Raw genomic sequence first — 55846 nt, 5'->3', positions numbered from 1 at the left:
CCGTGTCGGCGTCCTCATCCTAGGAGGTGCATCATGCCACTCCAACTCCGTCCCTACCAAACCGAGGCCGTTCACGCGATTCAGTCGGCCGTCCGGCAAGGCTTTCGGCGGGTCTTGGCGGTGTTGCCGACGGGCGCGGGGAAAACGGTCATTGCCGCCGATTTGGCCCGGCAGTCGCGAGGCCGCTTGCTTTTTTTAGTTAACCGGGACGAGTTGGTGCAACAATCCGTCGCCAAGCTGCATTTAACCGTGCCGGCTGCGGATATCGGGATTGTGCAGGGGCCCCGCCGGGAATGGCACCGGCGGTACGTGGTGGCCTCGGTGCAAACGGTTTCCCGGTCTTTGGCGCAAGAGGGCTTGCTGACGCAAGATGCCACCGATCCCTTTCGTTTGGTTATTGTCGATGAAGCCCATCATATTGGGGCTGCGACCTACCAACAACTGTGGCACCGCCTTGTGACCCAAACCGATCGCCGGGTGCTACTCGGCATTACGGCCACGCCTTTGCGGACCGACGGCAAGAAACTGACGGATTTCTTCGATACCACGGCCTATCGGCTGGATTTGCCCACGCTCATTCAGCAAGGCTACCTCGTTCCCGTCCGGGGCTACCGCATCGTGACTCCCACGGTGCTGCGGCACGTGCGGACCCATCATGGCGATTTCTCGGAAAAAGATTTAGCCTTGGCCGTCGATACCCCTGAACGCAATAAAATTATTGTCGACAGTTGGCGCCAGTATGCCGAAGACCGCCAGACCGTCGTTTTTGCGGTCAATGTCGCCCATGCCCGCCATTTAGCGGAAACTTTTGCGGCACAGGGTATTGCGACGGACTGGATTGACGGGTCGCTCTCCCTGACGGAACGACGGCGGCGGCTGGCTGCCTTTTCAAACGGCACCTTGCGCGTGCTCACCAATTGCGCGGTGCTCACGGAAGGCTGGGATGAACCCCAAGTCTCCTGTCTGGTCATGGCTCGGCCCACCGCATCCCGCGGTCTGTACATCCAAATGGCCGGACGGGGGTTGCGGCCTTCGCCCGGCAAAACGGATTGTCTCATTTTAGATGTTACGGATAAAAGCCATACCTTGACCTATGATGTGACCGCCTTGACGGTGCCCGACGAGGACGAGCGCAAACCCCGCAAGGCGCGGACACCGCGAGAACCCAGTGCGGTCCACGATGACCCGGCTGACTGGACGCCGGGCGTGCAACCGATTCCCTTGCCCTGGGACGCCTTGGGGCATTCGCCGTTTGTCTGGCATGCCGATGCCGCCGGCCCCTGGCTCGAAGCCGGACCGCGTGATCGCATTTGTCTGACCCCCACCGAGGACGGCTGGCGGGTGACGTGGGTCTCTCCCGAGGGCTCCCAATCGCTGCATGAGGCGCCGGTGCCCTTGCCCTATGCCCAAGGGATTGCGGAAGATTGGGTGCGGGCGCAAAATCGTACCGCCTTTGCGGCCAAAGATGCGCCCTGGCGCCGCCGCCTCGTGTCCGCCAAACAGCAAGATCTTTTGCGGCGGTTGCATATTCCCTTTGATCCCGGTGTCTTGACGCAAGAAGAGGCATCCCGGCTCATTCATGAGGCGATGGATCGCCAGCCCTTGACGCCGAAGCAGCACCGCTGGCTGGTGGCCCATCACATTCCCATCCCGCCCCAGTGCATCATGCGCCAAGCCGCGCAACTGATTGCGGCGGCGCAACCCGCCGCCACGACTTCCGCAGCTTCTATGGCCTCAGATTCCTCAGAAAGGACGTGATTCTCCTGCGTATCCCCTTAGAACATGCCGTCATCCAAACGGCTCTGCCCGAAGCCGGTCTGGTGCTGATTACCGATCAACCCACGCACCAAGCGACGGCCCATTACGAAGTCTGGCGCCTGAAACCCGGTCGGCCACCGGATGACGCCGCGTGGCATCTCGGCTTTTTAGACGGCGACGCCCCGATTTGGCAACAGGATGAACCCTTAGCCACCGATCCCTATGCCGCGGGCTGGCGCCATTGGCAACTCACTCAGGTGTTGAGCGCTGTCCCGGCGCGCCATCCCCATTGGACTCCGGAGCACGTGCAAGCGCTCTGTCAATCCGCGTTAGATCAGGCACCCACCGCACCCATGGCCGATTTCTTAGACAGGATGCCCGATACCGTCTGGCGTGAGGCGATGGCCGGCGATTGGACGGCCCGTGTGCGCGGCATGACCACCTTATTCACGGATGACGACGATCCGACCGTCGACACCTTACGCCTGGTCAGTACCTATCGTCCCGAAGACGACCAAGCCACCATCCGATTGCTGGACACGGCCACCCGTCCGCCCCAGGTGTTGTGGAGCCAAACGGCGCATCCGGATCTCGTCGGCATTAACCATTTTGTGGTCAGTGCCCAATTGGATCGCGCTATCACCCACGGTCAGCCCCGGTCGCAATGGCCCGCCCTGTGTGAAGCCTCGACCTTGGGCGTGCTCACCGATGCGCCCGATGGCGTCACCCGTCACAAACACGGCCTGCAATCGGCGTTAGATGTCTGGCATGAGGGGGCCCGGCTCGTCACCCATGAACCGGACACCACCGCGCGCACCGATGGGGAAATGCAGGTTAAAGTCGGACGGAAAATTGTCTGGCGCCATGCGCTCGATCCCGAGGATGACGATCCCGCCTGGACCCATGGGGAAGTCCATCAATATCTCCTGAAAATGGCCGAGACCCGGCAATTGCCGGACGCTCCGGCAGACCGGTTGATCGGACTGCAAGCGGCCCTCAACGCCTATTGGGATGGCTTACCCATTCCCGATGCGGTGTTGCCGCCGAAAACGCCCCCGTCTCAATGGGTACGGGATGTGCCGGCGTTTAAAGCCCGGCTGTTTGCCATTCCGCCGGAACCGGGCACTCCCGATGGGCATTGGGATCTCGTGTTGACTAAAGCCCGGCGGCAAACGGTCAAACCCGCCGCACCGGGCCAACCCGTGCAGCACACGTGGAAAACCGAAGACAAAGCCCATCCGTTAGCCTCCATCCCCGTTCCGGCTGAGGCCATTGGCGAAACCTTTGAGCGCGTACATGCCGAATTAGAAGCCCTAGGCCGGCAACCTGGCTGGTTCTGGTCGGATGCCCAACGGTGGGACGAAGCGCCGCGTCTGATGGAACTCGCCGTCGCCGATCGTGTGCCCAAGCTCAATGGACCCGACCAAGGCTGGCGGTGGGGCTCGTATGATGAAGGCGTCACGTTTGTGGCCTGGCGAGAAAATGCCCAAGGCCAGATTCTCTCGTATGCCACCGAGAGCGCGTGGAAAGATCATGACGGGCCCTTAGCGAAGCTCGCCAAGAAATGGACCAGTCCCGTGGATTTGCTCCAGGATATGGCCACCCGCCAGATCAATCCCCGTTATGCCCCGGTGCCGAACGCTTTAGTCGCGCAAGAACGCCGGGTGATGCAAGCCATTCATCAGGCAACCGTCCAAGCGTTTTATGCCGAGGAGACGCCCCAAGCGCCGAAGTTGTCCTAACCATTTCAATTAAAGGAGACGAAGTCGTGATGATTTCTGAATCGGGTACGCCGTTTGACCGCTCGACTGCCTTATCGTTGTTGCCGCCGCCTTTAGCCGAGGCCCTTCATGATTTTATGGCCTCGGTTCACGGCCAACGCCTCATTGTGTTAATGGCCTTTCCGTATCAACCCGCCACGCAAACGTTTGGCCTCACAGCGGGAGTGTTGCCCACCGGTCATCTGCACGATGTGGTGCCAGCCCTCAAAGCGCTACGCACCTACATTGACCAGTTGGATGACCAGGATTTCGACAGCAACCCTGATTTTTCACTCTACGATATGCCCCCATCTCTCATCAGGGCTTTGAGCCGGTTATATGATCAGGGCTGGCAATTTGGCGCGATAGTGCTCGGGGTTTTGACGCCCCATTTAATTATTCCGGTGGTCTTGCCCATGGGACGCTTAACCGATCCGGACGTCACACGCTTAATCGATCAAGCCATTGAGATGGGCTCACACTGGGCGGTGCAGGATCCCAGTGCCACCGATCCCGCTGTGATGGCAGACCGGTGGGGCGTCGCGGTGATGCTCCACGATCGCCTGCCGGATGCGGCGGATGAGGACGACTAAGGAGGGGTGGCGATGGCGCCGTGGCGTTCTGCCAGTTTTTGGCTGACGTGGTTTCTCGGAGCTGTCCTGATTGGGGCCGCGACACCGGCGGTGTTACTCAGCCTGTATGCGCTGCACGATCCGGCTCTGACCCCGTTTTTATGGCAGCATCAAGGGTTTTGGCCGTGGCGTAGCTGGCCACGCCTCACGCATATTGCCGCGTTGCACGCTGCCTCTCGGACGATTCCCGGCCTCGCTATCGCCGGATGGGGATATCTCCGCTGGAAAGCCGAAGCGGACCGCACCGACAATCCGCTCGCGTCCATGTGGGGGACACAAAACATTAAACACACCAGCTATGGCTCGGCGCGCTGGCGCCGAGCCAAAGAATGGACGGGTTTCGTGCAGTTGCGCCCGGTGAAAACATTGAGTCTTCCCCGTGCGGGTCAATTAGCGTTACCCGATCCCCAAATGTCTGAGGCTGTCCGGCGTCAGGGACATCCTCAAACGCCTCCGCCCGGTCCCGGACCGGGCGGGATTTTTTTAGGCCAATGGGGCCACCAAGCCGCCTTACTCACCGGGGATGTGCATACGTTACTCATTGGGATTCCCGGCGTGGGCAAAACCCGCCGCATTATTTTGCCCACCTTAGCGTGGCTGGCCCAAAGCCAAGAATGTCTGGTCTTGGGCGATCCCAAAGGCGAGCTCTTTAGTTGGGCGGCCAAGCCGCTGCAAGACGCCGGCTATGCGGTCTTACGCTTTGATTTGCGCCATCCCCAAACCCGGTGGAATCCCCTCGCCCCGATTATTGCGGCCTTAAACGAAAACCGGTTGGCCGATGCCAGCCGGGCTGCGTGGACCTTAGCCCACGCCATTGTCGGGCAGCAGCCCTTGGGCGGGGATAACGTGCTCTGGAGCAATACCGCGGAAACGCTGATTGCCGCCTTAGCCCTAGCGGTGTCGGATAGCACCGCAACCGGACTGGCGCCGGCAGAACAACATCTTTTTAGTGCCTATCAAATTCTGATGGCGCATGCCCAAGGCCAAGCCTTGGATTGGTATTTTGATACCACCTTTCCCGAACGGCATCCGGCGCGGGAAGCCTATGCCATGATTCGCACCGCCGCGCCGGAAACCCGGCAAAGTATTTATGTGACCGCCACCTCCACGTTGCGGCTCTTTGCCGATCCCGATATGGCGTGGCTGACGAGCGCGCATGATGCCGCGTGGCCGATGGGTCAACGGCCTACTGAGATTGTGGCCACGATGCAAGCGAAACCCTGGGCGATTTTTTGTGTGATCCCGGATGAGGATTCCACCCGGTATCCGATTGCAACGCTGTTTCTGACCCAACTCATTCAATTTTTGGTGCAAGCGGCCAACGTGAAAGGCCGTTTGCCGCGCCGAGTGAATTTCATTTTGGATGAGTTTGGCAATCTGCCGCCGATTCCCGATTTCGACAAAGCCTTAACCGTGGGGCGGGGCCGGGGATTACGCTTTCTCCTGGCGGTGCAGGCGCTGGCGCAACTGACGGAACAATATGACAAAAAAGCCGATATTTTGTCTGGGTCGTGTGGCATGTGGATCTTTCTCGGCACCGCCGATCCGCAAACCGCCGACACCTTATCCAAAAAATGCGGCACCCAAACGATTCGCACGACCCAAACCAGTACGCAACAAGGCCCGCAAATCACCTCGTCCTCATCGGAACAATGGTTAGGCCGTCCGCTCGTGCAACCGGATGAAATTTTGCGGTGGCCGCTCGGCAAAACCTTGATTCTGCAAACGGGCTTTGCGCCCGGTGTGCTCACCGCGCCCGATTTGAGCGCGTGGAAAGTCTTAAAAGACTGGAGCGCAGCGCCTGATGAGGAGCCCCAAGATTTATCGAAAGACTTTCAAGCCCTGCCGCGCTATCATGCGGCACCGCCCTCGCAGCACGACCATCCCTTAAATCACGTGCCAGCGGACGTGCCTCCCACACCTGCGGGGGCCGATTTTGTGGAAACCCGGTTTCCCGGCACCATTTAACTCACTATTGTCTGTCATGATTTGGAAAGAGGTGACTGTCTATGCCGACGCCTGCGACGCCTGGGCGCCATGATCAAGCGTATTGGCCCGATTATTTGCCGCGCATTGAACGGGAACATAACCCGGCCATGCCCTATGCCTACCAATACCTCATCACCATTCGTCATCCGGGGTATGAACCCCATGATCCCCGTCATTGGACGTTTTATCTTGCGCCCGAGGCCGATCAGGCCGAACGGATCGCGAAGAAACTGTGGATGCAATATCATCCGACCGCCCGGCATGCCGACGCGATTTTACCGCAGCCCGTCGAGAAATTTACGGTCCGGCCCCACGTGCCGACCGATCGCCCGGCGGCGGACGCCTGGTTAGCCGACCATCCCCAGGGCATGATTGTCGAGCGGCCTTTAGTGTCCCTTCGCCATCCCCCGCGTCCGCCGCGGTCGGGGTCCATCGATCCCGCTGATTGGGAGGGCTTGTGGGACGCGATTGTTGACGCGAATCCGGTCGATGCCGCCAATGATCGGTTGGAACGCTTTCGCCTCGTGCCGGAAACCGATGCCGGACATCACGCGGCCTATCCCCTCGATCCGCTGCTGATGCTGGCCAAAGATGCGGTGGAATGGGCCTTTCAGGCCGGTTATCGCAAAAACCAGCCGCCCGTCTTTTTACCCACGGTTCCCGATCTCGACGACTTGGACGAGGCCATTGCGCACGCCGTGACCCATGAGGACCGGACACAATTGCTGACGCAAAAAACTTTGGCCCAATATTTTGACGAACCTGGCGGCCTCTATGAACAGTGGCGCCAGCATCCCACCCGGTTTACGCCGCAACAACAAGAAGCCTTAGCCACCTTTGCGGCGACCGTCCAACCCTATGCGTCATGGCGCAGTCAAACCGAACACAATCTCAAACACCTCGTGCAACAGGATTTGCTGGCCGTGGCGGTACCCATCGGCGACCGACCCCAATGGGCATGGTGGCGGGCGGATACCCAGTCCTTTCTCACCCAACCGCATCATCCCGATCAACCCCGGCTGTATCGCACATTAGCTGCCGCCGCCTTTGATTTGGCCGCCGAACTGCACGAGACGTATTTTGCCGGGCACAAACCGGCCAATGAATCTATTCCCGCGTTAGCCAAGCAGTTATCGCGGCGATCCGTCGCCTTCTGGCACCAGCTCGATCCCGTCATCCATCAACGGTGGGCCCAGCAAATTGCACCGCATACGGCCTTAGCAGATCGGATTCCTGATCTTCCGCGGACCACCCCAGAAACGCCTCGGGTGTCCTCGCCCGGCGTCTAAGGAGGAGACAGTGCTATGACCGCGCCACTTGTCACCACGCCGGCGTATTGGACGCCGCATGCCAAATACGGCGCACACACGGGCTGGCTCTGGCAAGAGCGGGCCGATCAGACCCTATGGGTTGGCGGAGGCTTTGCGTCCATTGAACTCGCTCGTCTCTGGTGGACGCAATATGCCGGCACCACCCCGCTGGTCGTGGTGTCACGCGCCGATATTTTGCCCATTGCCGAACGGGTGAAGCCCCCGGTCTGGATCGGCGCGCTCTCCCCGATCACCTGGATTGCGTGGGCCGATCCGGTGGGGTTGGAACCCGCCACCATTTTTCGCGATGCCCACGGACAGTGGCGCTGGGATTCCCCCCCAAGCGTTAGTGTATGCGCTCTGGCAAGCGGGCCATCCCTGGCGCTGGTGGACCCCGACCGGCATTGGCCCCGATTCTCCGTGGAAAGCCCCGGATCGGTCCTGGGGCACCGCGCCGCCGTGGTGGTTTTTGGGCGAGAATAACGCCGGGCAGCTCATCCTTTGGCAATATGCCACGGATGGGGAACACGTCCGCTTGCGATGGGTCGAACGCGGCGATCAGCCGGGCGTGCCCTATGGCTGGTCCCGCCTAACAGATGTCATCAACTGGTTACAGCAAGCCGATCCCGCCAGTCGCCTGATGGGCTATACGCCCGAGGCCATCCGGCGCCGGTTAGCCGCGACCATGACCCATCCGGTGGTCCCCACCGGGACCCCACAGCCCGATTTTGGGTCTCAACCCTTTTCCGCGCCCTGGATGCGCTAATTTCTTAAAGGAGGTTGTCTCATGCCCACCACTCCGTGGCAAGACGCGTTACATCAGTTAACCCAAGAATTTCAAAACGCCTTAGAATCGACGCTAGCCGAAAGTTGGCAGAATACGCAAAGTCATCTCACCGAATTGCATCAAATTGCTCAACAACTGACCGATCTCGAATCTCGGCGCGCTACGCTCTGGCAAGCCTTCCAATCGCATTTGATGGCCGTGATGACAACGTTATCCTCCGCCACGCAATCGTATGCCACACCAGTCGATTCATCCCGGATCGTCTCTTCGTCCCAGGTGCCGTCCCCGGACCATGTGCCGTCGCCAGCAGCTCCGGCCCCGGACGCCTTCCCATCACCCGCCGCCTCAGTGGGTCCAGCGTTTGTGGCGCCCGCCGCCCACGAGGATGCGCCGTTAGCCCATGTGGCTCCCCCGATTGCGCCGTCCGAATCCTCGGAATCGGGTCCGGTCTTGCCGGGATCCCCGTTGCCCCATATGGTCGAACGGTTTTAGCGTATGCGATGGGTTATTGTTAGCGTAAGCTTGAGCCTTTTCGCCGCGTGGCGCGTCGGGGTCCTTCCAGCAGGTCTCGTGTTGCTGAGTGGCATCATCGCCGTTCTCATCCAGCTAATGTCCCAGCGGGTTAAACGTATCTTGGGTTTTAGTGTCCTATTGGTTTTTGCCGGTATTCCGATCGGGTTTTGGGGCCGACAGGCTCTCACTCCGCCCTCCTCTCCGTCTACAGCGCCCATTCAACCGGGCATGTCGCTGGCTACAAGAACGACGCAATGGGATGGTTGGATTAATCCGTAAGACTAGTGCCACATGGGAATTGCAGCGCACCACCTGAAAGAAAGACGAGGAGGACACGCCCATGAAAAACACGCCGCTCATCGGCGAAATCACCGAGGCCGACACGTTGGCATGGAACGATAACGCGAATCAAGGCATTATGATTCCCCCCTGCTTCTTCGTTTGTCCTATTACCATGAGACATTAGAAGGTGAACGAGAATGGAAGACCATAACGCCGGACGGACGCAACGCGCTCATCTGGATGGCTACGCACGGCATTGGGGTCGATGGGGCCCATCTATGAGGTCACGAATCTGCATCTCGCGTCGCTTCGAGACGGGAAATGTTTCTAAAACATCTGTTGAGTCAGGTCGTGGGGTATCGTATGGTATGGCCTAAATCCGTAGGGGTATAATAATGAGAGCATGAAAGGTGAAGGAGGTTTGCATATGAACTCTGTGCCCGATACCGTCGTTCATAATATCGTGACGCACTTCCCTGAAGTGAATCGTATCATCTTGTTCGGATCTCGCGCCAGAGGAGATGCCCGGCCAGATAGTGACTGGGATTTTCTGGTGATCATGCCATCCGACAAACCTCCAACACAAAGAGGGATTGCAGTTCGCCGCGTTGCTCGGATTCGTGGCATCTCGATGGACATTTTGGTGAAAACTCCCGAAGAGGTGGCTGAAGGGTTTCCCATGATGGCCGATGACATTATTCGCGAAGGGCAAGTGATTTATGAACGCAGCCGTTGAAGCATGGATTGCGCAAGCACGCGAAGACTTCGCGGTTGCACAACATGCAGTCTCGGCTGGATGGTATAAAGCCGCATGTTTTCATGCCCAACAATGCGGAGAAAAATGGTTAAAAGCCCTCCTGATATTGTATGGACAGTCGCCATCACGCAGCCACGATCTAGATTTTTTAGCCGATTTGCTTGAACCCTACGTTCAAGGCATTGAGTCGATCCGGGAAGCTGCCATTGTGTTAACCGAATATGCCATAGATGCTCGCTATCCCAGTCGATTACGTATCGAACACGATGAGGCGATTCAAGCCGTACATTATGCTGAACAAATACAGCAGTGGGCCGCATCACAAAAAGAATTCCTTGATTAAATCATAATAACTGGATGTTTTATCGGATCTGAGTGACGGGCTGTTCTCTACGTAAACGCTTAGAGGGCAAAGTCCGTCACTCTTTTCATGCCTACACCTTGAGCATTATTGGCCAGGTCAACCGCGATACCTGTAACCCGCTTGAAAAGAATCCTTACGTCGTTTTTGCCCCGTGTTCGGTCTTGTCCCAACACGAGAGATAGGAAAGGTGAATTATGACGTTTTGGTCTCTGTGGCGCACGACAATGGCCCGCTTGCTTCGGACACCCGGATTCTATGCGGTGCCCCTATGGGGAATTGGCCCCAGTATCCTCGTTGGAACGGGTTGGTCTGTCATCCAACACGTTCAATTACCTCATTGGGTGATTTTCTATGGGATCGCGGCGGGATTGCTCTTGCTCTCCGCCACCCTTCACACGATGGCGGCGCATGTTCAGGAACTGGTCTGGCCCCCTCCGATTCCGCGCAACCGCCGTCGCGTTTTTTATCGCCGGCTATTGCTGTGTGATTCGCCTTCCAGCCAATTCGTGTCGCGGGGCTTCATGAACAGTTCGGCAGTAATTTTTCTGTTTTCTTCATCCTTTGCCACCATCGTCGGTATCATGATTGTATCCGACTCTGATATCTACCAGGCATTTAAGGCTGCGTTTTTGCCTGGGATCGATCGCATTCTTCCGTTTGAGATATCGGGATTGACGCTCTTACTGTTTTTCTTATATCTCGTCGGTTTTTTCTTGGTATTTCCCTTCGTGCTCATGGAAGGCATTGCCCCGGCCTTCGTCTTTCTCAGCGGCACCACCCCGCCCTCGCGCCGGTCGTGGCTCTCTCGGGCCGCTTGGATTGCGCGATGGGGCTATCCTTTAGAGATCCTCGATGGACTGGGAGGGATCGCTGTGGGGGTTGTCCTCTATCACATGCTGATTCTGGGGATTCTGCTGATTTATGTCTGGATTTTGACGCAAGGACTGCTGTTTAGTGGCGCATTGCTTGGCGTCTCCCGGCTTCATGTGCCCCCTGATGATTCGTCTCCTGTTTTAGCCCATCATGTTGCCCAAACCCACGTTCAGAAAAAATAAACCCCACACCATAAAGGAGATACCAACAGGATGACCGAATTATGGCTGGTCGGGTTCCTCTTGAGCCTCTTCGGTTTATGCGGCGTAATCGGGTGGAGTATTACCCAACAGACCCAAGACTTTGCTCGCGCCCAACACCGTGCGTATCAACAAGCTGTACACCAGGCACAATTATTCGGACGCGATATCCCCCCATTTTCCGAATGGACCGATTTCCAAGTTCAGCACCTTCTTGATGAGTTGCACGATGACCTTTATTGAAAGAGGTGACGTGATGAATGCCTCGACGCATATCTTAGGCGGCGTTGTCGCTACCGAGTGTGTATGGTGTCTTGTTCCTCACCTCTCCCATCCTTTCGCGTGGTTGGCCCTTAGCGGCTTTGGCGGTTTGTTGCCCGACTGGGACCATCCTGATAGCACCATCGGTCGATGGATTCCCTGGCCCGCCGTGATCCAGTCGCGGGGCCCGCATCGCCCGCCTTTAGTCGGGCGACGGGGATTGCACGGTCCCATCTGGCATCGACACCAAGCCCATTCTCCGGTCGGTGTTGGGCTGGTGAGTGCCTTGGTGACACTCAGCGGTGGGGTTTTCTGGTCGATGCTCACGTCCTGGCATGAGGTTACTACAGCCTATCCCTGGCGGCTGGTCGCAAGCGGATGTTTCATCGGAAGTCTGAGCCATCTTGTTCTTGACGGGTTTAATGACACACCGCAATGGTGGGCGTGGCCTATTTCCCGTCACGGTTTTCGCTGGCCGCTTCATGCGTCCATCAAGCGGATCGAGCCCTTGATTTCTTTCGTGCTGACCGGCATCGGCATTGTGTTAGCATGGCATTTAACGCAGACGGTTTTCCCACAGATTTTCTAACGTTCAGGAGGCCCTATGGCACACTCCACCCGGTCTTTGGCGCAACGCCTCAAAGTGCAACAACTCTGCCGAGCCGCTCGGGAAAGCGGCGATTTGATTGCGGAAGTTCAGCAAACTGTTCGTCTCAAACGGATCGGGCAAGCCTATAATGGCTTGTGCCCGTTTCATGCCGACCGGATTCCCAGTCTGTGGGTCTACCCGGATGGCCATTGGCATTGTTACGGTTGTCCGCCCGGCCAGAATCATGGCAGCATTCTCGATTGGCGCCGCCAACTCTATGGCGAAAGCTGGTCGGAAGCCGCCCGCGCCATCTTGCAGCATTATGGCCCGCCCCCGGAATATCGGCCGCGGCCTGCCCCCGACAATACCACCGAATGGCCCGACGCATCCACCTGGCGCCATTGGGCCCAGATTTATCGCCGCGCTTGGGCCAGTGCGTCCTTATTGCCAGCCGACCAGCAAGCGTTACGGGATCGGGGATGGGATGAGGCCGCCGCGTGGGCGGCGCATGGCCTGATTTCCATGCCGGCTTTTGCGGACCGCTCCCGATGGTCTGAGCGCTTAGGCGAATCGGTGGCTCATGTGCCCGGTTTTAGCACGCGGGATGACGGCACGTGGCATGGCCCCTCGGGTCTGCTCATTCCTGTGCGGTGGGTCGATGGCACGCCCGTCGGGGCGCAAATTCGCGTGCATCGCGTGCAGACGGGCAAATATGTGTGGTGGTCGACGCCGCCGAATGTCGTGGATGATCAGGGCCAGCTTCGGTATCCTGATGGGCACAAAGCCTGGGTCATTCCGCATTGGGCGTGGCCCAGTGCTCAACCGGAATCGACATGGCCGGAAGTGATTGTCACCGAAGGGCCGCTCAAAGCGATTCTCATTGCGGAATCGTTGGGGTTGCCGGTCTTGGGCTTGCCGGGGGTGAGTACCTGGCCGACGCTCCTCCAACTGTTTCAGGCCCTGGGCCGCCCGCCCGAACGGTTGCTCCTCGCGTTGGATCAAGATCGCCCGCCGAATCCGACGGTGCAACGCGCCACGCAACACCTGGCGGCGGCCTTGCGCGATCAATGGTCGACGATAACATTAGGCCAGATTGTTTGGGAGGATGACCAGGCCAAAGGCTTTGATGATGCGTTGATGCGACACGCCGCATGGCGGATTGAGGCGGTGCCGTCGTTGGGCAACGTCTCTTCATCCGAAAATTGAGACGGTATTTCGCCAGATTGGGGTGCGTATTGAGGTCTGACGGATCCCACGGGTGTTCTCCCAGCGATTTCATCCTCCCAACTGGGGATTCTCTCACACCCGTTCTTCTCGTAATGGTATATCGTGTCGATTGGTCACATCGTCGTTGGCGTTAAGGAAGGATGAAGAAACCGTGGGCTTTGTCAATGATTGGATTTCGGGATGCTCCAATGTTTCGGGGGGCTTTCTAGGAGCCATTTCCATTTTATTTGCCAAAATTTTTAACGGCATCTTCCTGTTGATCTATGATCTCATCTTTGCCATTTTGAAACAGACCATTTTATCCTCAAATGGTGATCAAACTGTAGCCAGCGATGTGTTTACTGCCATGCACAGCTTAGATGCCGTGGCGATGGCCTTGTTGATAGCCTTGCTCATTTGGAGCGTTCTCACAGCGGGAGAACAGCTCATGACAACATCCAAATGGGATGGGTGGCAAGGACTGGTAGGGCGGGCTGGATCGGCGTTCTTATGGATTGCCGGCAGTTATTTTGCGGTATCCGTTTTGTTACACGTGAATGCTCTCTTGACGAGTGGGTTTACGAATACTCTCTCCAACGAAGCGAAAACATTTGCCGTGTCCTGTCACCAACCCACCACAATTTTAGGCATCGGGATTGCAGGAGCGGCGACCGCGTTTGTCTTTCTTTATCCGCTTGTTAGTCAGACCGTGTTACTGGCCATTATTTTTGGTATGGCTTTTGCGTTAGCACAATGGCTATTCCGTCTTGTCGAAATTTTGCTATGGGGCTCTCTTTTACCCCTGGCCGCTGCAACGATTGTGGCCGAACCCTCGCGCAAAACCTTTCAATATGTCTGGAGCCAATTGCAGGGCGCCATTTTTACCCAAAGCGCTATGGCGTTGGGCATTTGGCTCATTTTTGGCACAGCACTGCACGGTGAAAATACAACGTCGTTGCTCAATATGCTCATTGGGGCTGCCGGATTTTTTATGGTCGGTAAGATTCCGCGCTACCTTCAAGAAGCGCGGGGTCATACTTCCAGTGGGGGCTTCGATGTAGCCAAAGGCGCAATGGCGATTATGATGGCTCGTGGCGGCGAAGAACTTATGGCCGCTACACCCTTGGGTCAAGCGGTGTCTCGGGGATTTGAAAATCATCTGGGTAAATCCCAAACCCGGTTGTCTACCGCCGGAGGAGTGACCGGACGCTTATGGCATGGTATGGGTCAATCCATTGCGACGCATAACGCCCGCGCTAATTTTGATCAAGCCCGCTATGATGCCAATAGCCCTGGGGCTATGGCGATGAATGCAGCGGCGACCAACATTCGCAACACGGCGCAAGATCGCTTTGGCAGTCATTCCGCCAACTTTTGGGGTGAACCGTTCGGCGGCTTTCCTAACGGATCGGGGTCTGGTCCCCGGTCTCCCAATCCTTATGGAGGCGGCGGCTTGGGCGGCATTCGCGGGCCCTCGCCGACCGGACCGGGTCCCGCCTTTGACGAGGGACCTATCATTGACGTGGGCTATACGGCTCAACCCGCTGATGCAGCTTTTGCAACTACGGATGCGGGGTTTGGCTCGATGACGGACTCGGCATCGGCGCTCGGACCGGTTTCTCCGGTTTTGGCCGAGGCGGGTGATCTCATGAATGTACCAGCGGGCTCTCTGACCGCATCACCCCTGTCGACCGGATCATCCGTCATGGACGCCGCCTATCAGACCGTCCCCGAGGCCCTCAGCTATCAAGAGCTGCATCAACGCTTGAATCCGAACAACCAGGGCAAATATCCCCCGGTCTCAGCGGATCAGTTTGCCCGCAGTGTGGCCCCGATGGCGCAGAACTATTTGAAAAATGTGGTGTACCCCAATATGGCGCTCCGGTATGCCCATCAGCCGCAAAAGTTGCAAGAGGAATTAAAGCGAGTGCAAGACATGCACAATACGTTTGCAACGGGGCCGGTTAGTGATATCAAAGAAGAGTTAAGTCGATTATCTGGATATTCTAAAGACCAATTTGGCAATGTGCAAACGCAGCGGCTGTTGTTCCAAGAATTGGCCGCCGCCGAAGTGGGCGGCACCGTCGCCAATCGCTTTGAGGATGATGGTATCAATCCTCACTTCCATCAGCCCGAAAATAACCGAGGGATTATGGGTGAAATGAAACAGCTCACCGCGTTTGAACAAGCCTTGCTGGGACCGCCCGGCAAAGCGCAGCAACGTTTGCATGAACTCAAAAACAGTTCTCGCGATTTTGTGGATTGGGCCGGACAAGCCGCGACCACCTCGCCATATGTCCGCCGTTAACGGGATGCTCTCGTGAATGAGGCGGTCTATATGCTATACTGCTGGCAAAGACCTGGGAGGTGACCCCCCATGAACCAAATGGTTTATAACCCCGATCGGGAATGGCTTCGGCAATGGCAATGGACCCCACCATCGCATAAGTATTCGGAAGACGAAATACGAGCAATAATGGCAACATGTCAGTCTTATGACGATTTAGCTACACGCTATACCGAAGAAGAATTGCATGATGCTGATCGATCCGTTATTGAATTGTGCGATAAAAACCCGCAATTTCGGCGTGATTACGATCGATGGAGTTATATTGTCGAAAATGGCTATAACGCTTACGTGTGGAAACGCATTCAGCGTAAGGGTCGCATTCCGTGGACGCCCATTTCTCCCTGGGTTCAAGCTGCCTTGCGGCGCGATCGGGTCGTTACCACACCGGACGGCCAGCGTGTCGTGCAAAAAACCGAGACCGAACGGAGTGCCGAGTCGTGGGCGGCATATCACCGCATGATGGATTGGGTGTGGGCGTTTATTGCAATGGCCCTTGTGGATATCGTCTTCGCGTGGGGCATTTTCGTGTTTAACCATAGCTTTGCCCCCTTCCAGCATCTCTGGCTTTGGCCGTCGGCTATCAGTTTTGGCTTGGTGTTTCTCTTGCGCCGGACCCATAAAACGCATGCCTTGCTCTATAATGTCGGAGTACTGGCGTTTATTATACCTCTCGCGTTTCTCATCGCGTTTCTCTTGATGTAACCGTTTGATGAATTTGGTTATGGCATCCCGTCTCTCTGAGTTTTTCGGAGAGACGGATTTTTGTATTACGTCAAGGAGGTCCTTTATGCAAACCCCCATTCCCCCGGATACCAACCGGGAATTTGACTGGATTGCCGGGTTATCCGGCGGCGGCTTAGTGGTGGCGTTGGTGGGCACCACGGTCGCGTTAGGCATTTGGGGCGAAAAACCCTGGCCTTTAGCGGTGCGGGCACCCTTAGCCGTCATCACGCTCCTGTTAACCGCCGCGTTCGCCTGGCTGAAGTGGCCTATGGACGATAGCGGATTTCCGCTGACCGTTTGGGCTCAGCGCATCTGGATTCATTACAGCCAATACCGGACGCCGTGGAAGGCTATTACGGGCCTTCCGCGTAGTCGGTTTGGCGTCGAAGGAGGGACATCTCACCGTGTGGGGTTCACGTCCCAAAACCGCCCCCCCAAAGGGCGCCAAAAAGATCGCCACAACTAAGGCTCAAGCCAAGCCTCCCAAAGTCTCCCGGCATTTTCGCCGATTGGTCAATGTGCATCATGTCGAAGACGGGCTGGTGACTCGGATGGATAATACGGTCGTGGGTATTGTCGAAGCCCACGGCTTTGCTTTTGATATGCTCCAAGAGCAAGAACAAGATTACATTTATGGCCAATTTCGCTCGCTCTTGCATATGCTCACGTTTCCCATTGCCATTCATATCCTGAATGAACGGCTGGATTTGTCTCAGGAAATTGGCCGCTATCAAGAGCGCGCTGATCCCGCGATCTATCAGGCCGTGGATGCCGCCCATGCGTCAATGTGGGCGCAAATTAATCAAGCCTATGCCAATTTGTTGCAAAACTATACCGGGTATTTAGACCAAGTGGTTTATTGGATTGCCATTCCGGCTTCTCTCCCCTCGCAAGCCCGTGAGCGTCAGCAAACGGTGATCAATGCCGTGGCGCAAATCCATACCGATATGAAACCCTTTATTCCCTCACGATCCCGGATTTTGAGTGTGCTGGCTAATAGTTATGGGCATCCCTTGCCCGGTGATCCCATCCAATACTTTGATGCCTTTCACGCCGCGTTGACGCCGGAACCGTCAACCTAAGCCGCTTGGCCATTGCCTTGAAAGGAGACTCAGCATCTATGGCGTTATTTCGTCGTAAAGCGTCTGAACCCTTGTTACCCGATACCGGAGCCCCTTTACGGTTAGTCGAGACCTCGGCATCCCCTGACGCTTCGCCCTCTTCGAACCCCCCGCTGACCATGACCCCAGCGTGGGATGCCGGAGCTAGTACCCTGGCGCCGGGTATGACCGACCGCGACTTGTTGTGGCCGGCGGGCTTTAAAGAAACGGCCCGGTTTGTGGAACATGGCGAAGGACTGTATTCCGCCAGTTTGCGGGTCATGGCCTATCCCGCTCTGGCGTCGAACGGGTTTGTGCATCCCTTGTTGCGAGCCCCCATGCCGCGTCGGTTTGCCTTGTATATCACGCCGATTAGTAATGGTGCGATTGTCAAGCAACTGACGGATGACGTCACGAAACTGGAAGCCAAGTTGCGCGGGCAAGCCAAAGAGGGGAAACCGCTCAACCCCTATGATCACAATGCGTATCAACAAGCCGAACAACTCCGGCAATCCTTGGCCAAAAATTTGATTAAGATGTTCAACATTTCGTTTGTGATGACGATTTTTGGCACCAGTCCCGAGGATCTCGCCGAGAACGTCCGGCAATTCAAGGATGCGGCAGCGGGCGGGCTGTGGTATGTCCTCGAAACGTATTATGAACATGGCAACGCCTGGCTGACCACCTTGCCCATTGCCGACCAACGGTTGGAACAAACGCGGCGGCTGGACTCCAATTCCTTATCCTGTATGTTTCCCTTTACCTGGACGGAACATATCGAGCCCGGCGGCCTCTATGTCGGCACCAACGTGCAAACCGGCGGGCCGGTGTTGCTGGATATTCACAACCGGCATAAATATCCCGCCGGGCATATTATCTTTATTGGTCCCACCCGGTCCGGGAAATCGTATACGGCCAAAAGCGTGCTGACCCAATCCTTATGCGATCCCGACATGGACGCGTTCGTCATCGACCCGTCGCCGCCGATTGACTATCAATCCTTGGCGGATGCCTTGGGCCGCTTTATCAGCTTTAAAGTCGGCACCAAAGACCGCTGGAATTTGTGTGCCATTGAATATCCCCGGCATATCGACAAACTCGATGAGTCCGAACGGCGGCTGCTCACCAGCAAAATTGACTTTTTGCTGACGTTGCTCGATTTGATGCTGCGCGACGCCAGTGGCCGTCCCGCGTGGTCTTTGGAAGAACGGGCCCGCGCCGAAGGCGTGATCCGGCATGTCTATGAATCCCTCGGCATTACCGATGATCCGATGAGTCTCATCGATCCGCAATCCTTGTCGTTACGCCCGAAAATGAAGCCGATGCCCACCTTTGCCACGATTGTCGATGCCTTTCGGCGGGATAGCGTGTTAAGTCGTGTCGCACAAATCTTGGCCCCGTATGTCCGCGGCGGCACGCTGGATATCTTTGACGGGGATGTCCCGCCCAGTGCCCTGAACAGCCGCCTGACCGTGTTTAATATTGAGGGGCTTTTGCGGGCCCAATCCCAATTACAACCTATTGCCTATCTCGTCATTGGCGAACTGATTCAGCAGCGCCTGCTCAACAGTGGCCGCCGTACCATTATTCTCATCGACGAAGCGCACATCCTCTTTGCCAATGAAGGCACGGCCCGCTGGCTCTCCCGGTTGTTTCGCATGAGTGCCAAGCTCAATTCAGCCGTCTGGTTGCTCACCCAGTCGATTACCGATATGATTGGGGATCCGTTTACCCAGCTGGTCGTCCCCGGTCAAGCGGATGCTCGCGTTTGTCTCAACAGCACGTATATCACCTGGCTCGGCACGGTCGATAAAGACTCCGATGCCCAATTAATTAGCAAGGAATTTGCCTTGTCCCCGACCGAAATTCAGTTTTTGCGCAACGCCCGTAAAGGCTTAGCCATTTGGCGGACGGAAGGCTATCACGTGGCGGTTCAGGGGCAAGCGCCTCCGTTATTGCACCAACTGTTCTCATCCACCGCGGACGAAAAAGGCGATTGGGCGGCCACGCGCTATGCGGATCCTTTACACGGCCAAGCGCCGATTCCGGCGGATCACCCGGTGTTGCCCACCTAACCCGCTCATCGTCCGCACGTAAAGGAGGTGATGTCTCTCCGCTCTCTCATCAATCACGGAGCATCACACACAGCGTTTTTATCAAAAAACCGATGTTGACAAACTATCAAGGAGGATGACACATGGCTGCTGGAAATTTAAATGCAACAGCACTCACGAGCGCGTTTACCACCCTGCAACAAACCTTATTGGAATTTGTGGTCCCGTCTGCCGGTTTGGCAGCCGTCTATGGGGGCTTAATTCACGCCCATATTTTTCACACGCCGCAAGCCAAGGAAACGGGCAAAGAAATTCTCAAATATGCGATTATCGCCATTATTATTGCCGGTGTTGGTCCGGAATTGCTGAAATCCCTAGCCGGGATCCTTGGGGTCCCCACCAATTAAGCATGTCGCAAGCGGTCCGGTGCCGAGGCCTGAAACCCTGTGCCGGACCGCTTGTTTGAGGAAAGGAGGTGGCTGGTATGGCCCCATCGGTCAAATCGGATTCGCCCGTTTCTGAGGAATCGGCTGTCGCCGTGCTGGCTTGGGCGCTGGGCGCGGTATCACAACCCTTTCGGATCCAAGTCGCCGAAAGTCTCCCCCTCGCCTTGCGCACAGAACGCCCGTGGTCCATCGCCGATCTCGGCGACACCACGGATAGTTTGTGGCATGCGGCGGAACAGATTCCTCCGGGGGACTGTCCCTGGACGACCTTGCTCGTCACATCCGAATTAACCGGGACCATCCCCTTAGCCGATGTGCTCGTGCGGATCAAAACCCGGTTTCCTGCCCTGCGGATCGCCTTATTGGTCGCGCATTTGACCGACCCGATGCGCCAAGTGATTACCACGCTGGCGGCCTATCACATTTATAACGTCTTAGTCGGCACTGAATTTACGTTGGAGTTGATTGCGGGTCTCGTGACGCGGGATGCTTCGTGGGAGGCGATTCAACCTTATTTAGGCACGGCGGTTGAGCCCGTGGCCAACCTGGCCATGTCTGCGGCCCCGTCCCCCGATCAGGCGCCGCGTTCGGAAACGGTGCCGTCGTATACCGTGGCGGTGGTCAGCGGCAAAGGGGGAGTCGGGAAAACGGGGATTATTGCCAATCTGTTAGCGGTCAAAGGATCGTGGAACACCATTGCGTTAGATTTGGACTATATCAAGCCCAGTTTACCGCTGTATTTCCACGAAGCCAACGATACCCCGGCCTTGGACTTGCGGCGGCTGCTCACGCAGATTCAAACCCATCACCGACCGTCTTCCCCGAGCAGTGGGGCGAAAGGGTTGGCCCTGATTGAAGCGCTAACGGATGACGATCTCCGCGATATTCAGCAATACGTCACACAAGCCGAAGTGGTCACAGCGAACGCCCGCATTGTGCCGGGAGCGTCTCGTTTCGAGACGGTCATGCCGGTGCCCCCGCCGGTTGTGATGTCGGCCATTCTCACGGCCTGTCAAAAGCAAGCCCGGTTTGTCTTCGTCGACACGCCAGGCGTACCAACGGATCCCGTCTGGATTCACAGTGTCCGGCAAGCCGACTTCGTGGTTATTGTCACCACGCCGGAATATGCGGTGTTATTGGAAACGATTGACCTCATGCGCAAATTGGATCTCCTCGGCATTCCCCGCGAGAAGCGCGGGCTCATCATCAACAAACGCAGCAAATGGGGCTATTCGACCGCGAGTATTCGCACGACGCATTTGCCCGGCCTGCCGTTATTAGGTGAAATTCCCTATGATCCCGCGCGTTGGGAGCGGGCGTTACAAAACCATCATCCCTTAGCGTTGGATCACCCCAAACCGTGGCAGGCATTATTCACGGCGATCACGCACGTCGAATCGCCGCGTGCGCGACGCGATGGATGGTTTCGTTGGAGTCGTCGTTAATCTGGGACGGTATTTCGAAAGGAGTTGTGCATTCATTTATGGTATTTTCTGACATTTCACCGTCGGCCCGGCGGTGGCTTCTCGGCGGCGTGGGCGCCGCGATTGTGGGCTGGATGGGCATTGGGTTTACCGTGGGCGCGTGGCTCGCCCCGACGTCTCGCGTCACCGCAGCGTCCAGCACCTCGACCTTTCATCCGACCACGCCGTCTGCGACGCCCCCCAGTTCTGCGGGGCCGTGGACCATCGGCCAAACGGCTCCCTGGTCTGCGCCGTTAACCACCTTATCCGGCCATGCGACGCATCTGGCGCGGGGATCTCACGGAACGATTGTGATGGCGATGGCCTCGTGGTGCCTTTTTTGTGGCTATGAAGATCGCTGGGTGTGGCCCCAAATGGCGCGAGAACATCCCCATTGGGCCATTGATATTGTGGATGTCTCGCCGCAAGGTGGCATTGCCGATCCGGGTCCGCAAAATCCGCCCTTCCATGGTCATGATGGCGTTGGGGGCCCGTTGACGGTCGCCCAAATGCAAGCGACCATGCGACAATATGTGTCCACCTATCCCTTACAGGCGGCCAATATCCACGTCTATGTCGCCCCGAGCCCCACACAATCCGCTTGGCACATCGGGAGTTTTCCCACCATTTATGCGATCAATCGCCAGGGGATCGTCCAACAAACCACGCCGGGCGCCGTGACCCTGACCCAGGCGGCTGCCCTCTTCGGCGCGTCGCATGCCTAACCTGCCGGATCAAGAAAGGTGATCGTCCATGTCGTTTTATAATCCCTTAGTTCAAACCTTCAGCGCGCCGGATCCGACGCCCAATCCGTTGCAAGATCTCGGTTACGATTCTGGCGGTCCGGCGGTCCAGGCTCCCTTTCGCACCATGGACCCCACCCCGGATTCGCCTTCCGGCTCCGAATCGCTGTTCCGCCACGCGTTGCTCTTGTTAAACGACCGGTATAGCGCATTAATTGCCCATTTATATCAAGCGGATCGCCAAGCCATTCGTCAAGCGATCGCGGATGTGGTGTTGAGTTTGCATCCGTCGCAGGATGTGGCCATGCAATTGACCGATGCCCTAGAAGCGCAATTGTTAGGGGCTGGGGTGCTGGAACCGGTTATGCGGGATCCGACCGTTTCGGAAATTATGGTGACGGGCCCGTATGTCTTTGTGGACCGCAACGGGCGCATTGAACCGGCCTTCACGTTGGCCTCCATAGAAGACAGCATTCGTCTGGCCCAACATCTGGCCCGCCATTGTCAACGGGAATATCGGGATACGGAACCGTTGATGGATCTCACCTGGCCGGAAAACGGCGCACGGATTAATATCACCCATCATCGGGTGGCCGTGACGGGACCTGCCATTACCATTCGCAAACATAATATGGGCACCTTGTTACAGCTGAGCGAACTCATTCGGCGGCGCATGATTACGGATGACGCCGCCGCCTTTCTGGTGTGGGCCATTCGTGCTCGCGCCAATTGCCTGATTGCGGGACCGACGAAATCGGGCAAAACGGCTTTGCTCCGGGCTTTGGCGATCGAAGCCATTCCGCCGCATGAACGCTTGATTATCCTCGAAGATACCGAAGAGCTGCACTTACCCTTTCATCACCAGATTAATCTCATTGGGTTGGCGCGGTCCGTCACGGCGGAAGAACGCCAGCACGGCTGGGTGTCGTTATTGGATTTGTTTCGGAACGCCCTCCGCCAAAGTCCAGGCCGCTTGATTATGGGCGAGTTACGGGGGCCCGAGTCCTTTGATTTTATTGAACTGGGCTTGACCGAAAAAGGCGGGAGTTTGTCCACGATTCACTTGCGTCATCCCAGTTATTTAATTAGTCGGCTCTATTACATTGCACAAAAATCGGGGTTGCCCTTTTCCCACGATTTGATTCAACAGACGGTCGCCCAAGCGATTGATCTGATTGTCTATGTCCACCACGATCCGGAATCCGGATCCCGGTGGGTCAGCCAGATTGCGGAAACGACGCCCGATGGCACAATCCACGTACTGTTTGATTGGCAGCACGGTCATCTGGTTCGGGTCGGCGACCCCTCAGCGGATCTGCGGACCAAACTCGGGGCCTCTGAACCGGTCAACGCGCCGGAGGTGAGAGCATGATCGCGGATGCTGCTTGGGGGTTGGCCAGCCTCGGCTTTGCCATCCTGGTGTGGAGTGTCTGGCAATGGCGGTCGATGCCGAAACCGCTTACTTGGCAACCCAAGCCCATGACGTGGCGCGTGCCGCCGACGTTAAATGCGTCCTGGATTGCGCTCACGGGTCTGTCTTGGTCTCCTCGGCAGCTGCAACGTCTCAATGCCCTCCTGGGCATCAGCGTGGGGATTCTCGTCACCGGCATCACCCGCAATCCGCTTATGGGGCTCGCCTTCGTCGCCATTGCCTGGGGATGGCCCGAAGGGGCTGTGCGCTGGTGGGCTCGCCGGCAATGGAACCGCTTGGATCAACAAGCCTTGAGCGCCTGTACCAGTATCCAATTTGCGCTCGATGATCACCGTCCGGTGCTTCCCGTCTGGGAAAAGCTCTACACGCAAAATGATGATGTGCTCCACCGGTTTTTAGAACCGTGCCTCAGTGGAGAAGCCACGGGCCGACGCCAGCCCATGGCCGGCCGCCCTCGGGATGCGCAAGCCGATCAGACCTTGTTACCCTTTGAAGCCGAATTAAAAGCGCAAGCGCGGGCGATTCGCCATATTGAACTGCAACTCGTCGCCGATGTGCTCGTCGCCGAACGACAACGCGGACACACCGCGGATTTGCTCGCCACCGTGTTGCATCTCTGGAGTCAGCGCATGGAGGCCGATGCCCGGCGCCGCGGCCAAATTTATGCCGGCACGCGATTATCCAAACTGTTAGTGGTGGGGAGTTTGGTCCTCCTAGCCGGATTATGGGTGAGCAGTCCCGGCGTCGTCCAATCCGCCCAGCACGGCCTCGGCTTTGTCGTGTTTGGCGTCGCCACCGGATTGATTGCGCTGGGCACCTGGGTGCAACGGCAAGCCGAACGCACCGCGGAACAAGTTTAGAGAAGGAGGGACGCTGGCCATGATGACATCGGCACCGTGGATTGCCGCCGCAGGGGGGGTGCTCCTCTGGCTCTGGAGCTGGCGGCAACTGTGGACACGTCCTCGCCCCTTAACGTTTCATCCCCACGAAACGAGCTGGCAACGGGCCCAAAAGGCGTTTGTGCGGTGGGCCCAAAACCGATGGAGTCACCGCATTCGTGAAGAATTGGCCGTTCTGGGCTGGTCGAGCGGACAGACGGTCTTTTGGGTCCTGTTTTTTGGGGCGTTGATCGGTGTGCCGTTAGCCCTTGTGACCCAAAACCATGTCGTGGCGCTCATCGGTGCCGTCTTCGGCGCCTGGTGGGGCCCGCAATTGTGGATTCACCGGCATTTTGTGAGCTGGCAACACGAATTACTGCGCGATTTTGTCCCGCTCGTGCTGATGTTAAGCGTCTACTTCGATTTAGGCTATGCCCCGGAACGCGCTGTCGAGGAGGCCCTCATCGCCGTCGGTCCGCAGACGGCCCAAGAGCTGCAACGGTTACTCGCCGCGTGGCATCAACAAACCGATACGCCCGCCGTGATTGTGCAACAGTGGGCGGCTCGCTTGAAATTGCTTCCCTACCAACAATTAGCCGATACGCTGAGCCATCATTTAGAACGGGGGATTTCGGGGGATGCCTTAAAGCCTTTGCATACGCTGATTGCCGCCCAGCAGCAGCAAGGCACCCGCGCCTTAGCGGACCGGGTGGATCAACAAATTACCATTGTCCCCGCTCTGGTCATTCTCGCGATGATGCTCATCGTGATGGTCACCTTTTTTGCTCATGGCTTAGCGCCCTCGGGCGGGATTACCGTGCTGTAGTTTTCGACAAGGAGGCCTCTCGATGTGGGGTTATGCCACGTCGTTATTCTGGCACATCCGCTGGCAATTCTGGGAACGGACCGTGTTCTTGACAGGGGCCGGCCTGGCGGATTTGACCGGGCATTTGATAATCGGCGCGGGACTGATTCTCGTGACGATGACGCACAGCCTCTTTTTCCTCGTACAACCGCTACGCTGTGCCAGACGCTATCAAACCCGTGCGATTTGGTGGACCGCTTCGCCTTCCGCTTGGATCCGGCGCCAACTGCCCGAACCGGTGTCATTAGGATCGACCGTATGGGAAGTGCATGCCCAGGACGCCCGCCGTTGGGCGGGACCGACGCCGAAAGACGCGGCCCGGCGGTATCGCCAGACTTATGCCGAAGAACTCGTGCAGCTTATTCAAACTCGACCGGATACCGTCGGGCTGGTTTCGTCAGGCTTTAATCGCCTGACGGATGCGGAACGTCAAGCCATTATTCACGCCGGCGGTACGATCTGGGATGGCCCGTTGTGGCCGCAACTTTTGCGTCGCTATCCTCCGTGGATCATGCGCGCGACCCAGCGACGCATGTTCGGCGCTGTGGTCTCGCCAAAAGACCCGAGGACGCCTGCGACGTGGGTGACATGGGCCATACCGGCCCGGTCTGAATAGCCAACAGAAAGAAAGAGGGGTTCCGTATGCGCAGGGCTTGGCGGAGTCGTGATGCTCCCTTTGGCGTCCCGTTTGGGACGCTCTCGTCACGATGTATGCAGTTTATGATCTCTCAAAGGAGGATATCCATGACTCAACTCAATTCGCTTATTGCGTGGCTCCGGGTGTTTTTCATGACCCGACGTCGGCGGCGCGTGATGGCCGCGGCCGGTCACACCCAAGAAATCATTTGGCTGGTGATTATCGTTGTGTTGGGCGTTGTCGCCTACTTCTTTTTTGGCAACAACGGTCCCGGCGGCCAATGGTTTCATAACATGCTGGACAGCGTCACACAATTTAACGATTAGTGCTCTCGTCCCCCGGCTGCCGTTCTCACAGCTCCGGGGGCTTTTCTTTCGACACCACCTTTTTTATGAACAGGAGGGACGATGCGTATGGTCTGTCGTCAACCGCTGCCTCGCGTTCCGGCGGCAGCGGGCACCATCGGTTCCGCGCTTGGATTGGTCTTAATTTTGATGGGCGTCACCGGCGGCATTGCGGTCAGTCGGCTATGGCACGTGCAGCAAACGCTGGATCGGGCGGCGCACGCAGCGGCGGTGTCCGAAGCGCAAAATGGCTGTTGGACAGCCCAAACCTCACAAATTGTGCGACAGATTCTGCAAGGCGGCGGTCTACCGGTTACCGGATCGCATGCCGTGCAAGTCATCCGGTACACCGATACCCAGGACATGACGCAACCGTATGGTCAATTAGTGACCGCCAAAATTTCATGGGCCGTGCCCATTAGCATTGTGCACCTGCAATTGCCCACCACCGTGCCGTTAAGTAGTACGGTCGATCAACCGTCGCAATATGTCGCCGCCAACAGTAATACCACTCAGACCAATAGCCAATGCACGGCGCCGGATTTGAGTACGGCTAATGCCTCCGCCACCCCAACCTGTACGCCGACGACCATTTATGTCACCCAAGATATCCCCGCCAAAACGTCCTGCCAACCCCAGACGTCATCCGTGTGTTCACCTTCAACGCATAACGTGTGGGTCTCGTCTACGTCAGAACAATGTGGGTATACAACGCACAATGAATGGACATGTCATCCCCAAACCAGTTGTCATACGGTCACCACCGAATCTTGCACGACACAACGTTCCTTTAATCCTTATCTGAATTGTCATGCCGTATGGAATCCGTGGATAGATGGCTGGGGGCGTCAATGTGAAGGAGGTTGGTCATACTCGACATCGTGTACACCCACAACGCGTGACGTCTGTTCAACCACGAGTACCTGTGGGTGGTCACCGGTTTCCAGTTACAGTTGTCATCCCGTCACCTCCGGGCATTGGGTCACGGAAACCACGGAATCGTGCCACGATGTCACGACCACGCATTGCACGACGATTCCAGCGCACACCGAAAAAATTCCGGAAACGGTGCAACAATGCTCATAAGGAGAAGGCCGCCATGTTTGCGCATCGTTTGAAACGCGTTCCGGCCATTGCGACGTGGTTGTTCTCCATGGAAATGCTCATGATCCTATTGCTCCTCATTACCGCGTCGGTGTTTGTCAGCCAAATCACCGCGGAACAATCCACGATTAATACGGCCATTACCGCCGGCTTGGAACAAGCCGCGGTGACGCCCACGACCCAAAATGGGGCCTATTACAATGTCGGCTGGAATGGTCAGGGTGTCACGTTAGAATCGAGCGCCTTACCCGCCATTCTCAGTGCCACCTTCGACCACACGATTCCCGGTAGCACAACGACGACGACGGCACAGAGCGTCACGTGGACGTTACCTGCCGCGGCCAATGTGGTTTGGCATCTGGGCGGGCCGATTCAGATTTCTCAACTGCAAACCACATCGGCTCCGAATCAGCCTGTCACACTCGGCACACAAACCGTCACCTATCCCTATCCCGTTATTGCCGGGCGCGTGGCGGTCCCCTTAAATCTTGTGACGTTCTTTCATTGGCGGTGGACCGTGACGATGTCGGAATCGTTTGTGTTGCCCTTAGCCGGTCGGGCCAATCCCCATACGATTGTGTCATTTCATTCCTAATGCCCAGGAGGGATTTCACCAATGGCCACCTTAGCCTCATCCCCGTTACAGAAATCATCGCGCCGCACGGCGACCGCCCGCCTGTTCAAGGTCGCCGCCGGCTTTCTCGGCGGATTCGCCTTACTAGGCATTGCTCATCAATTGACGATTCCGCCGCATCTTCATACGGTATGGATTCTCAAGACCTCTCTAACCCCCGGCCAACCGTTGACCGCTCAGGATGTGACCGGGATTAAAACACTGAATCCCTGGCCCAATGCCTTATCGTCCATTCCGACAGGATGGGTGGCCAAGCGATCATTAGCGCCCGGCACCCCGCTTTTACGAACCGATTTCACGACGATGGTAGCCTTTCGCGGCTTAAAACCCGGTCAAGCCATGTGGACCATTCCGGTCAGTGGGGTGAGCAGTGGTCTCGTCCAAGTCGGCGACCGTGTTCAAGTCTGGTCCGATCCCCAGAGCACGCCACAAGGCAGTCAAAGTGCCTCGACAGGATTTGCCCATCTCTGGGCGACCGGCGTTCGCGTCATGGGGATTTATTCTAGTTCGGGCACCCCCTTATCGAATAACCAAACGGCGATTGGCATGGTCAGCTTGGCCGTACCGGATCGCGATTTGTCCCTGCTCATGACCATTGCCAATCCGACGTTAGTGCAAGATCCCTATCAAACCCATTTTCGTCTCGTGGTGGCGCCACCGACGACGACGCAAACGCCCGCTCCCTCGTCTAACGGTTCGAAAACACCCGGAGCGAAAACCGGATGATGCCGACACTCGTGTGGACCGGGGTTCTCACCGGCGTCGCGTGGGCGGATTGGCGCACACGGAGTGTGGCGTGGTCGACATTGCTCGGGGCGACCCTGCTCACCCTAGTGTGGTATCCTCCGTGGATCGAGCCGTCAGGATGGTTAGCTGCTTGTCTGACCGTGAGCTTCATGGCGGTGTATGTATGGAGTCGAACGCGCCGCCATCCCCATACCGTCGTTTGGGGGCTAGCCGATTACTGGATCGCCAGCTTAACCATTCTTTGGGTTCACGGTTCGTGGCTCACAGAGGCTTGGCTCATTGTAGCAACCTTTGGTCTCCAACTTTTATGGAGTGGATGGACGTGGTGGCGGCATCATCGCCTCTCGACAACATGGCCCTGGTTAGTGGGATACTGGTTCGTTTGGGGTGGATACACATTCCTGCATATCATCAGCAGATAAGCTTAGCCAGTAACTTGTGCACTCTCTATAGCACGCCGTTACCGGCGTGCTAAAAATTCGTCTGTGAACAAGGATTTGGGACAACATATCCCGAATGTTTGTTACGCCAATTTTTTCTAGGAGGTTTCACAATGACAAAGCGGTTATTACCACTTTTTTCTGTAGTGGCTCTATCAAGTTTGGGATTAGCTTTCAATCCTTCTGCACAAGCAGCAACACATCCTTCCTTGACGTTATCGACTCAAGGTTCTAACACCGTTGGAGGTACCGTGACGTTAACCGCTCACCAATCTACCTCACTGTGGGATGATTGGTGGGTACAAGAACCCAATGGTCAATGGAAACAAATGACCAGTGGTATCAACGATACCACCTTCGTTATGCCAAATCTCAGTGCAGGCAGTTATCTAGTTGTCTTGCAAACGTTAACACCGTCCCAATATGCGGCACGCGATTGGTCTGCTGCACGAGCTGTCCAACAAACCGTTAATGTCGATACCTCCGTGACGGTTACTCAAATGACTGATAACAATCCTCCTAGCGGGCAGGGTACGGCTTATCCAGCGGCTGGGCACTCCGAAACTATTGTGGCTCAAGCAACCAATATTACCAATCCCGTTTATCAATTCTGGATTGAAGAGAATGGCCATTGGACAGGAACAAACTATACAGCAAACAATACGTATACTTTTACGCCTACAACGTCTCACTTCAAGGTCGCCGTCTATGCTAAAACCGTTGCCGAACCAACTAACGCCGGATCTGGCATGGGCACCACCCCGAGCACGGCAACAACGCCACAACTTTTTAATACGGCGGAGGCCGTGCAAGACGCAAAAACCACACTCATCGGAGTAATCCGTAAACCTAGTCTTGATAATGCGACATTTAACCCGCTTCCGATTAACAACAACGGGATGATGCCTTTGTCATTTTTTACAGGAATGCCTAGTGCATCGGTGATCGATCCGCTCATTCCATCCAATCTTCCGCCCAATGGATCAATTACGGGAACTCAGACCTTTCTGAAGGCCAATCCTTCCTTATTGAGTCAAGCGCAAGCGATTGTCGCACCCCAAGGCTATACCATAACCAATCAAACTTTAATCGCCGGGATGAAAATGGCCGCCCAAGCCGTATTAGATTTGAACAGCAACGATCCTATGACTTTACTGAATATTGCGGAGCCATCCGGCTTACCCGTTGGAGAAACGTTTGAGCAGCCGCTTCCACCCATTATGCAGACGGTCTTAAACGCGTATACCAATTCCAATTATAGTATTGGTTCTGACCATCTGTATACCTATGACGAATCTGCCACAATTCAAGCCAATACCGAAGGGTCATCGGTAAAAGTTACAGCTCCCACAACTTCGAACTCAGCGTATTATCCCACACGTCTCCTCGACATGATCGTGCCGGTTATTGTGAATCAAGTCGTCTATTATCAATCTCATAGTTCTTCAGGTATCGTGGTGGATCAGCCTATTAACTGCGACGTTTTAGTAGGCTTATATCACGATCCATTCGTTCCCGGTGGATTACAGTGGGGCTATCAAGACGCTATATGGAAGAGTGGCAACTATCAAACCTTGTGGCCTACAACCTAATCACGACAAGATCATCTGATGATCACAATGCTCCCTAGTGGCTAAGCCTAGGGAGCATTGTCATGAAAGGAGCACCGCATATTGTGAAGGGGAAACTAATCGCCGCGATGATCGGTGTACTCATTTTAGGCATAACAGGATGGTTCGAGGTCAGTGGGCATCACACAGCACCCAATCGGTCATTATTGGCAGCTACGCGTTCACAGTCCGGTATACACCAATCGCTATCTCAGGAATCTTCGCTCCAGACATTAGAAGCTGTCAACGATGCCGAGACAAATGCCATTTTGAATACGATTAGCATCCACAATCCGGCTTTGCGTGCATCGCATGGCGTCATTACACCTTCATTGGTGGGCGTTAACTTAACCGGGTTTACCGTCAAACCGAATCAAATTACAGGTGTCAACCGAACATGGCATATTTTACAGGCGTCACTCTCGCATCCTCCTGCTACTATTTTACCGCATCCCTTACCGTCATCCGTCTGGAGGACTGGGTGGGAAGAAGCTGCCCGCGCGGTGATGACCGTTTTAGGTAATGATCCTTTAGCTGTTGTTAAACAGGCCGGGCCCGGCGATGCTTCGGCTTTTTTGAAATTAGAACAAATTGCATATGGGGGAATAGGCGATGAAGTTAATGGACACCATTACGCACTTTCTATGATTAGTGCTATCTCACCAAATATTACGATCTATCCCCCTCCTCAACACACTTCAGCGGGAGAGCCGCCGATCATTCTCCAAATGCGTGTCCCAATTGTGGTCACGCAGTATACAGCTCTCGTCAATCCCAGCAATAAGCATCAAACCATTCCTCGTACCGTCGTCCAAAAGGGCACAGCGCTTATGGTATTAACGCATTTACACCACCATTATTACTGGTGGGTAGCTGCGTTATCGACTCAACGCCCGCAAGCGGTCCATTTAATTCCGTAATTGAAAGGAGAGCGCTTTCTCATGGTTTTCACTAAATGGATAAAACACTACTGGCCATGGGAACTCGGAAGTAGTCTGATTTTAAGCATCGTAGGATTTGCCAGTGCTACCGCTTTTGCCTGCAATCCGGCCGACGGAACTCCGGCTCCGTGGACTTCGTGTGGCTTTTCGTGTTGTGCCAATAGCAATGGCACCACAACGAGCCAACCGTCACAATATCAAGCTCCCGTCACAACGACTTCCACGACGCCAAATTTAGGCACTAGCAGTTCTTCTCAATCGTTAACCGCTACCGATGCATGGAAGCCGGCTTCTGGTTATCAACAAAATATTACGAGTCAAATTAGTACGAGCACTAGCGGTTTTACTCAAGACGCAACAAATGAAGCAGGAGGATACACATATAACGGTTGTGCCAGTCAAGGAGCCGTTACTGCTTATAATGCCGCGTCGGGGGAATCCTATTGCCGACCTGCCAGGGAAGGATGCCCAGCGGGTGAAGTGCAAATCAATAACGATGGCGTCTGTCAAGGAACCGGAAGCGACAATGCCGGCACTTTTGCCCAATGGACCTTTTCAGCCTGCGTGAATGGACACCAAACGGAATATACCCACAATGTCAATACGGGGGCTGTTGTTGATCAGAATACCATTAGCTGCGTAGCAGGTTCTAATACCTCACCAACCCAATCATCAGGATCAAGTTCGTCGTCAACAAGCACTACAACCGCTTGTTATGCGCCGAGTGCATCGTCAAGTTCTCAACCCGCCGGCTCGTCTTTTGCGCCAACCGGTTGTGCCGGGTCGTGTTCCGCAAGCGGCTGTTCATCGACGGGTGTAGAAACAGGCATCACCACCGCTTATACACGACATTGTACGACCTCGTATTCGTGTCCCGGCCCCACAGCGCACACGTCCTGTTCGACATCAAGTACGTCTTATGCGTCCACGCAACGTTCCTCAACCCAGTGTCAACAAACTCAAGTCTTATTAGATCATTGCATGCCCAATGAACCGGGATACCGAGAAGCCGAATATTGCTTAACCTTCAACGGCAGTCCCACAAATTGTTCCGCGCCGTTTGGCGTCTATGATCCGACGAATTGTCCCGTTCCCGTCGGTGTCGGCAGCGGCTCCTAACGCCATCGTGTTGCAAGGAGGAAACTCTCATGCGCATACCGCAACAGGCTCGCCTTCATGGTGGGCTTTTTTTTCTCGTCTGGATCATCGGCCTCAGTACGTGGACCGGGTTTTTCGTCGCCGCGCATCATCTCTGGCCACTGGGCCGCCTGATACGTCTCATCGTGATCGGGATGATTAATGCCGGCGCCCTGATGATTTTGCGCACGCCATTGCCCCATCAAACGTCGACTCGGTTCGCGCCATCGCTGACGTTGAGTACCACGACAACGACCGGATTGGTTTTAGCGGGGAGTTGTGTCGGCGGTGTTTGTACATTACCCCTTGCGGGGTTTTGGGCCCTTCCTTGGATGAATACACTTATCATCGCGGATACTGCGTGGGCATCTTGGATTCTCCGGCTCTTAACCGGGATCGTGGTCCTTCTGGCTTTTCGCCATGTTCAGCACTGGCGTACCCTCACAGCACATCCTGTCCGGGAGGAATAAGAACACCGATTTTGTTATAAAATGTCTCCTCAAAATCCGGCAATCCGTGACCAGAAACCGTTTCCGGTCATGGGTTGTTCCTACAAATTGAAATGTGCTTCGGTTGGTGCAAATATTTGACAAAAGTTTGGAACGTCCGTTGTGAGAAAGGAGATGCCGATTATGCAAAAATCTACGGAGTCAAGACAGGATCCGATTCTGCCACAGAGCTTACGGCATGTGGCGTCATCCCAGGGCATGACAACCCTCGTGCGATTTCTGAGCCATCCCTGGTATTATGGGTCCCGCCCCACAGTCCTCTGCATTGAAACCGTTGAAGAATTCACCGGGCAAAATGGCGGGCAGTGAAGACGATAGCAACTTGCCCCTCATCTTCTTGCTGGCTTTCCTTTGTATTACTACGTGTCGTGTGTTATCAGGCGTAGGAGGAGTGTCGTTTATCGTGAATATGTTTTTCACCATCGGTTACGAAGGCTTGAGCATCGACAGGTTCTTTTCCCTGATCGGGTGTCATCCCATTGATATGATTGTCGATGTGCGAGAGCGGCCTCTGAGTCGTAAACCCGGATTTTCTAAGCGTGCGCTTGAAGAATCCTTGAATGTCCGGGGCCTTGACTATATACACATTCCGGAACTGGGAAGCCCCACCTCGATCCGACACCAATTGAAGAAATCCGGCGCGTGGGACGTGTTTCGGGAAGCATATACCGACTGGTTGGTAGTTCAGCGCGACAGCATGAATGTCATCCATGAATTAGCGCAGCAGCGTACAATTGGACTATTATGTTTTGAGGCCAATGTGCATGTGTGCCATCGTTCAATAATTGGTACTAGACTGTTGGAGTTCTTGAAAGGATATACATGGACGGACCTATCTTATCACGGCGCAAAAACGCTCGGGTTCTTGTCCTCGTCAAGTCGTATCCGCGCCCAAGCAGCACATACGGCGAAACAGACTGCATTGCAGGATTGTTTGATGGAAAACAATGAATCAGACTTTACCCCGTGATGTTTCGTGACTTGTCGAGCAATCAGGTGTTTGACAAGTGGCAATGGATTACGACGAATCTGACCAAGAAGTTATAAGGATTCGCGACCAAAAACTTGGAACCCCGATCATGACCACATTCACCTGGAATGTCGGATAAGCGTGTGGATCGGCTATTGGCATACGCAAATTCATATTTGGCCATAGACTCACGTGCTCCGTCTCGTGATTCTTTTGAGCCTAAATACCGCCACTTTTATCGTCTTACGCACACCCAGTTACCAGCCATCCGTGACCAGAAACCGTTTCCGGTCATGGATTGCTCCTACAACGAGATGTAAAGACTTGGCAACCTGTCACGCATCAGGAGGTGTCCGATGTTCCATCCCGTTCCTGACCACACATCCGTATCGTCTAAGCCGTCGCCTCAACCCTGGCTCGTCGGGATTGACGGGCTATTATGGGCCGCTGTTGGGCTTATTGTCGGTCTTTTATGGATGCATGTGCTCATCACCCGCCTTCTCGCACGAGCTGCCCAATCCGATGTCTGGTGGAGTTGGGTCTTAGGCCGCTGGGAAATCACCCATCATCAGGTGTATGCCTACAACCTGCCGGCATTCAACGGCGTGCAGGCATCAGGGCCCTGGATCAATCTGGAATGGGGCTGGCAAGCGCTCTTAGGCTGGACGTTTCCTCACGGACTCCACGGATGGCCTCTCACCGCGTTGCTTTGGGGCAGCGGCTTGTTGTTGATTGTCAGTATGGCCGCACTTTTACGATTGGTTTACCAACCCACTATGCTTCTGCCCGCCTTAGCCGTTTTGCCGTGGATTCTCTTAGCCGGGGATTGGCCGCTTCGCCCGCAAATTCTTTCCGCCAGCTTTTGGCTCATCCTACTCGGATTGCTCGCCTCCAGTCTGTATCACCCGCGTCGCTTATGGGCCATTATTCCGCTCTGGCTCATGTGGAGTACCCTCCATGGCGATTGGATTCTGGTGCCGTTGCTGCTGATGTGGCAGATTGGCTGGCTTCTGTGGACGTTTTGGCGTCAGGGAACCGACACCGTGAACACCTTCTGGGCCGCCCTCGCTAAAACATTCGGCGTCTTGGTCATCGGTGCCACCCTGCTCACGTGGCTCAACCCGTTCCACACCCGTCTTTGGACCACGGCCATCCATTTAACCGGCAATCCGCTCATTACCCGCGTCATCCAAGAATGGCAGTCTCCGGTGTGGACCGAACCGTATTGGACCGGTCTCGCCCTCAGTTGGGCGCTCATCATCCTCTTATGGGCTGCGCACAAAGTCCCGCAAGGTCCCTGGATGGGCTGGTGGGCGGGCACGGTGTTGGCCACCTTATGGCATCAACGCATGGCCTTATATAATCTCCCCTTAACCGTCCTCTTGTTAGCGTCAGCACTCTTACCCGTTTGGCCGCAATGGGGCGGAGCTCCTGAACGGTTAATGTCCTCAGCCTGGCAACAGTGGCTACGTCCCGCCATCTGGAGTTTTTCCGGCGGCCTGATGCTGGCCGGTCTTTTGGGCTTGAGCCCGCTGGCGGGCCCGGCGTTTGATACCGCGTATGCCCGCGCTATGCACCCTCCGACGTGGCCTGTGGCGACCTGGTGCGCTCAGCATCCCACGACCGGTCTGACGTTAACGCCCTACCGCTTAGGCGGTGTGTGGGAAGCCGCCGGCAATCGCGAGGTGTTTCTCGATGGCCGCACGTTATGGTGGATTCAGCATCACCGGCTCCAGCCCTATCTTGCCTGGCAAGACGGCGATTTACCGGTTTCGGCCCTGGCTCATTTCGGTGTCACGCGCATTGTCTGGCCGACCACCGCGACGACGCCGCAAACGCTGTGGTTGCACCAAGCTCACTGGCATCAGGTGTATCATGCCGAGGGCTTGACGGTTTGGCAATCTTTTCGCCGCTCATCGAGGTGATCTCATCATGCGTTCTGGCAATCCCGTTGGATTCGTCAAATCCCGTCGCCGTTTTCTGATAGTCATCATCCTGCTCGTGATGGTCAACGGCATTCTTGCGGGGCTGGCGTTGCAATAACCCATGATAGCCCGTCTCTTGATGAGACGGGCTTTTTTTATTTGTCTCCTTCTCTCATTGCCCTATCCATCCCACCGAGGAGTGATGTCCATGCTAACTTACTATGTCGATGCTTGGAAACAATATGCCAACTTCCAAGGCCGGGCCACCCGGCCCCAATTTTGGTGGTTCTATGTCATCAATAGTCTCATCATCATCGTGTTCACCATGATAAATCAAAGTTTTCCGCACAACGTCATCGTCATCCTCGTGCGCCTCCTGTATTTGGTGGCAGTCCTCATTCCGACGCTGGCTTTGTCCACCCGCCGTCTGCATGACACCAATCGTTCCGCGTGGTGGCTTTTGCTGTATTTCGTTCCGATTCTGGGATGGATTATTCTGCTCGTGTTTTATGCGTTGCCCAGTGATCCGCACCGCAACACCTATGATACCCCGTTGCGTGTCATTTAAGTGCACGGAAAGGAGTTTTGTTGATGACTAATACCCCGGCTATTCGTCTATTTGTCAGTATTGCCAACATTATTTCGTGGATTGGCTTAGGTATCGCCGCGTTGTGGAGTATTGGCACGTTTATTAGCCTGACGGTGATGGGTCGGCCTTTTTTCGGCTTGCTCGCCTTTATCCTCATTGCCGTGTTGGGCGGTTTGTGGTGGATCGGCTTTCGGATGATTCCCGAAATTTTGCACTTGCTCTTGCAAATGGCCGCCGACCTCCACGATTTGGCACATCATGAAGATTCGCCACCCTCATCATTCGAGTGATGGCCACAACTGCGCCCCGTCCGTCGCATGATCCGACGATCGTTTGGCTGATGCTGTTTATTGATCTCAGTACGGTGATCGTCATTAGCGGGTTCTGGTGGCTCTTCGCTCATGTATAACCCAGTCCCTTCATCCCGTACAAGAGGTCCCCAATCGGTGGCCCTTGTACGGGCCTCATCGGTTTAAGCCTGGGCCATTGCAGTGAAATAACTCAGACTTTTCCCGATGAAAGGAGGACCGCGCATGATGCCGATTTTTCCGCATCTCATTTACCACATGGAGTTCCCAGCACCGATCGTTCCCTATCTCGTGTATTTTAAGCTTATGGGACATCTCCGTATGATTCCGATGTAATGCACACCTGAACAATACCACTTCTTGCCAAGGAGGCTTATCAATCATCATGGAATTCCTACAAGCGCTCGTGCCGCTCATGTTGCACCTCATGCCGCCGCATTATATTCCGCTGGCGGGGCATGTCATTACCCAAGGCATTCACGTGCCCTAAGCCGTTGGGACAATCCTGACGTTATCAAACCGCCCGCCAAGATAGACCTTGGCGGGCTTTTTTTATGCTACGGATTCCGGGACTCTCCATGCTCCTCTGCAAGACCCACCCCATCCCGTCAGATTTCAAACACCGGGGTTGTGGTCTATCCTCACACCAAACGGTCAGTCTTTGCGACGCAACCGGCTAATTTCTTGTCTTTATAGTCAGGATTTTATAACGACATCTCGCCCAACCCTGGGCAAAGGAGTGCGATCACTGGTGCGTCACGTCATACTTTTACTGACTTTTGCCATTTTAACCTATCTCACCATCCTTCATGCGACCGCCTTACCCGCCGCGTGTCCCGACACCGGACCCATCCAATGCAATACGGTCCTGCATTCTGCCGGCAGTCACTGGCTCGGTATTCCGCTCGTTCTATGGGGCTTGGGCTGGACGGTCAGTGGCTGGTTCTGGCCGGTACGTTCTTCCAGCATTTGGCTATGGATTGGCACAGGATTGGGCGGCGTGGTGTGGGGTGTGAGCCATGAATGGGCGCTACACCTCCTCTGTTTATGGTGTACAGGCGCCCAACTCGGCATTCTTACGGTCATCGGCCTCACGATAGCCCAACGGTTTCATCCCATTTCCGCATCTTCTCAGGAGGCGATAACGCATGACGCCCTATGATAACGGCAAACCCCCGTCGCTCCCCGAATACCGAGGACGTGCCCGCCGCGAGACCTTATTTTGGCTCGTTATCGGTCTTACGCTCGTTGGCATCGGGTTATGGACTTTTGGCCCCCGCGTGTTCGGTCAGCAAGTGTGGTCCGGGATTCAGAGTTTATGGACCCACATTCCCTTTTTGACGCATTCGGTCACGCTGTATCGCCACGGCCAACGCGTGACCATTGCGCCGCATCCGACTTGGGTCTTGGTGGCCATCCATGCCCTGCTCACCGCCATCGGGTGGCTCGTTCTCGGATTCAGTCCGCTCCTTCTCGTCATCCTCATTACCCGCTTTCTGTTACGCCAACGCCGGATTGCGACGATGCAATGGACCGAAGTCCATCTGTTCCAAAACGATGTGGTGACGCCGGATGCCATGCGCCAACTCTTTGACCAACTCTGGGATGCCTTATGGCCCCGGTCCCGGTGGGTCGGCTCGTGGTGGGTGTACCGGCTGTTTGTCAGCGCACCGCCGCTGACCTTAATGATTATCCGCGACCAGACCGTTGATGACCGCATGCACATTCTCTTAGGCACGCCGGCGAACTTAACGGATCGGGTGTTAGCCGCGTGGCAAAATGCTTACCAGAATGTGCGGTTTATGGTCTGGCCCCATCCGATCCACGTCCCGGACCATCAAGTGGTGCGGTGGGGCTTCCGCTATCGCACCGCCATTCGGCTGGTCGATCTCGTCGATCAATATTCGGCCTTACCCCTCGAAGTGCTGGTGCAGGCCGTGGCCCGCGAAGCCTGGAAGCAAGCAGGTCCGTTGCCGGATTTTGTCTGGCAAGTGGTATGGGTGCCCATTGGAACCGGGCGGGCCATGAAACGGCTCGAAACCGCCGCCCAATATGCCACCTGGGAAGAGAATGTCGCGCTCCAACAAGCGGCGGATACGGCCTTACAGCAAATGGGACGCGGGCGGTGGATGACCGAAATTCGGGCCAGCGCGCCCACGTATGATGTGCTCCAACGGATTATTTCCGCGTGGGGCCTGCAAAACCGCTGGGCGGTCTTGCGTCCACATAACGTCATCGTGTGGCGGCAGAAATGGGTCACCTGGATGCAACAAGCTGTGCCCCGCATTTGGCCGTTAGCCGGCGGCCATCCCCTCTGGTCCGGGGAATGTGCCGCCTTCTTTGCCTTACCCACCGGACGCTTGCGCGTCGCGGATCTCGATCGCAGCATGACCCGGCGGATGCCCGCGCCCCGGACGTTAAGCCGCGATCCCCGTCATGTCATTGTCACCGCCGAAGGGCAGGATCGGGTCGGCCTTTACCCGGAAGATTTTATCAAGAATCTCTTGCTCTTAGGCATTCAAGGATCGGGCAAATCCACGTCCTTGATTAACGTGTTCAAAAATGCGGTGCGCTTAACCCGTGAGGACGGAACGCCACGGGAAGCCGTCGTGTTATTCGATATTGGCAAAGATACCGCGCAGGCCGCCTTGCGGTTGGTGCCGCCGAACCGGCAGGTGATTTGGTTCGATCCCACCGATCCCGCCAATCCGTGGGCGTTACAGCCGCTGGATGCCACGGCCAGTGCCGCGTCTGCCGTCACTGAACTCTTGGAAACCTTGCAAGAAATCTTTGGAGCCAGTGCCGTCGGCGCCCGGTCGCGAGAAATTTTGGGACACACGTTTACCGCCTTGTTAGCCGCGCAGACGCCGGATCATCCCTATACTTTACGTGATGCCTACCGATTTTTGACAGACGAAGGCTACCGAGTCGGTCTGTTAGCGCAAGCCTTAAAGAACCCAGCCTGTCCGCCTCAGACGCAAGAGTTTTGGACGGTGGTGTTACCGAATCTTCAAGCGAACAATCCCCGGTTTTGGGAAGAAGCGGTGGCGCCGCCGCGCAACAAACTGGACGAATTGCTCCGGCATACCACCTTGCAAGCGGCGCTCGGCGTCATCATGCCCGATGGCACACGCCGTCGCTTTATTGACTGGGATCGGGTGATTCGTGAGCGGCAAGTCGTCATTGTCAATCTCGACATGGCTCGCATGGGCGGACGGTCCAACGTCCGGCTGTTTGGGATTTTAATTACCCAGCTCTTGTGGCACGCCATTCAGCGGCAAGGACTGCAAGCCGAATCCACCCGGATTCCGGTCAAACTGCTCTATGATGAAGCGCAAGAATATCTGTCCCCGCAATTCCTCGATTACCTGGCCTTGGGCCGGGCCTATGGGTTTCAGACAGTCTTGGCCACGCGGTTCTTGCTCGAACTCAAAGATCCGGCGCTGCAAGCGGGCGTGATTAACCTCTGCCAAAACCGGATTATTCACCGGATTCCTGAACCGGCGGAAGCTATCAAACTGATGCAGCAAATGATGACGATTTACATTAACAACATTACGTTGCAAGAAGAAGCCCAAGCCTTGGAACGGTTCATGGCCGACGACATTATGCGGTTGCCGGACTACACGGCCATTTGCTTGTGGCAGGCCAAAGGCGCGGTTCAATCGCCGTTTGTGGCGCAGACCATTGACTGGCGGGCGGAAGCGCATGAGGACTGGGCCACGTATCATTTACAGCAGCAGCCGGCGTGTTTGACCGTCCCGGATGTTGACGTCTCGATTCCCTCAACGTCTGATAACATCGAGACATCGGCACCATCTACGCCTTCGCTTGTTGCGATGGACGATTCTCCTCCATCGGGTTCGCCTCATGTTGATTCACCACAGGCCGCAGAGACCACGAACGTCGATTGGAGTGTGCAAAAACTGGCACAACGATTTCAATTATCTCAATCTGTTGTCGAAAAAATCTGTCGGGATCAACAATGCACCCTCAGCGAATTAGCCGCGGTGCTTACACAACATGGGGCCGAACGTCCAGCCTTTATGGTGCAAATTCCCGGATGGCTGGCGGATCATGCTGATTGGTTTTCGGCGGTAAAAAATCCTGACGGTGCCGATCATCCTATAGAGGCCGTGTCTTCTTCATCCACAGCCGATCAGAATGTCGCGGATGACACGCCGTGGTTACTTGATTCCTAACACTGTACAAGGAGGATTGCCATGGATTCTGTACGCCATCTCATGCGCTGGTCAGAACCGGTAAGGGTCACTCGTAAACGTCGCCGGGCTTACAACGACTATACCATGAATTTTCTTTGGGATTTAAGCCTCGTTGACTATGTAACTATTGATCAAGCCGGTTGGATGTATGGGGCCCCGCGATCCACCATCCTTCATAATTTACGGCATTGGCGCGGACGCGGCTTGATTCAAGCCGCGTGGGTGCCCTATCATGGCCGCCGCACACGCATTATTGCTTTAGCTCCTGGAGGAGCGGAGTTACTACAATATGATGACGAAAAAGGCTGGAACCTTATGCATCCCCATTGGGTTCCGGTTGCGGAACGGATTCGCACCAATCGTTTTATTGAACACAATTTGGATCGCAATACCGTTGCTCTAACAATTACCCGACAAGCCGAAGATTTGAGGTTAGAGGCGTCCTGGGATCTTCATATCACAGATTTCATCATATCCAGCCGTCATCCCTTGCATATCAAACCCGATGCAGCCATTCGACTGAATGACCATCCGTGGATCATTGAAGTCGAACGTTCATGGCGCAAAGAAACTTTGTTACACAAGTTTGCTCAATATGACCGCTTAATCCTACAAGGCGGTTGGCGTCATATTCCATGGTGCAATGAACCGCCGAAGGTGTTATTTATTCCTACAGAAACCAACACCCAGAAAATCCATTGGGAAACGTGGATGAATACATTTCAATTCCATCAACACAGCTATGCTTGGATGTGGCCTTTCGATTATGTTATCAATCACCAATGGACGATTTACGGTGGCAATGGCCAGCGCGTAATCCAACCGCAAAATTTTTGGAATTTGATTCGCCAGCCGGCTTATCATGAACCGAAATAAAATCCTGTTGAATTTCATGGGCTTTTAGTAGTCAAATAAGTCATCCGTTAGAGTCTCGCCCAGTTCATCGTGCCCAGGATGTTCCCGCAATAAAGGGGGTGTTATGTTCTTAGCTTGCCCGCCTTAAATTCTTAGTTCGCGTAGCTTACATTCTTAGTTTTCTTACCTTATATTCTTAGGTCCTAATGCTTACATTCTTAGTTTGCGCTTCTTATATTCTCACAGTAAAACTTTTCCAAAAAACCAAGAACCCTTATGAGTCCTGTATTTCCGACGATGCTCAAATTTGTAATTATATAGGCTTATTTTTTGTAGTTTGTTTTGGTTCTGTCTTGTATCCCTGCCTATATAGAATGACGTCTCAGGAGATTGGTCGCTTATTTTTCGATAGATTAGGTGATATGTTTTTCATCCTGCACTTTGCCACTTAACTGCACTCACAAAAGTTCAAAAATCCTCAAGGAGGTTGTTTCTATGAAAATCGCCATCGACGTCGGCCACGGCTATGTTAAGGTGTTAAACGATGCCCAACGCACGATGTTTCCTGCCCTCATTGCTCCCGCTCCCCCTCTTGTTGAATTAGGTGAAGCGGCTCGTCGTCCGATGATCACCCAAATCAACGGGGAAGAATTTCTCATCGGTGACCCTGCTCGCCCGTATGCCGTGCCCCGGTGGAGCCGGGATAAGGCGAGTGACCCGGAAACCTTAAACCTCATGTTGGTGGCCGCTGCCGCCATTGGCGCCATGGGCCCGGTCGATTTAGCCGCTGGTCTCCCGCTCTCGTGGTTCGGTAGCGGGCGCAAAGCCTTTGCCGACGCGCTGTTGGGACTCGAAGCGCAAATCGTTCTCCCGGATGGCACGCACACCCATGTTTGGATCGAAACCACCAAAATTCTCCCCCAAGGCGTGGCTGCCGCCAGTACCCTCCTCGCGCAATCGTCGTATGATGCCGGCGACTATCTCGTGGTGGATATCGGGTATCGCACCTCCGATTACATTGTCGTGACCAAAACGCCAACCGGGAGCCTCTCGTTTCACCCCGATCAAGCGGGCAGTTTGGAACTGGGGACGCACGCGATCAACGCCTGGGTGGCCGAAGAGCTCACCAAGACGTGGAATTTGCCCTTTCAGCCCGCCGAAGTGGAAGAACGGGCGAACGTCCATATCAACGGCCAACGGGTGAACCTCGACCCCTTGCGGCAGAAGGCGTTAGCGCATCTGCAAGGGCAATTGCGTGACCGGTTGATTGAGAAACTCGACCAAACGTGGCACAAACTGGCGGGCAAAGTCTTAGTTGGTGGTGGTGCCATTCCCTATGCCGCTGCCTTACCCGATGCCCACATTCCCGATAATCCCCAATGGGCGAATGCGCAAGCCTATTTGATGGCGTTAACCCTGTCATCCGGCGTGGCTTCGCACTAAAGTGACGGCACCGTCAAAGCCTTGTGGCATCTGGCTTACCGTACATTTTTTGTTAGAAAGTGCCGTCACACTGTAAAAGTCTGTTGAAGAGTAATTTTCAGGATGCCAGCACTTTTGCGGGTTAATCACCCGCAAAGGCTTGCGGCATAAGGAAAGGAAGGTGCCGTCACATGGCTTCGTCTTCCATTAAAAAATTGACGATTCGTTTACACGACTCGGAAGATCAGGATTTGTTGGCCTTTCTTCAACAAATTCCTGTCGGTCAACGCGGAACCCTTTTGCGCCAAGCGTTGCGTTGGTATTTTCTTCCCGGCGGGTTTCACGACGTCGTTTCGCGCCTCGATCAGCTGAACGCCGCCCTTTCATCCGGCGCGTTGGCCGCTTTGCCAGCATCCGATACCTCGGTGCCTTCTCCGTCGCCTCCCGATGAGGATACGGCTCAAAAAGCGATGGATGCGATGAAACAAGCCTTTGCGGATATGGGCTGGGGCGATTTCCCGTAAAGACCCCGGCCTGAACGCCGGCAAGAGGACGATATGGGCAAGGAGGCGCTCTTGTGATTTCTTTCGATGCTTGGACCCGCCCGCTCTTTCTGGTTGCGCAACCCATTTGCGGAGCGCCGGAAAGCCTGGCCGAAATTTTGTCGCGCGTCCGGCCCGCTCAGCAAGACTGGACGATCTCGCCGTTGACGTGGTGGCGCTTAGCCGCCACGGTTGATGCCCGCATTGTCGCCTATTTAGATCAGTGGGTCTGGGATCATGTGCAAGATTGGGCCACATCGCATGACGGGCATTGGCACCTCAATGTGTGGCCCCAAACCATTACCGCCCAATGGCCTCCGCTCACTCATCCTCCGTCCTCGCGGGTTGCTGCCCGGATTGCCGTGGAAGTGACCGAACAATGGCCGTGGGATGCCTCAACCTGGCGGCGTTTAATCACGTGGCATGACTACGGCGGGGCGATTTGGCTCGATGATTGGACTGATCCGTATCATATTCCGCACTATCCGGGGTTAACCGGTCTGAAACTCGACCGCCGGATTTGGCAAATGGATGTGTTACACCCCGAGGCGCAAGCCCTGTGGACCGATTTTATTGCCCGGTGTCATGACCGGGGCTTACAAGTTGTGGCCGAAGGCATTGAAACGCCCGCTCAATGGGATATCGCCCGTGCCTGTGGATGTGATGGCTTTCAAGGCTTCTTGTGGGGCTTTCCCCAACCTTGGCCCGATACGCCCGCCGCTTTAGCCGGCGGATAACCCGCCGGCTTCGTCTCACACTTATTCCGAAATGTGGTGATTCGTATGTCAACCCTGCTCGTTTGTGCTCCCTCCTGGCGCTGTGATGCCCAGCAATTAACCCGTTTAGCGGAGTATTTTCGTTGGTGGCTGGGGCGGCCCATTCGTGTGACGATCCCCGACACGAAGCCGCGAACCGTTCACGGTACGCTGTTAGTCTGTACCCCCGATTTTTTTGTCATTGACGGCCCGCGTTACCGGGAATCGTTCGATTGGTGGCAAGTGTGGAGTGGCCGGATTCGTGTCACGGAACCCAATGGGGCCCTCATTTGGCATCATCCGGCTTCGGGATTGTCGGAAATCCTGTAATCTGATGCAAAGGAGATGACGCAATGGCTGAGTATGCTGTTCATCCGATTGGCACCACTGTGCAATTTTCCACGCTAGACGCCTCACACACCGGCGGCATCGCCACACGCGGCCCCAATTTTTTTGCACGTCTATAGTGACACGCCCTGGCTCTCTCTTTTGCTACACGCCGAGCGCGTGTTAATGACCTGGCAGTTTAAGGGCTTGTACTGGCAGCAATGGACGACCATGACGCAACCGTCTTGGTCTGAACCGCCGCTGTATTGAATGACGGTGAATCTGCTCAGTGCTGCCAAAGCTATTGCACGCCGCCGGTCTCGCCGGTTTGCGGTCCACTGGTCTGCTCACGTGTATGCGACCGATCCGGCTCGCGGGCGCTGGTTGGCCCGACCTCCCATCGTGGCATCGGGCACGGCCTTAGATGTGTCGGTGGAAGGCGTGCAAATCCAGATTCCCCGTCAGGCTTTAACCCAGAGCGTTCCCGATCCGTGCTGGATCCAACTCGACAGCCCGCATCAACGCTGGCAGTGGCCCGCGACAATTTTGCGATTGTCTGCGGATGGCGCGTGGGTGCGACTGGCTCTACATTTTGACCCGCAATCCTTATCGGATGCGCAACAGGACACCTGGCGCGATTGGGTCCAGTGGCTGAATCATCCCACGGACCTCGTGGCGTTACCGGCTTTGCCCTTCGTTGACTCGCCCTTACTTCATTAAGGGGCTCTGACAAGGCCCCGGTGACGGCTCCTCATGGTGCCCGGCGGCCTGACCTGTCAGCCCGCCGGGCTGTGTGAGACGTGTTCTTATCTCACACAAAGGAGTCGATCACACGATGTCGCACACTGTCAAATACTCGTTATACGCCGCGTTACAAACCTTGCCACCTGACATTTTACCCGTCATTTCTCTTGCTTATGGATTGGTCGATGGCCGCCCGTATTCGATTCGCCGCATTGCCCACACCTTAAACTTGTCCGAACGCCGGGCCCGTCAATTATTAGAGCAAGGCTTACGTCACTTACAAGCCGATCCGGTCTTGCACGATTGGCACCGGATTGACAAAGCCCGTCGCCTCTTACACCAGAGTGCCTAAGTGCTATCACCGCGCTCGCTGTCGAGCGCGGTTTTTTATGAGGCCATCGTATTTTCCGACAAGGAGGCCTGTTCCCATGATGTCCCCGTCATCCCCGTCGACGACTCCCTCTCTCCAGTCTCGCTTGTTGGTCTGGTTGCAACGGAGTACGGATGGCTTGTTCGGATTGGTTCTGGTTGGCGTTTGGCTGATGGCTTTTGTGGTCATCGGTCTGATGGTCGTCAGCGTCTGGCATGGCCCGTTAACGTATGGGCATCTTATCGGCTTATTAGACCCGTTGTTGTTTTTGCTCATGCTCGGTGAACTGGTGCATACGCTCCATCTCGCCTTGCAGACCCATCATTTGCCCCTCAAGCCCTTTATTGCCCTGCTCTGGCTAGCGGTGATTCGGCGGCTGTTGGTCGTCATTACGACGGCCACGTCATGGAATTTGACGACGCTGGGCCTTTTAGTGGCTGGCTTGCTGATTTTGAGCGCGATGCTGGTGCTCTTGCCCAATCAATCAGCGGATTAAGCCGATAAAAACATCAATCTGCTATCACCCTCTTCCGTTCCCTTTTATCTGCACCCTGAACGCATAGGCAACTATCTGTTTACCCGATGTTCTGATACCATTCAGAGTATCGTGCGTTTCCTATTGACTTTCCCAAGGAGGCCGTATTCATGGCTATCACAGTGTTTGATGCATTAACGAGCAATCCCACGTTAGCTGATGCGCAATCGTTCGTTATTCTCGGTTTTGGCCCCACCCCACCGACTGGCCTCATCCAAGCCCAAAATACAGACGATTTTCTGCGATTTGGCGTCGCCTTGGGCCAAGCGCTGCATGCGCAATATGGCACGCAAGACGGCTTACAAGCCTTTTTGCTGATGATGTCCACCGTCTTGCGCGCTTTTATCCTGGGCGATCAAGACGATGCTTCGGTATAATCCGCTGTGTGCCGTACCTGCCATGGCTCACACAATCTGTCTTTACCCGAGGTGATGGCGATGTCGCCCCACGAGTATTTCCAGCGTATCGGTGCCTTAAACGTTCAAGCTGATACCCCGTGGCCCTTTCGCTTTAACGCTTCGGAACCGTTTACACTGACGTTTTCCGCTCAAGACTCCCTTGCGTCCTTCGCGTCTTTGTGGTCACATGCATGGACCGAGTTTCTGCAACCCGTCCTGATTTTGCCTGACTTTGCCCTGGTTCCTTATTCTCCATCCTGCGCAATTACTTATTCCTATGACAATTTTGACCCCTCGTGGGAATGGCGCTGGTCTATTTTAATGCACCATGATCCACTTGATTCCGCATGCTTAGAAAACATCGCTCCCGACCTCATCGCGTGGGCCAGTCTCATGTTGGTCATTCGGATCGTTCACCACACGCATACACCTATTCCAACGTTTTCCCTCAGGATTTCGATTGTTAGCGGCCATCCTGCTGTCCCGGACCGCGTGGTTATCCATGCGGAAGAGCTTACTGCGATTACCTGGCGCTGGATTCCTCTGAAACCGGATACAGAAGCCGATATCCAACTCCTCTGGAATGGCGGATCTTTTTCCCTTAAAGATCTGTTGCTTATGACATGCGAACGCGGCTTGCAAATTCCATCATCGGCGTGGCTTACAGCGTCTCTGTCTTCTCATTCTTGGCGTCAAAAAACGTCCTCACTGAGCACACCGTATACACCGTATTTGGTGAGAACTACCGAATTGACTCTGGGCATATTGATTCTTGCTGTGATCATCAGTCATTTTTTTCTATAGGTTCTGTACACTTACCCTGATTTATCAACGTTATACCGCACTTTTAACCATAATTTGCTCAATGTGCAAGACTTCATAGGACATCCCCAATATTTTGACACGTTAGGGAAACCCGTCCTCATCGGACGAGTTTTTTATTGTCACTAATTTTTGGAGGTGTATTATCTCATGTCCGTCCCCATAAACGGTTCCCTTTATGTTTCTGACGCCGAACTCTTTGCCATGCAATTTCTTCATCGCACCGACTCCTACCTCGATGACGTGCGCCTATCCGTCGAATCGCCCGACCATTTCCTCGTCAGCGGACAATTCATTCACGGTACGCCAGATGCCTTAGGCTCACAGATTTTAGCCATCGACTCTCGTGTCCAAGGCTTCTTGCGCGCCGTGGGCCAATGGGTCCAAACTTTCGTCGATGGCCAGTGTTTCACCGAACCGATCCCCTCCGGTCAAGTGGATTGGGTCGATGACGTGCTATCGCAAACCGATTTAGACTGTCCTCTCTGTCACACCCCTCATAGCTTGCACAAACGCCTCCATGCGGAATGGAACGAAATTTGGGCCTGTACCCAATGCACCGCCGTTCTTTTTACACTGCATGGAAATTTTAACCTCTCAACACTCTCAACGGTTTTTAAGAGTTAACATATCGATATCGTACGCACCAATAAGGAGCGATCCCCCATGCGACTCATTCGCCTCGTCGATTTCCCGGACAGCAAGAAAGCCATTCATCGCGGACCTGTTCCCGGCGGCACGTTTTGGGCCTTAGATGGGGTGCATGATCTTCCTGTGTTTGGCCACCGGGTGGCCTATGCGGATGCCTTGTTTCTCATGAAACACGGCACGCTCTATATCCAGGATGTCCGACAACCGGACACCTGGCATATCGTCTCGGATCTGGCCGCATTACGAGTATTTCACGTCACGTATGCGACGACTTGCGATGGTGACGACTATCCCGTCTTTTGGCCGTATTTGCCGGAACTGTATTATGTGCCCCGGACGTTTCGCGGGGGCCGTTCGATAGCCCGCGTTCAACGGCGGGCACGGTCTATCCCGTCTTAACCGCTTGTTCGCCCGGTTTCCCGAGCGGACGATATTATCATTATTCTTAATGATTCCCATAACCCTTAAAGGAGCGTATCAATGAATCTCATTAACCTCACTCCGCATGCGATTCACTTCATGGCTAACGAGACCACGCTAACCATTGAGCCTTGTGGCACCGTTGCCCGGTGTGCGGTCACCCGCCACGTAACTGGGTATCTCACCATTCAAGGTGTCACCATTCCCGTCACCCGCACGCAATTTGGTGCGGTCGAGGGATTGCCGAATCCTGCCCCCGATACGCTGTACATTGTATCGGCACTCGTGGCTCAAGCCTGTCCGGACCGCGATGATTTGGTCATTCCTGACGATACGGTGCGGGATGATGCCGGACGGATTATCGGCTGCCGCGCTTTGGCGCACGTTTAGCAGCCGGTTTCTATGCAGCTTTTATTTTTTGAATAAAATACCAGAAAGGACGGATGCTTGATGATTACCGTGTTCTGTGATGGTCCTGAACACTTTACAGTTCCCCATCAGCCCGGTCTCTATGCCGTGCGCACGCAATATGGCCCCGGATGGATTGCCGTTTACCCGGATGATACTGCCGATTTTCTTTGGGAACATCCTGACACCTCTATACCGTCCGAACGTTCTGTGGGCGGCGGCGTGCCCATCATGGAGCATTATGTATCGTTTCTGTCTTAGCTGTCTGGATTATTTGCTGTTGATATTATAAAGTCTGGGTATAATACTGATGACGAGGTGACCATCTCATGGCGCGCTATACCGTAATTGTGGAAAAAGGCGATCACGAATATTTTGCCTATGTTCCGGCTCTTCCCGGATGCACCAGTGCTGGCCAAACGCCCGGTGAAGCCTTAGATCGCGTTATTGAGGCTATTCATCTCACACAAAGCTATATGACCGAACACCATATTCCTCTGCCCCAGCCTATTGAGACCATTGCGGAAGTCGAGGTTAATTGACGGAATGCCGCCGTTACCCCACTTAACAGCGCGGGAGCTTTTACAAAAATTGGCACGGTTAGGCTTTATTCGCGTCCGGCAAAAAGGTAGCCATGTTGTCGTGCGCCATGCCAACGACCCTCAGCGGTTTGCTGTCGTTCCTCTGCATAGTCAACGCACCATTCCTCCGGGGACTCTTCAACATATTCTGCATTCCCTTCGTATTTCTATTGACGATCTCAATCAGGCATAACGCCACTTTTTCTCCCATTTTGCTCCTGCCTCTATCACGAGATTGTGGCTGTTTTTATGGGTCTCCTGTGCCTATCGTCTTTCATATCGTGGCTTGCAGCCATGGAGTGCCGTATTGCTCTCTTAACCGGTCCTGACTCGGACCGGTTTTTCTCTCAATGTTCTTATCGAACAAAAGGAGTGAGATAATGGCACACCCTATGACATTAACTGCTGATTTTATCAATACCCAATCGGTCGACTCCTCTCACGGATATTTACACGTTCGTGTATTTTGGGGGATTATCAAAAATTCCATGATACAGAACGGCGACATCGTGTTTTCGGGTGGGGCATCTCTCTCTGGATTGCTCTTTGTCGGCGAATATGAAAGTGAGCCAGAAGACAATGATGGCGAGTTATTTTGCACGACATCTCCTTATGTCGCCTTCCGCACCGTCGATTTTACTGCCCGATACGGGCCCAGAAGTGGCGTAAGCGAAGAATTATTTTTCGCGGACCACACGATCGATGAAACAATTTTCCAACAAGTGTATAAAGCCAGTCACTTATCGCGTACCACCGTTGTCTCCCTTTCTTAACCGGTCCTTCTCGGACCGGTTGTGTTATCTGTGTTTCACTAAAAAAACCTCAAAGGAGCGATTTTCCGATGATGAATCACATTACCCTGATTGGCCGGTTGACCCGCGATCCGGAACTCCGTTACACGTCCCAAGGTGTGCCCGTTGCTTCGTTGACGCTGGCCGTCGACCGCCCGTTTACCAACGCGCAAGGCCAGCGCGACGTGGATTTCATCGACATTGTGATTTGGCGGAAACTCGCCGAAACGGTGGCCAATCACCTGACCAAAGGCCGCCTCGTCGCGGTGGCCGGTCGGTTGCAAGTCCGGTCTTACGAAGCTCAAGACGGTTCCAAACGGCGCGCCGCCGAAGTCATCGCGGAATCCGTGCAATTTCTCGATGGCAAAAAATCCGACGCCAACGCGCCGGTCCACGCCGCGACCGCCGTTCCGCTTCCTGATGATTTGCCGTTTTAACGCGCTATCCCCTGTCGCGCAATGCGACAGGGGTTTTTTCGTGACGGTCCATCATTGACCACGTTTTTTGGTCATCCCACTGTCTCACTACGATTCGCGAGAATGTCGCGTCTAGCCATAGTCCCGATGCGGCATGTTTAGCATAAAACTTGATGAGAGACAACCACAAGGAGGCTACGATGAACAGTATTCCACCAGAAATCCAAGAGTTCTGCCGGGAAGTCGATGATTTTTTTGGGCGATTCGACCTCAGAGGCCAAACGACCCTTCTTCAGAAGATTGTTCATATTCTCAAAAACCCTACGGCCTTTGAGTTCCTGGCTTATGCTGGATTTGGAAGTCCGGCAGAAATGGTTAGACCGGGATTGGATTTGGCTGCTTATATCCGACAAGGCATCTCGATACAATTGAAAGCTCGACAATTACAGCAAAAATATCCCAAAGAATTTACTCTTTGGGTTGCTACGATTACTGACACCGGAGAACTTTTTTGCGGTCATTGGCAATAACCTCTATCAATTTTCCTCGCAAGAGCCAACCGCCTCAGGATGCTCGCTAACCCGATCAGACCCTGCCAGACGTGTTATAGTGCTGGACAATTGGCTGCCCTTTAATCGTTAGTCCAGGAGCTGTTTGGCCTTGGCTTGCTGATTTGGCACACCCTATCCCGTGCTGATCGATTCGGCGGGTGATTCCTCAATGAGAAAGGACTGTCGCATCATGACCCTCTACCTCTCCGGCCCCATGTCGGGCCTGCCCGATTTTAACTATCCCGCTTTCCATGCGGCGGCTGACCGTTTACGCACCGCCGGGTATCACGTCATCAATCCCGCAGAGCACGGCGTGCATCCTGAGTGGACGTATGCCGATTATCTGCGACAAGACTTATTGCAACTGCTAACCGACGCCGACGCCGTGGCTGTATTACCCGGCTGGCGCACCTCGCGCGGGACCCACTTAGAAGTCGCCGTCGCCCACGCCTTATCCTTACCGGTCGCTTCCCTGACCACGTGGCTCTATCGCGCTACGGCGACCTCAACTCTTGTCTTGGAGGGGCGTCCGGTTTAGGTTCCGCCTTATCGCGGCTCTCCCCTACACCTTGTGGCCGTATCCGCCCGTTTCTAACCCACGGGCGGATACGGATAAGCGTGTGCAATTTTTTATATCATTCATCAAGGAGCGTGTCGTGTATGCGATTCTCCCGTCTGGCTCAGGGGTGGGCCGACATCCGGTGTTGGCGCCATGTCGTACGGACCGAAGCGCCGTGGCGCGTCCATGCCTTTCTCCTCGTCTGGGGCGTGACCATGTTGGTCTTGTCGTGGTGGGGCTGGACCGTGATGCACACCCCCTGGCTGTTTATCGTGCAAATCCCCTTTTTGGCCCTCTTAGTCTTTTTGTACGGCCCCTGGCCCCGCACTCCCTCGGTGCTATCTTAAATCCCACGGCGTTTGGTCTCTTTGTCGATTGTCTCAGTCTGTCCCGCCTATTCTCGGAGGTGTTATCCGATGTCCTTGCCTATCACCGTTACCGATGCTTTTATGCATTATTTGGATGAATTACGCCTCATCACCCGGCATGCCACACGCTGTCCGCTGGGTTTGGCCGATCCCCATCAACCGACCGCCCACTGGGCCTATTCCTTACCGGGCGATCCCGGTCATGTGTTTGAAGCCAGCGGCAATGCTCGTGAATGGCATCATGAGGCTCTGGTCCACCTCTGGTATCGCGATGCCCAGGGTGTTATCATCAGCCGCTGGATTTGGCGCGTGGCCTATTATGACCCGGAAGGCTGGGTTGACACCTGGTACGCCCGGTCTCCGCATCAGACTTGGCAACTCATGTCCGACGATCTCTGGATTTTATGGCTCCTCCAGGCGGACGCCGCCTTATGGGGCCAGGTTATCTAATGCTCCCCTCCCCGAGACGGGCCCCCGTCTCGGGGATTTTTTCTGAAAACCTTGCCAATTTCTTCCGAAAGGTGTGTTGCTGCGATGTCTACCGTATCCTCCATTCCGTCAGCCACTCTTTCCGTTCCCGTGTCTTGGCGGTTTTTACACCGCGCCCGTCATGCCGCGCAATCTTTGGCGCCCGCTACCGGTTCCCAGCCCGTCGGCTGGATCGTGCCCATAGGCCGCGTCCTGCCCGCTGGCCTCTGGGTTCATGATCAGCTTGTGCCGTGGCCGTCTCGCACCCATGCGCGGTTATGGCGCCGGATCCAATGGGGGTGTGATCGGACCCAGTGGGATCGCCTCATCATGCACAATGCGTTTTGGGCTATCGTGTCGCACCCGCCCTGGTCGGCCTATGTCCGCGATTTACGCCTGCTCTTTACCAAAAAAACCCCGCAACTGAATCAGTGGGCTGATCTCAGCCAGGCTAAGACCTGTGATATCGCGACGGTCCGCTGGCGTCCTTTATGGCGCCGAGCTCAGCGGTCCACCCAATCCGGCTGGCAACATCCCCAGGCCCCCTGGCTTTTTATCCCGGACTGGCCACCGCTCCAACCCGTATGGGCTCACTGTGCCTGGGATGACACGACGCTGTCCTTAGGCATGCAACTCGCTCACGCCTTAGACGCCGCAGACCGCCACCAGCCGCAATGGCTCGATGCCGTCCCCGTTTCTCTCCTGACGGCTTTGCGCACCACCTTCGGCGTGTGGCAGGCGATGGGTCTCGGCTATTTTGATGAGCTTACGGAGGATGTCTCTCGTGAAACCGCCCGTTCAATATAATTCCCGGTTTAATACGGGGATGCGTTGGTATTGGCCCACCGCCGTTGGCATCTTAGCCGGTGCCCTGGTCGGCTTAGGCACCACAGTGGCCGGCTGGACGGATCCGGCCCTCCAAACCTTAACCCACAACGCGGGCCTCACCAGCATTCTGTCGGGGATTATCGGCACTGCCGCCGGCAACGGCACCATTGATTTTTTTAATCGCTATCTGGCCCGACCCACCAGCACGGTCGATCAAGCCTATCAGCAAGCCCTGATTTGGCCACAGAAAGACGGCTATCTCATCATTCAGCCGCATCACCATAAATCCTGGCGCGGCTGGCGCGATGTCATCAATTGGCAGGCCGCCCCGCACATTCTCGGCTTTACCCGCACCCTCGACGAGGCCCAAGCGGTCTGCCGGAATACCACCCACGATGCCGGCGTGTTGTTCGATGCCACACACGCGGCTCCGCGCGTGCAACGGGCTTTAGATCGGGCTCTGACCGAATATCACCAACATCCTGAAACCTATGCGGCGTTGACCGCTAACGCCCTCACCGATATCTGGCATCTGACACACGTTCCGGGTTCCCCACCGGGACTTGTGGCCTATCGCCACGTCTTGACCGCCGATGGCTCCCGGATTGCGTTCTATCCGCCGCCGCCTGCTACCATGACGACCGTCGAAGCGCTCATCCGTACGATGCAGCAACACGACCTCTTGACCGATAATGACCACCAATTACCGCAAATGCTGCCGCCCGGTCCCGAACTGACGCGGATGCCCGAGATTGACCGGGCGTGGACGATTCAAGGCGCCGCCCGTGTCGCCCAAGAACCCTGGACCCTGGTACCCGTTTTTCGCCATCCCGATCATCCGCCGACGTGGATTGCGGCCTGTCGTATTCCCACGGATCACGGCAGCCGATGGCTATTTTATCCTGACCCGCCGGCCTCATCGCCCCATCCTGATGGGTTGCGTCATGATCTGCAACAAGCGGCAGCTCCCGGTGAATCCCTCCCCGTGCCGTTCGTGCGCGATGTCACCCGGATGACGCAAATTCAAGCGGCGTGGGAGGCCGCCCAGCCCCATCCGCCCTCCCCGGCGCCGGCGGTCTCTGGGCCACGCCATCGGACAGCTCCACGGTTATAAGCCGGCCTCGTCCGGTCCCTGACACCGACCTCATAAGGTCCCACGGTCTCATTTTTCCTGCATACCCTATGCTTCAAAGGAGGTTGACGAATATGACCTTGTTAATTATTGGAATCTGGGGTTGGATTTTGGGCGGCGCGGTCTGGCAAGCGCTGACCCGCTCGACCGATGTTTCCAATACCTCTCAGTCCTCTGTGTCGTCTCCAGATCGTTCGGTGTTCTAAACTACCAGGGTTTTTGATTTTTTCCCTCCTATTTTCTCGAAAGGATACCAAACCATGCCCCTCAGCCTTCATGATTCATCCGCCTCATCGTCCGATTTTCGGTGGCATCCCCCGGCATCTTGGGATACCTGTTGGTGTGCCCACCCCGCCGTGATCGTGCGGGAAACGCTCGATGGCACGGTCCGTTCCACCTACTGTTCCCCCATTTTCTCTTATGGTGGCGCCAACAATATCACCAAGCCGC

The 55846-nt window shown here is 55.3% G+C and carries 69 protein-coding genes (1 of these 69 only partly in view); all 69 read left to right on the top strand.

Annotated features, from left to right (window positions below; genetic code table 11):
- Window positions 1–23, top strand: partial view of a hypothetical protein gene (locus AOA63_RS02120; RefSeq protein WP_053958167.1) — the end only. It extends 835 nt beyond the left edge of the window; only the last 23 of its 858 coding nucleotides appear in the window; the start codon falls outside the window, past its left edge; its stop codon occupies window positions 21–23.
- 10 nt (window positions 24–33) lie between these two features.
- Window positions 34–1758 carry a DEAD/DEAH box helicase gene (locus AOA63_RS02115; protein ID WP_053958166.1) on the top strand — a complete coding sequence of 575 codons (1725 nt, stop codon included), beginning with the start codon at window positions 34–36 and terminating at the stop codon, window positions 1756–1758.
- Window positions 1755–3500, top strand: coding sequence for a hypothetical protein (locus tag AOA63_RS02110; protein ID WP_053958165.1), 1746 nt, complete (start codon window positions 1755–1757; stop codon window positions 3498–3500). The genes AOA63_RS02115 and AOA63_RS02110 overlap by 4 nt, the downstream gene beginning before the upstream one ends.
- 26 nt (window positions 3501–3526) lie before the next feature.
- A complete protein-coding gene (locus AOA63_RS02105; protein ID WP_139061466.1) occupies window positions 3527–4111 on the top strand; it encodes a hypothetical protein in 585 nt (194 codons plus the stop codon).
- Between the two features lie 12 nt (window positions 4112–4123).
- Window positions 4124–6118 carry a VirD4-like conjugal transfer protein, CD1115 family gene (locus AOA63_RS02100; protein WP_053958163.1) on the top strand — a complete coding sequence of 665 codons (1995 nt, stop codon included), beginning with the start codon at window positions 4124–4126 and terminating at the stop codon, window positions 6116–6118.
- 41 nt (window positions 6119–6159) lie between these two features.
- A complete protein-coding gene (locus tag AOA63_RS02095; protein ID WP_053958162.1) occupies window positions 6160–7428 on the top strand; it encodes a hypothetical protein in 1269 nt (422 codons plus the stop codon).
- A gap of 328 nt (window positions 7429–7756) precedes the next feature.
- Window positions 7757–8215 carry a hypothetical protein gene (locus tag AOA63_RS19265; RefSeq protein ID WP_139061465.1) on the top strand — a complete coding sequence of 153 codons (459 nt, stop codon included), beginning with the start codon at window positions 7757–7759 and terminating at the stop codon, window positions 8213–8215.
- A gap of 21 nt (window positions 8216–8236) precedes the next feature.
- A complete protein-coding gene (locus AOA63_RS02080; RefSeq protein ID WP_053958159.1) occupies window positions 8237–8728 on the top strand; it encodes a hypothetical protein in 492 nt (163 codons plus the stop codon).
- A 3-nt stretch (window positions 8729–8731) separates the two neighbouring features.
- Window positions 8732–9028 carry a hypothetical protein gene (locus tag AOA63_RS02075; protein ID WP_139061464.1) on the top strand — a complete coding sequence of 99 codons (297 nt, stop codon included), beginning with the start codon at window positions 8732–8734 and terminating at the stop codon, window positions 9026–9028.
- A 61-nt stretch (window positions 9029–9089) separates the two neighbouring features.
- The gene (locus AOA63_RS20330; protein ID WP_278276925.1) at window positions 9090–9215 is read left to right on the top strand and encodes a hypothetical protein; all 126 of its coding nucleotides are present in this window, start codon (window positions 9090–9092) and stop codon (window positions 9213–9215) included.
- 243 nt (window positions 9216–9458) lie between these two features.
- A complete protein-coding gene (locus AOA63_RS02070) occupies window positions 9459–9767 on the top strand; it encodes a nucleotidyltransferase domain-containing protein (RefSeq protein WP_053958157.1) in 309 nt (102 codons plus the stop codon).
- Window positions 9751–10131, top strand: coding sequence for a HEPN domain-containing protein (locus AOA63_RS02065; protein ID WP_053958156.1), 381 nt, complete (start codon window positions 9751–9753; stop codon window positions 10129–10131). The genes AOA63_RS02070 and AOA63_RS02065 overlap by 17 nt, the downstream gene beginning before the upstream one ends.
- 215 nt (window positions 10132–10346) lie before the next feature.
- Window positions 10347–11207 carry a hypothetical protein gene (locus AOA63_RS02060; RefSeq protein WP_053958155.1) on the top strand — a complete coding sequence of 287 codons (861 nt, stop codon included), beginning with the start codon at window positions 10347–10349 and terminating at the stop codon, window positions 11205–11207.
- 30 nt (window positions 11208–11237) lie between these two features.
- Window positions 11238–11468 (top strand): hypothetical protein, encoded by a 231-nt coding sequence (locus tag AOA63_RS02055; protein WP_053958154.1) that lies wholly within the window; start codon window positions 11238–11240, stop codon window positions 11466–11468.
- A 13-nt stretch (window positions 11469–11481) separates the two neighbouring features.
- Window positions 11482–12075 (top strand): metal-dependent hydrolase, encoded by a 594-nt coding sequence (locus tag AOA63_RS02050; protein ID WP_053958153.1) that lies wholly within the window; start codon window positions 11482–11484, stop codon window positions 12073–12075.
- A 15-nt stretch (window positions 12076–12090) separates the two neighbouring features.
- A complete protein-coding gene (locus AOA63_RS02045; RefSeq protein ID WP_053958152.1) occupies window positions 12091–13281 on the top strand; it encodes a CHC2 zinc finger domain-containing protein in 1191 nt (396 codons plus the stop codon).
- A gap of 172 nt (window positions 13282–13453) precedes the next feature.
- A complete protein-coding gene (locus AOA63_RS02040; protein WP_053958151.1) occupies window positions 13454–15589 on the top strand; it encodes a hypothetical protein in 2136 nt (711 codons plus the stop codon).
- A 69-nt stretch (window positions 15590–15658) separates the two neighbouring features.
- The gene (locus tag AOA63_RS02035; RefSeq protein WP_053958150.1) at window positions 15659–16333 is read left to right on the top strand and encodes a DMT family transporter; all 675 of its coding nucleotides are present in this window, start codon (window positions 15659–15661) and stop codon (window positions 16331–16333) included.
- An 85-nt stretch (window positions 16334–16418) separates the two neighbouring features.
- Complete coding sequence (locus AOA63_RS02030; protein ID WP_053958149.1) at window positions 16419–16820, top strand: hypothetical protein; 402 nt, start codon at window positions 16419–16421, stop codon at window positions 16818–16820.
- Window positions 16759–17436: a hypothetical protein gene (locus tag AOA63_RS02025; protein WP_053958148.1), complete on the top strand. Its 678-nt coding sequence runs from the start codon at window positions 16759–16761 to the stop codon at window positions 17434–17436. The genes AOA63_RS02030 and AOA63_RS02025 overlap by 62 nt, the downstream gene beginning before the upstream one ends.
- 38 nt (window positions 17437–17474) lie before the next feature.
- On the top strand, window positions 17475–19529 hold the full coding sequence (locus tag AOA63_RS02020) for a VirB4 family type IV secretion system protein (protein WP_053958147.1): 2055 nt from the start codon (window positions 17475–17477) through the stop codon (window positions 19527–19529).
- 122 nt (window positions 19530–19651) lie between these two features.
- Entirely contained in the window at window positions 19652–19915 is a 264-nt protein-coding gene (locus AOA63_RS02015; protein WP_053958146.1) for a hypothetical protein, read from the top strand.
- Between the two features lie 77 nt (window positions 19916–19992).
- Entirely contained in the window at window positions 19993–21399 is a 1407-nt protein-coding gene (locus tag AOA63_RS02010) for an AAA family ATPase (protein ID WP_053958145.1), read from the top strand.
- 38 nt (window positions 21400–21437) lie between these two features.
- A complete protein-coding gene (locus tag AOA63_RS02005; RefSeq protein ID WP_053958144.1) occupies window positions 21438–22142 on the top strand; it encodes a hypothetical protein in 705 nt (234 codons plus the stop codon).
- A 28-nt stretch (window positions 22143–22170) separates the two neighbouring features.
- Entirely contained in the window at window positions 22171–23532 is a 1362-nt protein-coding gene (locus tag AOA63_RS02000) for a CpaF family protein (RefSeq protein ID WP_053958143.1), read from the top strand.
- A complete protein-coding gene (locus tag AOA63_RS01995) occupies window positions 23529–24452 on the top strand; it encodes a hypothetical protein (protein WP_053958142.1) in 924 nt (307 codons plus the stop codon). The genes AOA63_RS02000 and AOA63_RS01995 overlap by 4 nt, the downstream gene beginning before the upstream one ends.
- 19 nt (window positions 24453–24471) lie before the next feature.
- Window positions 24472–25296 carry a hypothetical protein gene (locus AOA63_RS01990; protein WP_053958141.1) on the top strand — a complete coding sequence of 275 codons (825 nt, stop codon included), beginning with the start codon at window positions 24472–24474 and terminating at the stop codon, window positions 25294–25296.
- A gap of 22 nt (window positions 25297–25318) precedes the next feature.
- Window positions 25319–25951 carry a hypothetical protein gene (locus AOA63_RS01985; protein WP_053958140.1) on the top strand — a complete coding sequence of 211 codons (633 nt, stop codon included), beginning with the start codon at window positions 25319–25321 and terminating at the stop codon, window positions 25949–25951.
- Window positions 25952–26079: 128 nt separating this feature from the next.
- Entirely contained in the window at window positions 26080–26298 is a 219-nt protein-coding gene (locus tag AOA63_RS01980) for a PLDc N-terminal domain-containing protein (RefSeq protein WP_053958139.1), read from the top strand.
- A gap of 87 nt (window positions 26299–26385) precedes the next feature.
- Complete coding sequence (locus AOA63_RS01975; protein ID WP_053958138.1) at window positions 26386–27402, top strand: hypothetical protein; 1017 nt, start codon at window positions 26386–26388, stop codon at window positions 27400–27402.
- 13 nt (window positions 27403–27415) lie between these two features.
- Window positions 27416–28015 (top strand): hypothetical protein, encoded by a 600-nt coding sequence (locus tag AOA63_RS01970; RefSeq protein ID WP_053958137.1) that lies wholly within the window; start codon window positions 27416–27418, stop codon window positions 28013–28015.
- A gap of 21 nt (window positions 28016–28036) precedes the next feature.
- Window positions 28037–28780 carry an SAF domain-containing protein gene (locus AOA63_RS01965; RefSeq protein ID WP_053958136.1) on the top strand — a complete coding sequence of 248 codons (744 nt, stop codon included), beginning with the start codon at window positions 28037–28039 and terminating at the stop codon, window positions 28778–28780.
- On the top strand, window positions 28777–29223 hold the full coding sequence (locus tag AOA63_RS01960) for a hypothetical protein (RefSeq protein ID WP_053958135.1): 447 nt from the start codon (window positions 28777–28779) through the stop codon (window positions 29221–29223). Before AOA63_RS01965 ends, AOA63_RS01960 begins: the two co-directional genes overlap by 4 nt.
- A gap of 131 nt (window positions 29224–29354) precedes the next feature.
- Entirely contained in the window at window positions 29355–30833 is a 1479-nt protein-coding gene (locus AOA63_RS01955; RefSeq protein WP_053958134.1) for a hypothetical protein, read from the top strand.
- Window positions 30834–30895: 62 nt separating this feature from the next.
- A complete protein-coding gene (locus AOA63_RS01950; protein WP_053958133.1) occupies window positions 30896–31771 on the top strand; it encodes a hypothetical protein in 876 nt (291 codons plus the stop codon).
- Between the two features lie 21 nt (window positions 31772–31792).
- Window positions 31793–32911: a hypothetical protein gene (locus tag AOA63_RS19260; protein ID WP_139061462.1), complete on the top strand. Its 1119-nt coding sequence runs from the start codon at window positions 31793–31795 to the stop codon at window positions 32909–32911.
- A 29-nt stretch (window positions 32912–32940) separates the two neighbouring features.
- On the top strand, window positions 32941–33399 hold the full coding sequence (locus AOA63_RS01940) for a hypothetical protein (RefSeq protein WP_053958131.1): 459 nt from the start codon (window positions 32941–32943) through the stop codon (window positions 33397–33399).
- 162 nt (window positions 33400–33561) lie between these two features.
- Window positions 33562–33747, top strand: coding sequence for a hypothetical protein (locus AOA63_RS19570; protein WP_053958130.1), 186 nt, complete (start codon window positions 33562–33564; stop codon window positions 33745–33747).
- A 100-nt stretch (window positions 33748–33847) separates the two neighbouring features.
- Complete coding sequence (locus AOA63_RS01930; RefSeq protein ID WP_242848360.1) at window positions 33848–34408, top strand: DUF488 domain-containing protein; 561 nt, start codon at window positions 33848–33850, stop codon at window positions 34406–34408.
- A 356-nt stretch (window positions 34409–34764) separates the two neighbouring features.
- On the top strand, window positions 34765–36333 hold the full coding sequence (locus AOA63_RS01925; RefSeq protein WP_053958128.1) for a hypothetical protein: 1569 nt from the start codon (window positions 34765–34767) through the stop codon (window positions 36331–36333).
- Between the two features lie 208 nt (window positions 36334–36541).
- On the top strand, window positions 36542–36901 hold the full coding sequence (locus tag AOA63_RS01920) for a DUF805 domain-containing protein (RefSeq protein WP_053958127.1): 360 nt from the start codon (window positions 36542–36544) through the stop codon (window positions 36899–36901).
- Window positions 36902–36924: 23 nt separating this feature from the next.
- A complete protein-coding gene (locus AOA63_RS01915; RefSeq protein ID WP_053958126.1) occupies window positions 36925–37212 on the top strand; it encodes a hypothetical protein in 288 nt (95 codons plus the stop codon).
- A gap of 769 nt (window positions 37213–37981) precedes the next feature.
- On the top strand, window positions 37982–38392 hold the full coding sequence (locus tag AOA63_RS01910; RefSeq protein WP_053958125.1) for a vitamin K epoxide reductase family protein: 411 nt from the start codon (window positions 37982–37984) through the stop codon (window positions 38390–38392).
- Window positions 38379–41432 (top strand): type IV secretory system conjugative DNA transfer family protein, encoded by a 3054-nt coding sequence (locus AOA63_RS01905; protein ID WP_053958124.1) that lies wholly within the window; start codon window positions 38379–38381, stop codon window positions 41430–41432. The genes AOA63_RS01910 and AOA63_RS01905 overlap by 14 nt, the downstream gene beginning before the upstream one ends.
- A gap of 21 nt (window positions 41433–41453) precedes the next feature.
- Window positions 41454–42329 carry a replication-relaxation family protein gene (locus AOA63_RS01900; protein ID WP_053958123.1) on the top strand — a complete coding sequence of 292 codons (876 nt, stop codon included), beginning with the start codon at window positions 41454–41456 and terminating at the stop codon, window positions 42327–42329.
- A 474-nt stretch (window positions 42330–42803) separates the two neighbouring features.
- Complete coding sequence (locus AOA63_RS01895) at window positions 42804–43751, top strand: ParM/StbA family protein (protein ID WP_053958122.1); 948 nt, start codon at window positions 42804–42806, stop codon at window positions 43749–43751.
- 170 nt (window positions 43752–43921) lie between these two features.
- Window positions 43922–44254 carry a hypothetical protein gene (locus AOA63_RS01890; RefSeq protein WP_053958121.1) on the top strand — a complete coding sequence of 111 codons (333 nt, stop codon included), beginning with the start codon at window positions 43922–43924 and terminating at the stop codon, window positions 44252–44254.
- A 53-nt stretch (window positions 44255–44307) separates the two neighbouring features.
- A complete protein-coding gene (locus AOA63_RS01885) occupies window positions 44308–45009 on the top strand; it encodes an EAL domain-containing protein (RefSeq protein WP_053958120.1) in 702 nt (233 codons plus the stop codon).
- A 45-nt stretch (window positions 45010–45054) separates the two neighbouring features.
- A complete protein-coding gene (locus AOA63_RS01880) occupies window positions 45055–45357 on the top strand; it encodes a hypothetical protein (RefSeq protein WP_053958119.1) in 303 nt (100 codons plus the stop codon).
- Between the two features lie 267 nt (window positions 45358–45624).
- Window positions 45625–46074 (top strand): PilZ domain-containing protein, encoded by a 450-nt coding sequence (locus tag AOA63_RS01875; RefSeq protein WP_053958118.1) that lies wholly within the window; start codon window positions 45625–45627, stop codon window positions 46072–46074.
- Window positions 46075–46189: 115 nt separating this feature from the next.
- Complete coding sequence (locus tag AOA63_RS01870; protein ID WP_053958117.1) at window positions 46190–46450, top strand: sigma factor-like helix-turn-helix DNA-binding protein; 261 nt, start codon at window positions 46190–46192, stop codon at window positions 46448–46450.
- Window positions 46451–46526: 76 nt separating this feature from the next.
- The gene (locus AOA63_RS01865) at window positions 46527–46964 is read left to right on the top strand and encodes a phosphate-starvation-inducible PsiE family protein (protein ID WP_053958116.1); all 438 of its coding nucleotides are present in this window, start codon (window positions 46527–46529) and stop codon (window positions 46962–46964) included.
- A gap of 149 nt (window positions 46965–47113) precedes the next feature.
- Window positions 47114–47380, top strand: coding sequence for a hypothetical protein (locus AOA63_RS01860; protein ID WP_053958115.1), 267 nt, complete (start codon window positions 47114–47116; stop codon window positions 47378–47380).
- Between the two features lie 60 nt (window positions 47381–47440).
- Entirely contained in the window at window positions 47441–48205 is a 765-nt protein-coding gene (locus AOA63_RS01855; protein WP_053958114.1) for a hypothetical protein, read from the top strand.
- Window positions 48206–48373: 168 nt separating this feature from the next.
- Window positions 48374–48850, top strand: coding sequence for a hypothetical protein (locus AOA63_RS01850; RefSeq protein WP_053958113.1), 477 nt, complete (start codon window positions 48374–48376; stop codon window positions 48848–48850).
- 39 nt (window positions 48851–48889) lie between these two features.
- The gene (locus tag AOA63_RS01845; protein ID WP_053958112.1) at window positions 48890–49273 is read left to right on the top strand and encodes a hypothetical protein; all 384 of its coding nucleotides are present in this window, start codon (window positions 48890–48892) and stop codon (window positions 49271–49273) included.
- Window positions 49274–49354: 81 nt separating this feature from the next.
- On the top strand, window positions 49355–49684 hold the full coding sequence (locus tag AOA63_RS01840; RefSeq protein ID WP_053958111.1) for a hypothetical protein: 330 nt from the start codon (window positions 49355–49357) through the stop codon (window positions 49682–49684).
- A gap of 60 nt (window positions 49685–49744) precedes the next feature.
- The gene (locus tag AOA63_RS01835; RefSeq protein WP_053958110.1) at window positions 49745–49963 is read left to right on the top strand and encodes a hypothetical protein; all 219 of its coding nucleotides are present in this window, start codon (window positions 49745–49747) and stop codon (window positions 49961–49963) included.
- 68 nt (window positions 49964–50031) lie between these two features.
- Window positions 50032–50244, top strand: a complete 213-nt coding sequence (locus tag AOA63_RS01830) for a type II toxin-antitoxin system HicB family antitoxin (protein WP_053958109.1) — start codon at window positions 50032–50034, stop codon at window positions 50242–50244.
- A gap of 4 nt (window positions 50245–50248) precedes the next feature.
- Window positions 50249–50476: a type II toxin-antitoxin system HicA family toxin gene (locus AOA63_RS01825; protein ID WP_053958108.1), complete on the top strand. Its 228-nt coding sequence runs from the start codon at window positions 50249–50251 to the stop codon at window positions 50474–50476.
- A 187-nt stretch (window positions 50477–50663) separates the two neighbouring features.
- Window positions 50664–51056 carry a hypothetical protein gene (locus AOA63_RS01820; RefSeq protein WP_053958107.1) on the top strand — a complete coding sequence of 131 codons (393 nt, stop codon included), beginning with the start codon at window positions 50664–50666 and terminating at the stop codon, window positions 51054–51056.
- A 68-nt stretch (window positions 51057–51124) separates the two neighbouring features.
- On the top strand, window positions 51125–51511 hold the full coding sequence (locus AOA63_RS01815; protein ID WP_053958106.1) for a single-stranded DNA-binding protein: 387 nt from the start codon (window positions 51125–51127) through the stop codon (window positions 51509–51511).
- Window positions 51512–51690: 179 nt separating this feature from the next.
- Complete coding sequence (locus AOA63_RS01810; protein WP_053958105.1) at window positions 51691–52020, top strand: hypothetical protein; 330 nt, start codon at window positions 51691–51693, stop codon at window positions 52018–52020.
- Between the two features lie 211 nt (window positions 52021–52231).
- Window positions 52232–52579 (top strand): DUF4406 domain-containing protein, encoded by a 348-nt coding sequence (locus tag AOA63_RS01805; RefSeq protein WP_082343684.1) that lies wholly within the window; start codon window positions 52232–52234, stop codon window positions 52577–52579.
- Between the two features lie 122 nt (window positions 52580–52701).
- Entirely contained in the window at window positions 52702–52947 is a 246-nt protein-coding gene (locus AOA63_RS01800; protein ID WP_053958104.1) for a hypothetical protein, read from the top strand.
- Window positions 52948–53016: 69 nt separating this feature from the next.
- The gene (locus tag AOA63_RS01795; protein WP_053958103.1) at window positions 53017–53418 is read left to right on the top strand and encodes a hypothetical protein; all 402 of its coding nucleotides are present in this window, start codon (window positions 53017–53019) and stop codon (window positions 53416–53418) included.
- An 84-nt stretch (window positions 53419–53502) separates the two neighbouring features.
- Window positions 53503–54243, top strand: a complete 741-nt coding sequence (locus AOA63_RS01790; protein ID WP_053958102.1) for a hypothetical protein — start codon at window positions 53503–53505, stop codon at window positions 54241–54243.
- Window positions 54221–55378, top strand: a complete 1158-nt coding sequence (locus AOA63_RS01785) for a hypothetical protein (protein WP_053958101.1) — start codon at window positions 54221–54223, stop codon at window positions 55376–55378. The genes AOA63_RS01790 and AOA63_RS01785 overlap by 23 nt, the downstream gene beginning before the upstream one ends.
- 92 nt (window positions 55379–55470) lie before the next feature.
- Window positions 55471–55602 (top strand): hypothetical protein, encoded by a 132-nt coding sequence (locus AOA63_RS20325; RefSeq protein WP_278276924.1) that lies wholly within the window; start codon window positions 55471–55473, stop codon window positions 55600–55602.
- Window positions 55603–55846: the final 244 nt, after the last annotated feature.

The sequence above is a fragment of the Sulfobacillus thermosulfidooxidans genome (genome assembly GCF_001280565.1).
Classification (GTDB): Bacteria; Bacillota; Sulfobacillia; order Sulfobacillales; family Sulfobacillaceae; genus Sulfobacillus; species Sulfobacillus thermosulfidooxidans_A.
The sequence above is the reverse complement of the archived record's forward strand: the minus strand, read 5'-3'. Positions and strand labels throughout refer to the sequence as shown.

Coding starts and splice junctions, on each gene's coding strand:
- AOA63_RS02115 (WP_053958166.1), top strand. CDS start 34: ATGCCACTCCAACTCCGTCCCTACCAAACCGAGGCCGTTCACGCGATT.
- AOA63_RS02100 (WP_053958163.1), top strand. CDS start 4,124: ATGGCGCCGTGGCGTTCTGCCAGTTTTTGGCTGACGTGGTTTCTCGGA.
- AOA63_RS02095 (WP_053958162.1), top strand. CDS start 6,160: ATGCCGACGCCTGCGACGCCTGGGCGCCATGATCAAGCGTATTGGCCC.
- AOA63_RS19265 (WP_139061465.1), top strand. CDS start 7,757: ATGCCCACGGACAGTGGCGCTGGGATTCCCCCCCAAGCGTTAGTGTAT.
- AOA63_RS02080 (WP_053958159.1), top strand. CDS start 8,237: ATGCCCACCACTCCGTGGCAAGACGCGTTACATCAGTTAACCCAAGAA.
- AOA63_RS02075 (WP_139061464.1), top strand. CDS start 8,732: ATGCGATGGGTTATTGTTAGCGTAAGCTTGAGCCTTTTCGCCGCGTGG.
- AOA63_RS20330 (WP_278276925.1), top strand. CDS start 9,090: ATGAAAAACACGCCGCTCATCGGCGAAATCACCGAGGCCGACACGTTG.
- AOA63_RS02070 (WP_053958157.1), top strand. CDS start 9,459: ATGAACTCTGTGCCCGATACCGTCGTTCATAATATCGTGACGCACTTC.
- AOA63_RS02065 (WP_053958156.1), top strand. CDS start 9,751: ATGAACGCAGCCGTTGAAGCATGGATTGCGCAAGCACGCGAAGACTTC.
- AOA63_RS02060 (WP_053958155.1), top strand. CDS start 10,347: ATGACGTTTTGGTCTCTGTGGCGCACGACAATGGCCCGCTTGCTTCGG.
- AOA63_RS02055 (WP_053958154.1), top strand. CDS start 11,238: ATGACCGAATTATGGCTGGTCGGGTTCCTCTTGAGCCTCTTCGGTTTA.
- AOA63_RS02050 (WP_053958153.1), top strand. CDS start 11,482: ATGAATGCCTCGACGCATATCTTAGGCGGCGTTGTCGCTACCGAGTGT.
- AOA63_RS02045 (WP_053958152.1), top strand. CDS start 12,091: ATGGCACACTCCACCCGGTCTTTGGCGCAACGCCTCAAAGTGCAACAA.
- AOA63_RS02035 (WP_053958150.1), top strand. CDS start 15,659: ATGAACCAAATGGTTTATAACCCCGATCGGGAATGGCTTCGGCAATGG.
- AOA63_RS02030 (WP_053958149.1), top strand. CDS start 16,419: ATGCAAACCCCCATTCCCCCGGATACCAACCGGGAATTTGACTGGATT.
- AOA63_RS02020 (WP_053958147.1), top strand. CDS start 17,475: ATGGCGTTATTTCGTCGTAAAGCGTCTGAACCCTTGTTACCCGATACC.
- AOA63_RS02015 (WP_053958146.1), top strand. CDS start 19,652: ATGGCTGCTGGAAATTTAAATGCAACAGCACTCACGAGCGCGTTTACC.
- AOA63_RS02010 (WP_053958145.1), top strand. CDS start 19,993: ATGGCCCCATCGGTCAAATCGGATTCGCCCGTTTCTGAGGAATCGGCT.
- AOA63_RS02005 (WP_053958144.1), top strand. CDS start 21,438: ATGGTATTTTCTGACATTTCACCGTCGGCCCGGCGGTGGCTTCTCGGC.
- AOA63_RS02000 (WP_053958143.1), top strand. CDS start 22,171: ATGTCGTTTTATAATCCCTTAGTTCAAACCTTCAGCGCGCCGGATCCG.
- AOA63_RS01995 (WP_053958142.1), top strand. CDS start 23,529: ATGATCGCGGATGCTGCTTGGGGGTTGGCCAGCCTCGGCTTTGCCATC.
- AOA63_RS01990 (WP_053958141.1), top strand. CDS start 24,472: ATGATGACATCGGCACCGTGGATTGCCGCCGCAGGGGGGGTGCTCCTC.
- AOA63_RS01985 (WP_053958140.1), top strand. CDS start 25,319: ATGTGGGGTTATGCCACGTCGTTATTCTGGCACATCCGCTGGCAATTC.
- AOA63_RS01980 (WP_053958139.1), top strand. CDS start 26,080: ATGACTCAACTCAATTCGCTTATTGCGTGGCTCCGGGTGTTTTTCATG.
- AOA63_RS01975 (WP_053958138.1), top strand. CDS start 26,386: ATGGTCTGTCGTCAACCGCTGCCTCGCGTTCCGGCGGCAGCGGGCACC.
- AOA63_RS01970 (WP_053958137.1), top strand. CDS start 27,416: ATGTTTGCGCATCGTTTGAAACGCGTTCCGGCCATTGCGACGTGGTTG.
- AOA63_RS01965 (WP_053958136.1), top strand. CDS start 28,037: ATGGCCACCTTAGCCTCATCCCCGTTACAGAAATCATCGCGCCGCACG.
- AOA63_RS01960 (WP_053958135.1), top strand. CDS start 28,777: ATGATGCCGACACTCGTGTGGACCGGGGTTCTCACCGGCGTCGCGTGG.
- AOA63_RS01955 (WP_053958134.1), top strand. CDS start 29,355: ATGACAAAGCGGTTATTACCACTTTTTTCTGTAGTGGCTCTATCAAGT.
- AOA63_RS01950 (WP_053958133.1), top strand. CDS start 30,896: ATGAAAGGAGCACCGCATATTGTGAAGGGGAAACTAATCGCCGCGATG.
- AOA63_RS19260 (WP_139061462.1), top strand. CDS start 31,793: ATGGTTTTCACTAAATGGATAAAACACTACTGGCCATGGGAACTCGGA.
- AOA63_RS01940 (WP_053958131.1), top strand. CDS start 32,941: ATGCGCATACCGCAACAGGCTCGCCTTCATGGTGGGCTTTTTTTTCTC.
- AOA63_RS19570 (WP_053958130.1), top strand. CDS start 33,562: ATGCAAAAATCTACGGAGTCAAGACAGGATCCGATTCTGCCACAGAGC.
- AOA63_RS01930 (WP_242848360.1), top strand. CDS start 33,848: ATGTTTTTCACCATCGGTTACGAAGGCTTGAGCATCGACAGGTTCTTT.
- AOA63_RS01925 (WP_053958128.1), top strand. CDS start 34,765: ATGTTCCATCCCGTTCCTGACCACACATCCGTATCGTCTAAGCCGTCG.
- AOA63_RS01920 (WP_053958127.1), top strand. CDS start 36,542: ATGCTAACTTACTATGTCGATGCTTGGAAACAATATGCCAACTTCCAA.
- AOA63_RS01915 (WP_053958126.1), top strand. CDS start 36,925: ATGACTAATACCCCGGCTATTCGTCTATTTGTCAGTATTGCCAACATT.
- AOA63_RS01905 (WP_053958124.1), top strand. CDS start 38,379: ATGACGCCCTATGATAACGGCAAACCCCCGTCGCTCCCCGAATACCGA.
- AOA63_RS01900 (WP_053958123.1), top strand. CDS start 41,454: ATGGATTCTGTACGCCATCTCATGCGCTGGTCAGAACCGGTAAGGGTC.
- AOA63_RS01895 (WP_053958122.1), top strand. CDS start 42,804: ATGAAAATCGCCATCGACGTCGGCCACGGCTATGTTAAGGTGTTAAAC.
- AOA63_RS01890 (WP_053958121.1), top strand. CDS start 43,922: ATGGCTTCGTCTTCCATTAAAAAATTGACGATTCGTTTACACGACTCG.
- AOA63_RS01880 (WP_053958119.1), top strand. CDS start 45,055: ATGTCAACCCTGCTCGTTTGTGCTCCCTCCTGGCGCTGTGATGCCCAG.
- AOA63_RS01875 (WP_053958118.1), top strand. CDS start 45,625: ATGACGGTGAATCTGCTCAGTGCTGCCAAAGCTATTGCACGCCGCCGG.
- AOA63_RS01870 (WP_053958117.1), top strand. CDS start 46,190: ATGTCGCACACTGTCAAATACTCGTTATACGCCGCGTTACAAACCTTG.
- AOA63_RS01865 (WP_053958116.1), top strand. CDS start 46,527: ATGATGTCCCCGTCATCCCCGTCGACGACTCCCTCTCTCCAGTCTCGC.
- AOA63_RS01860 (WP_053958115.1), top strand. CDS start 47,114: ATGGCTATCACAGTGTTTGATGCATTAACGAGCAATCCCACGTTAGCT.
- AOA63_RS01855 (WP_053958114.1), top strand. CDS start 47,441: ATGTCGCCCCACGAGTATTTCCAGCGTATCGGTGCCTTAAACGTTCAA.
- AOA63_RS01850 (WP_053958113.1), top strand. CDS start 48,374: ATGTCCGTCCCCATAAACGGTTCCCTTTATGTTTCTGACGCCGAACTC.
- AOA63_RS01845 (WP_053958112.1), top strand. CDS start 48,890: ATGCGACTCATTCGCCTCGTCGATTTCCCGGACAGCAAGAAAGCCATT.
- AOA63_RS01840 (WP_053958111.1), top strand. CDS start 49,355: ATGAATCTCATTAACCTCACTCCGCATGCGATTCACTTCATGGCTAAC.
- AOA63_RS01835 (WP_053958110.1), top strand. CDS start 49,745: ATGATTACCGTGTTCTGTGATGGTCCTGAACACTTTACAGTTCCCCAT.
- AOA63_RS01830 (WP_053958109.1), top strand. CDS start 50,032: ATGGCGCGCTATACCGTAATTGTGGAAAAAGGCGATCACGAATATTTT.
- AOA63_RS01825 (WP_053958108.1), top strand. CDS start 50,249: ATGCCGCCGTTACCCCACTTAACAGCGCGGGAGCTTTTACAAAAATTG.
- AOA63_RS01820 (WP_053958107.1), top strand. CDS start 50,664: ATGGCACACCCTATGACATTAACTGCTGATTTTATCAATACCCAATCG.
- AOA63_RS01815 (WP_053958106.1), top strand. CDS start 51,125: ATGATGAATCACATTACCCTGATTGGCCGGTTGACCCGCGATCCGGAA.
- AOA63_RS01810 (WP_053958105.1), top strand. CDS start 51,691: ATGAACAGTATTCCACCAGAAATCCAAGAGTTCTGCCGGGAAGTCGAT.
- AOA63_RS01805 (WP_082343684.1), top strand. CDS start 52,232: ATGACCCTCTACCTCTCCGGCCCCATGTCGGGCCTGCCCGATTTTAAC.
- AOA63_RS01800 (WP_053958104.1), top strand. CDS start 52,702: ATGCGATTCTCCCGTCTGGCTCAGGGGTGGGCCGACATCCGGTGTTGG.
- AOA63_RS01795 (WP_053958103.1), top strand. CDS start 53,017: ATGTCCTTGCCTATCACCGTTACCGATGCTTTTATGCATTATTTGGAT.
- AOA63_RS01790 (WP_053958102.1), top strand. CDS start 53,503: ATGTCTACCGTATCCTCCATTCCGTCAGCCACTCTTTCCGTTCCCGTG.
- AOA63_RS20325 (WP_278276924.1), top strand. CDS start 55,471: ATGACCTTGTTAATTATTGGAATCTGGGGTTGGATTTTGGGCGGCGCG.